Annotated in this window: 50 protein-coding genes (2 of these 50 cut by a window edge); 16 read left to right on the forward strand and 34 right to left on the reverse strand. The window is 35.6% G+C overall.

From position 1 onward, the window contains the following. From HAV12_RS15290 to HAV12_RS15350, 13 genes are all read right to left on the reverse strand, one after another. Positions 1-526, reverse strand: the 5' portion of a protein-coding gene (locus HAV12_RS15290) for a DUF2157 domain-containing protein (RefSeq protein WP_171570419.1). It extends 470 nt beyond the left edge of the window; 526 of the gene's 996 nt are visible here — the first part of the coding sequence; the start codon lies at positions 524-526; its stop codon lies off the left edge, out of view. A gap of 177 nt (positions 527-703) precedes the next feature. After that, a complete protein-coding gene (argH, locus tag HAV12_RS15295; protein ID WP_171570420.1) occupies positions 704-1,984 on the reverse strand; it encodes an argininosuccinate lyase in 1,281 nt (426 codons plus the stop codon). A gap of 224 nt (positions 1,985-2,208) precedes the next feature. Beyond that, positions 2,209-3,279 carry a M20 family metallo-hydrolase gene (locus tag HAV12_RS15300; RefSeq protein WP_171570421.1) on the reverse strand — a complete coding sequence of 357 codons (1,071 nt, stop codon included), beginning with the start codon at positions 3,277-3,279 and terminating at the stop codon, positions 2,209-2,211. 212 nt (positions 3,280-3,491) lie between these two features. Further along, positions 3,492-4,262, reverse strand: a complete 771-nt coding sequence (gene argB, locus HAV12_RS15305; RefSeq protein ID WP_171570422.1) for an acetylglutamate kinase — start codon at positions 4,260-4,262, stop codon at positions 3,492-3,494. Positions 4,263-4,360: 98 nt separating this feature from the next. Beyond that, positions 4,361-5,308, reverse strand: coding sequence for an N-acetylornithine carbamoyltransferase (locus HAV12_RS15310; RefSeq protein WP_132033658.1), 948 nt, complete (start codon positions 5,306-5,308; stop codon positions 4,361-4,363). 119 nt (positions 5,309-5,427) lie between these two features. Beyond that, positions 5,428-5,817 carry a GxxExxY protein gene (locus tag HAV12_RS15315; RefSeq protein ID WP_171570423.1) on the reverse strand — a complete coding sequence of 130 codons (390 nt, stop codon included), beginning with the start codon at positions 5,815-5,817 and terminating at the stop codon, positions 5,428-5,430. A gap of 63 nt (positions 5,818-5,880) precedes the next feature. Then, positions 5,881-6,642 (reverse strand): glutamate 5-kinase, encoded by a 762-nt coding sequence (gene proB / locus HAV12_RS15320; protein ID WP_171570424.1) that lies wholly within the window; start codon positions 6,640-6,642, stop codon positions 5,881-5,883. Between the two features lie 278 nt (positions 6,643-6,920). Then, positions 6,921-8,114 carry a glutamate-5-semialdehyde dehydrogenase gene (locus HAV12_RS15325; RefSeq protein WP_171570425.1) on the reverse strand — a complete coding sequence of 398 codons (1,194 nt, stop codon included), beginning with the start codon at positions 8,112-8,114 and terminating at the stop codon, positions 6,921-6,923. Between the two features lie 75 nt (positions 8,115-8,189). Further along, positions 8,190-9,329, reverse strand: coding sequence for an aspartate aminotransferase family protein (locus HAV12_RS15330; protein ID WP_171570426.1), 1,140 nt, complete (start codon positions 9,327-9,329; stop codon positions 8,190-8,192). A gap of 84 nt (positions 9,330-9,413) precedes the next feature. Next, positions 9,414-10,391 carry an N-acetyl-gamma-glutamyl-phosphate reductase gene (argC, locus tag HAV12_RS15335; protein ID WP_171570427.1) on the reverse strand — a complete coding sequence of 326 codons (978 nt, stop codon included), beginning with the start codon at positions 10,389-10,391 and terminating at the stop codon, positions 9,414-9,416. Then, positions 10,384-11,577 (reverse strand): argininosuccinate synthase, encoded by a 1,194-nt coding sequence (locus tag HAV12_RS15340; RefSeq protein ID WP_171570428.1) that lies wholly within the window; start codon positions 11,575-11,577, stop codon positions 10,384-10,386. Before HAV12_RS15340 ends, argC begins: the two co-directional genes overlap by 8 nt. Before the next feature lie 65 nt (positions 11,578-11,642). Next, positions 11,643-12,284, reverse strand: a complete 642-nt coding sequence (locus HAV12_RS15345; RefSeq protein ID WP_171570429.1) for a GNAT family N-acetyltransferase — start codon at positions 12,282-12,284, stop codon at positions 11,643-11,645. 589 nt (positions 12,285-12,873) lie between these two features. Next, on the reverse strand, positions 12,874-15,144 hold the full coding sequence (locus HAV12_RS15350) for a M1 family metallopeptidase (RefSeq protein WP_171570430.1): 2,271 nt from the start codon (positions 15,142-15,144) through the stop codon (positions 12,874-12,876). 185 nt (positions 15,145-15,329) lie between these two features. On the opposite strand from HAV12_RS15350, the gene HAV12_RS15355 reads away from it, so the two are divergent. From HAV12_RS15355 to HAV12_RS15365, 3 genes are all read left to right on the forward strand, one after another. Beyond that, positions 15,330-16,181, forward strand: coding sequence for an aldose 1-epimerase family protein (locus tag HAV12_RS15355; RefSeq protein ID WP_171570431.1), 852 nt, complete (start codon positions 15,330-15,332; stop codon positions 16,179-16,181). A gap of 9 nt (positions 16,182-16,190) precedes the next feature. After that, entirely contained in the window at positions 16,191-16,739 is a 549-nt protein-coding gene (locus HAV12_RS15360; RefSeq protein WP_171570432.1) for a GNAT family N-acetyltransferase, read from the forward strand. A gap of 131 nt (positions 16,740-16,870) precedes the next feature. Then, the gene (locus HAV12_RS15365) at positions 16,871-17,428 is read left to right on the forward strand and encodes a DUF3575 domain-containing protein (protein WP_171570433.1); all 558 of its coding nucleotides are present in this window, start codon (positions 16,871-16,873) and stop codon (positions 17,426-17,428) included. A gap of 4 nt (positions 17,429-17,432) precedes the next feature. Here the strand turns inward: HAV12_RS15365 and HAV12_RS15370 are convergent, their stop codons facing one another. Together HAV12_RS15370 and HAV12_RS15375 are read right to left on the reverse strand one after the other, a co-directional pair. Then, positions 17,433-17,654 (reverse strand): VF530 family DNA-binding protein, encoded by a 222-nt coding sequence (locus HAV12_RS15370; protein ID WP_171570434.1) that lies wholly within the window; start codon positions 17,652-17,654, stop codon positions 17,433-17,435. 103 nt (positions 17,655-17,757) lie between these two features. Then, positions 17,758-18,396 carry an outer membrane beta-barrel protein gene (locus HAV12_RS15375; RefSeq protein WP_132033636.1) on the reverse strand — a complete coding sequence of 213 codons (639 nt, stop codon included), beginning with the start codon at positions 18,394-18,396 and terminating at the stop codon, positions 17,758-17,760. Between the two features lie 137 nt (positions 18,397-18,533). Between HAV12_RS15375 and smpB the strand changes: the two genes are divergently transcribed. Both smpB and HAV12_RS15385 read left to right on the forward strand, forming a co-directional pair. Beyond that, a complete protein-coding gene (gene smpB, locus HAV12_RS15380; protein WP_047776350.1) occupies positions 18,534-18,989 on the forward strand; it encodes an SsrA-binding protein SmpB in 456 nt (151 codons plus the stop codon). A 215-nt stretch (positions 18,990-19,204) separates the two neighbouring features. Next, the gene (locus HAV12_RS15385; RefSeq protein ID WP_171570435.1) at positions 19,205-20,254 is read left to right on the forward strand and encodes a Fic family protein; all 1,050 of its coding nucleotides are present in this window, start codon (positions 19,205-19,207) and stop codon (positions 20,252-20,254) included. A gap of 56 nt (positions 20,255-20,310) precedes the next feature. Here the strand turns inward: HAV12_RS15385 and HAV12_RS15390 are convergent, their stop codons facing one another. Next, complete coding sequence (locus HAV12_RS15390; protein WP_171570436.1) at positions 20,311-20,952, reverse strand: protein-L-isoaspartate(D-aspartate) O-methyltransferase; 642 nt, start codon at positions 20,950-20,952, stop codon at positions 20,311-20,313. 120 nt (positions 20,953-21,072) lie between these two features. On the opposite strand from HAV12_RS15390, the gene HAV12_RS15395 reads away from it, so the two are divergent. The 9 genes from HAV12_RS15395 (at position 21,073) to HAV12_RS15435 (ending at position 29,446) form a co-directional block, all read left to right on the forward strand. Beyond that, entirely contained in the window at positions 21,073-22,071 is a 999-nt protein-coding gene (locus HAV12_RS15395; RefSeq protein ID WP_171570437.1) for an RDD family protein, read from the forward strand. A 124-nt stretch (positions 22,072-22,195) separates the two neighbouring features. After that, complete coding sequence (locus tag HAV12_RS15400; protein WP_132033626.1) at positions 22,196-23,161, forward strand: Gfo/Idh/MocA family protein; 966 nt, start codon at positions 22,196-22,198, stop codon at positions 23,159-23,161. A 91-nt stretch (positions 23,162-23,252) separates the two neighbouring features. Continuing rightward, the gene (locus HAV12_RS15405) at positions 23,253-24,146 is read left to right on the forward strand and encodes a 3-hydroxyacyl-CoA dehydrogenase family protein (protein WP_132033624.1); all 894 of its coding nucleotides are present in this window, start codon (positions 23,253-23,255) and stop codon (positions 24,144-24,146) included. Positions 24,147-24,158: 12 nt separating this feature from the next. Then, a complete protein-coding gene (locus tag HAV12_RS15410; RefSeq protein WP_171570438.1) occupies positions 24,159-24,818 on the forward strand; it encodes a YggS family pyridoxal phosphate-dependent enzyme in 660 nt (219 codons plus the stop codon). Between the two features lie 43 nt (positions 24,819-24,861). Continuing rightward, on the forward strand, positions 24,862-25,209 hold the full coding sequence (locus HAV12_RS15415) for a four helix bundle protein (protein ID WP_171570439.1): 348 nt from the start codon (positions 24,862-24,864) through the stop codon (positions 25,207-25,209). A 101-nt stretch (positions 25,210-25,310) separates the two neighbouring features. Then, a complete protein-coding gene (locus tag HAV12_RS15420) occupies positions 25,311-26,672 on the forward strand; it encodes an exonuclease domain-containing protein (RefSeq protein ID WP_171570440.1) in 1,362 nt (453 codons plus the stop codon). A 30-nt stretch (positions 26,673-26,702) separates the two neighbouring features. Continuing rightward, positions 26,703-27,542, forward strand: a complete 840-nt coding sequence (locus HAV12_RS15425; RefSeq protein WP_171570441.1) for an ion transporter — start codon at positions 26,703-26,705, stop codon at positions 27,540-27,542. Between the two features lie 153 nt (positions 27,543-27,695). Next, the gene (gene miaA / locus HAV12_RS15430) at positions 27,696-28,616 is read left to right on the forward strand and encodes a tRNA (adenosine(37)-N6)-dimethylallyltransferase MiaA (RefSeq protein ID WP_171570442.1); all 921 of its coding nucleotides are present in this window, start codon (positions 27,696-27,698) and stop codon (positions 28,614-28,616) included. An 89-nt stretch (positions 28,617-28,705) separates the two neighbouring features. Then, positions 28,706-29,446: an acyl-[acyl-carrier-protein] thioesterase gene (locus HAV12_RS15435; protein WP_171570443.1), complete on the forward strand. Its 741-nt coding sequence runs from the start codon at positions 28,706-28,708 to the stop codon at positions 29,444-29,446. A gap of 74 nt (positions 29,447-29,520) precedes the next feature. Here the strand turns inward: HAV12_RS15435 and HAV12_RS15440 are convergent, their stop codons facing one another. From HAV12_RS15440 to HAV12_RS15500, 13 genes are all read right to left on the reverse strand, one after another. Then, positions 29,521-30,237, reverse strand: a complete 717-nt coding sequence (locus HAV12_RS15440; RefSeq protein ID WP_127337492.1) for a response regulator transcription factor — start codon at positions 30,235-30,237, stop codon at positions 29,521-29,523. 3 nt (positions 30,238-30,240) lie between these two features. Beyond that, the gene (locus HAV12_RS15445) at positions 30,241-31,827 is read right to left on the reverse strand and encodes a sensor histidine kinase KdpD (RefSeq protein ID WP_171570444.1); all 1,587 of its coding nucleotides are present in this window, start codon (positions 31,825-31,827) and stop codon (positions 30,241-30,243) included. Positions 31,828-31,886: 59 nt separating this feature from the next. Beyond that, the gene (gene coaE / locus HAV12_RS15450) at positions 31,887-32,483 is read right to left on the reverse strand and encodes a dephospho-CoA kinase (protein WP_171570445.1); all 597 of its coding nucleotides are present in this window, start codon (positions 32,481-32,483) and stop codon (positions 31,887-31,889) included. A 1-nt stretch (position 32,484) separates the two neighbouring features. Beyond that, a complete protein-coding gene (locus HAV12_RS15455; RefSeq protein WP_171570446.1) occupies positions 32,485-33,483 on the reverse strand; it encodes a glycosyltransferase family 2 protein in 999 nt (332 codons plus the stop codon). 124 nt (positions 33,484-33,607) lie between these two features. After that, the gene (fabV, locus tag HAV12_RS15460) at positions 33,608-34,798 is read right to left on the reverse strand and encodes an enoyl-ACP reductase FabV (RefSeq protein ID WP_171570447.1); all 1,191 of its coding nucleotides are present in this window, start codon (positions 34,796-34,798) and stop codon (positions 33,608-33,610) included. A 20-nt stretch (positions 34,799-34,818) separates the two neighbouring features. Continuing rightward, positions 34,819-35,340: a hypothetical protein gene (locus HAV12_RS15465; protein ID WP_171570448.1), complete on the reverse strand. Its 522-nt coding sequence runs from the start codon at positions 35,338-35,340 to the stop codon at positions 34,819-34,821. A 13-nt stretch (positions 35,341-35,353) separates the two neighbouring features. After that, positions 35,354-37,006, reverse strand: a complete 1,653-nt coding sequence (gene recN / locus HAV12_RS15470) for a DNA repair protein RecN (protein ID WP_171570449.1) — start codon at positions 37,004-37,006, stop codon at positions 35,354-35,356. Between the two features lie 54 nt (positions 37,007-37,060). Beyond that, entirely contained in the window at positions 37,061-37,948 is an 888-nt protein-coding gene (locus tag HAV12_RS15475; RefSeq protein ID WP_171570450.1) for a DUF4835 family protein, read from the reverse strand. Between the two features lie 79 nt (positions 37,949-38,027). Beyond that, positions 38,028-39,236, reverse strand: coding sequence for a bifunctional phosphopantothenoylcysteine decarboxylase/phosphopantothenate--cysteine ligase CoaBC (coaBC, locus tag HAV12_RS15480; RefSeq protein ID WP_171570451.1), 1,209 nt, complete (start codon positions 39,234-39,236; stop codon positions 38,028-38,030). Between the two features lie 9 nt (positions 39,237-39,245). After that, entirely contained in the window at positions 39,246-39,563 is a 318-nt protein-coding gene (locus HAV12_RS15485; RefSeq protein ID WP_008463064.1) for a DNA-directed RNA polymerase subunit omega, read from the reverse strand. A gap of 9 nt (positions 39,564-39,572) precedes the next feature. Next, positions 39,573-40,367: an outer membrane protein assembly factor BamD gene (locus HAV12_RS15490; protein ID WP_171570452.1), complete on the reverse strand. Its 795-nt coding sequence runs from the start codon at positions 40,365-40,367 to the stop codon at positions 39,573-39,575. Positions 40,368-40,492: 125 nt separating this feature from the next. Then, on the reverse strand, positions 40,493-41,386 hold the full coding sequence (gene dapA, locus HAV12_RS15495) for a 4-hydroxy-tetrahydrodipicolinate synthase (RefSeq protein WP_171570453.1): 894 nt from the start codon (positions 41,384-41,386) through the stop codon (positions 40,493-40,495). Positions 41,387-41,401: 15 nt separating this feature from the next. Beyond that, a complete protein-coding gene (locus tag HAV12_RS15500; RefSeq protein ID WP_370528453.1) occupies positions 41,402-41,839 on the reverse strand; it encodes a hypothetical protein in 438 nt (145 codons plus the stop codon). A gap of 122 nt (positions 41,840-41,961) precedes the next feature. On the opposite strand from HAV12_RS15500, the gene HAV12_RS15505 reads away from it, so the two are divergent. Beyond that, positions 41,962-42,741: a 5'-nucleotidase C-terminal domain-containing protein gene (locus HAV12_RS15505; RefSeq protein WP_171570455.1), complete on the forward strand. Its 780-nt coding sequence runs from the start codon at positions 41,962-41,964 to the stop codon at positions 42,739-42,741. Between the two features lie 138 nt (positions 42,742-42,879). Then, a complete protein-coding gene (locus HAV12_RS15510; RefSeq protein WP_171570456.1) occupies positions 42,880-43,791 on the forward strand; it encodes a bifunctional UDP-sugar hydrolase/5'-nucleotidase in 912 nt (303 codons plus the stop codon). On the opposite strand, the gene HAV12_RS15515 is transcribed toward HAV12_RS15510, so the two are convergent. The 5 genes from HAV12_RS15515 to HAV12_RS15535 all read right to left on the reverse strand — a co-directional run. Beyond that, positions 43,781-44,479 carry a hypothetical protein gene (locus HAV12_RS15515; protein WP_171570457.1) on the reverse strand — a complete coding sequence of 233 codons (699 nt, stop codon included), beginning with the start codon at positions 44,477-44,479 and terminating at the stop codon, positions 43,781-43,783. The genes HAV12_RS15510 and HAV12_RS15515 overlap by 11 nt on opposite strands. After that, a complete protein-coding gene (gene ligA / locus HAV12_RS15520; protein ID WP_171570458.1) occupies positions 44,466-46,472 on the reverse strand; it encodes an NAD-dependent DNA ligase LigA in 2,007 nt (668 codons plus the stop codon). The genes HAV12_RS15515 and ligA overlap by 14 nt, the downstream gene beginning before the upstream one ends. Positions 46,473-46,719: 247 nt before the next feature. After that, positions 46,720-48,654, reverse strand: a complete 1,935-nt coding sequence (locus HAV12_RS15525) for an OmpA family protein (protein ID WP_171570459.1) — start codon at positions 48,652-48,654, stop codon at positions 46,720-46,722. A gap of 11 nt (positions 48,655-48,665) precedes the next feature. Then, positions 48,666-49,598 carry a type IX secretion system membrane protein PorP/SprF gene (locus tag HAV12_RS15530; protein ID WP_171570460.1) on the reverse strand — a complete coding sequence of 311 codons (933 nt, stop codon included), beginning with the start codon at positions 49,596-49,598 and terminating at the stop codon, positions 48,666-48,668. Between the two features lie 47 nt (positions 49,599-49,645). After that, positions 49,646-57,671 carry the 3' portion of a gliding motility-associated C-terminal domain-containing protein gene (locus HAV12_RS15535; protein WP_171570461.1) on the reverse strand. Its footprint extends 3,200 nt past the window's final position, so 8,026 of the gene's 11,226 nt are visible here — the last part of the coding sequence; the start codon falls outside the window, past its right edge — the gene reads right to left on this strand; its stop codon occupies positions 49,646-49,648.

Below are 57,671 nucleotides of genomic sequence, written 5' to 3' on the forward strand. Positions count from 1 at the left end.
GTGTTACCGAAAAACCTACATACGCTGTCAAACCTGTAATCGCGATCGTCAATACACTTTTATTGTCAAAATAATACGCGCAAAAGAAACTCACCAGCGTCGGAACCAATGTTGCCAGACCATAATGCGTGCCGAAAGGTTTGTATTGAAATTGCAGATAACCTATAAAAATACACGTCAGGATATTCGCAGCAAGTACCAGATATTCTAAAACAGGACTTTCAAAAGCCGTTTCTGATTTCTGAAAACCTTTTGAATTCTTAAAACAAAAATAAAAACAGATTACTATAACAATAAGCAACAAAGACAAAATTGCAATATGTCCGATCGTGTCAATGTTTTGATAAATCAGGATTCCGATTCCGGATGTAAAAAGCAAAACTCCTAAATACAGAAACATTTTTAATTCTGCATTTAATGAAAAAATACCTGAACCGCGATAGGTTTTTATCTGAACAAGTTGTTCTTCGGTAATGAAATTTTTCTCAAAAAGAGTTTGAGTTGCCTGTTCTTCAAATTTTGCCATAGTCTTATTTTAAGATAACTGATACTCAAATGTATGTATTTAGCATGGATTTTCTGCCTTAACTAAAAAGGATTTATTCAAAAAAAAAGCGTTATGAAATCATAACGCTTTTTATATTTTTAAATACAACAACTACTAAAGTAGTTTTCAATAATTTTCTTAAAGAAATGAATCCCACTAATAGCTGTTAAGCATTTTAAGTTTTATGGCATCCAGACACAAATTATTAATACTGCCTTCGTGTGTATGTTTAGTTTCTTTTGGAGAGGTATAGGTTCCTTCTTCCAGTTGTTCCGCCACCGCTTTGTAGGCATCTCTAAATGGCATTCCGGCCACAACCATTTCGTTTAAAGTATCTACGGTGAACAAATAATCGTATTTTTTATCTTCTAAAATATGCTGTTTTACGGTAATATCTTTTATGGAAAAAATAGCGATATCCAAACACGCTTTTAAGTTTTGAATAGCCGGAAAAAGACCTTCTTTTAAAAGCTGTAAATCCCTGTGGTATCCACTTGGGAGATTATTTGTGATTAAAGTAATCTCGTAAGGCAAGGCCTGAATTTTGTTGCATTTCCCTCTGATTAATTCAAAAACATCCGGGTTTTTCTTGTGTGGCATAATGCTGGAACCTGTGGTAAGATGTGATGGCAAACCAATAAAATCAAAGTTCTGGCTCATATACAAACACACGTCCATGGCAAATTTTGACAAGGTTGCTGCTACGCTGCTCATGGCAAAGGCTACTGTTTTCTCAGCTTTTCCTCGGCTCATCTGAGCGGCAACAGCATTGAATTTTAAAGTTTCGAAACCCAATTCCTGAGTCGTAAATGTTCTGTTGATAGGAAACGAACTTCCGTAACCTGCCGCTGAACCCAACGGATTTTGATCTACAATTTTTCCTGCTGCATTCAGCATGGTGATATCGTCAATCAGGCTCTCCGCGTAGGCAGAAAACCACATTCCGAATGAAGAAGGCATTGCAATTTGTAAATGGGTATAACCCGGCAATAATACATTTTGATGTTTCTCTGCAGATTCCATCAGCAAATCAAAAAGTGTTTTGACCTGCTCTTTTAAAGCTTTGACTTCGTCTTTCAGATACAAATGAACATCCACCAAAACCTGATCGTTACGCGAACGGGCAGTATGAATTTTTTTTCCGGCATCGCCCAGTTTTACCGTTAATAAATATTCGATTTTAGAGTGCACATCTTCAAAGCTGTCTTCGATTATGAAGTTTCCTTTTGCGATATCTGCGATAATTTCATTTAAGGCCTCTACTAAAGAATCTGTTTCTTCTGCTGTCAGCAAACCAATTTGGCCCAGCATTTTGGCGTGTGCAATAGAGCCTAAAGCATCGTATTTTGCCAGAACCAAATCGAGGTCCCTATCGTTTCCAACAGTGAATTGTTCGATTTGCTTGTCTGTTGGTATTCCTTTTTCCCAAAGTTTCATAACTTAGATTTTTAGACTTCTTAGATTTTTAGCTATTTAGACTCTTTAGACTATTAGATTTTTGGATCTTATTTTCTAATTATTCCTAAATGTCGTTGTTTATACTTTTGGTTTTCCAGCCCCGATAGCAGTGGAAATCCTTTTATTTTTTTCTTTAAAAAATAAAAGATTGGAACGGATAGCGGGATTAGCTCCTAATCCTTCGACTTCGCTCAGGATGACAATTATAATTTAAAGAAATCAGTTAGTATTTTGATGTACAAATCGACTCCTTCCTCAATCTCATTGATAAAAATAAATTCGTCTGCCGAATGCGAACGTAACGTTTCTCCCGGCCCTAATTTTAAAGACTGACAGCTCAAAACCGACTGATCTGAAAGTGTCGGTGAACCGTAAGTCGTTCTTCCCAAGGCGATTCCCGCCTGAACTAAACCGTGCGCAACCGGAATTGATGAAGCGTTTAAATGCATTGATCTTGGTGTAACTTCAGCGTTTATATTTGCTTTAACGACGTCAAGGATTTCAGTATTCGAATAACAATCCGTTACCCGGATATCAACCACTAAATCACATTCTGACGGTACAACATTATGCTGTTTTCCGGCATTAATCTGCGTTACGGTCATTTTAACAGGTCCTAAAACATCGGATATTTTATCGAACTTATAATTTTTAAACCACTCCATAACCGGAATTGATTTGTATAAAGCATTATCGTCGTTTTGATGTGCGGCATGACTGGCGGTTCCTTTTACTTTTACATCCAGAACCAATAATCCTTTTTCTGCAACAGCAAGCTGCATTAAAGTAGGTTCTCCTACAATAGCGCATTCTAATTTCGGTAGGTGCTGCAAAACGCTGTTTAAACCATTTTTACCACTGCTCTCTTCCTCTGCGGAGGCTACTACTACTATATTATATGGTAAATTTTCGTTGTCATAAAAATATACAAACGTGGCCAGTAACGAAACCAGACAGCCTCCCGCATCATTACTTCCTAATCCGAATAATTTGCCGTCTTTTTCGATTGCCTTAAACGGATCGTTTGTGTAGGCCTGATTGGGTCTTACGGTATCGTGATGAGAATTCAGTAAAAGTGTTGGTTTACTCTCCTCAAAATGTTTGTTGAAAGCCCAAACATTATTGTTTTCTCTTTTAAAAGGAATTTCGTTTTGATGGAACCAATTTTCTATTAAAAGTGCGGTTTGATCTTCTTCACTTGAAAATGAAGGGGTTTCGATAAGGTTTTTTAATAATTGTATGGCTCCTTTGGTAAGCGTTTCTATATTCTTCATAGTGTATGTTCTCTGCCACGAAGGCTCAAAGTCACAAAGTTTTTAATTGATTCTTGTTACCAATTTTGTGACAATTTTAATTTGCGCTAATTTCTTAAATTAATATTTAAAATGTCTTCCGTGGTTATGTTTTTTTGCCACGAATTACACAAATTTTCATTAATTTTTTAAAATTTTAATTTGCGGAAATCTGTGTAATTCGTGGCAACTTTTTATAATGTAATAGTAGTATGCAAAACATCAGGATTCTGAAGCATTTTGTGGTGACCGATCTTGATTTTCTGAACGCCTCTTGATAAACTATTAAAACAATTATCTAATTTGGGAATCATTCCGGAATGGATTACTTTCTCTGCTTTTAGCGTATGGTACAACTGTTCATTGATGGCTGTAATTACCGAGGAATCATCTTCAGAATCCTTTAAGACGCCTTGTTTTTCAAAGCAGTAGGTTAACGTAACATCAAAAACTTCAGACAAGGCAATTGCTAATTCGCTTGCAATCGTATCGGCGTTTGTGTTTAATAATTGTCCATTTTTATCGTGTGTAATCGCGCAGAAGACAGGAATAATTCCGTTTTCAAGCAAAGTAGCCAGTAATTTTGTGTTTACCTGTTTTACATCACCCACAAAACCATAATCGATTGTCGGATGATTTCGTTTCACGGACTGAATTAAATTTCCGTCTGCCCCGGAAAAACCAATGGCATTATTGTCTTTCGATTGCAATTGTGCCACGATATGTTTATTGATCTGACCTGCATAAATCATTACTACCACATCGAGCATGGGAGCATCTGTAATACGTCGGCCTTCAATCATCTGCGGAACCAAACCAATACTTTCAGCCATTTTTGTAGCTGATTTTCCTCCTCCGTGAACTAAAACCTTATATCCTTCAATTTTAGAAAAATCGGTTAAAAACTGTTCTAATTCGGCTGGATTGTCAATTATATTTCCGCCTATTTTTATTACTGTTACCATTTTTTTTAGGTTCAGAGGCCCAGAGGTTCAAAGGTTCAAAGGTTTTATAAAGGTTTTAGACCTTTGCTCCTTTGCAACTTTGAACCTTTGTACCTTATTTATAGCTTTTTTAATATCTTCTGCAACACCAATTGTGCTGCATACGTTCTGTTATTCGCCTGCTGGATTACGATTGAATTCTCGCTGTCTATAACTTCGTCCGTTACAATTACGTTACGACGTACCGGAAGGCAATGCATGAATTTTCCGTTGTTTGTTAATGCCATTTTTTCGGCGGTAACAGTCCACTCGGGATCAATATTGGTTACTTTCCCGTAGTCCTTAAAATTACTCCAGTTTTTAACGTAAACAAAATCAGCATTTTCGAAGGCTTTGTTTTGGTCGTATTCGATTTTGCAGTCTTTTGTGATTTCCGGACTGAGTTCGTAACCTTCCGGATGTGTGATCACAAAATCCATGTTTTTTTGCAGCTGCATCATTTCTACAAATGAATTGGCTACTGCCTGAGGCAATGCTTTAGGATGTGGTGCCCACGAAAGTACCACTTTTGGTTTGTGTTCTGTTTTGTATTCTTCCATCGTAATCGCATCTGCCAAAGACTGAAGCGGATGACGAACCGCACTTTCCATGTTTACAATCGGCACGGTAGCATGTTTTAAGAATCCTGAAATGACAGTTTCAGCATAATCTTTTTCTTTATCTTCTAAACCCGCAAAAGCACGAATTGCGATCATATCACAATATTGCGAAACTACTTCTGCGGCTTCCTTAATATGTTCTGAAGCTCCTGAATTCATAACGGCTCCGTCTTCAAATTCCAATGTCCAGCCTTCGTTGGTGAAGTTCATAACCATTACGTTCATTCCCAGATTTAAAGCAGCTTTTTGCGTACTCAGACGCGTTCTTAAACTCGGATTGAAAAATAACATCCCTAAGGTTTTATTTTTCCCTAAACTTTGATTTTTAAGCGGATTCTTCTTGATTTTTAAGGCACTTCTTACCCATTTTGATAAGGAGTTGATATCTTTAATTGAAATATAATTCATAATTTTTTTGTTAGTGTTACTTTTAGACGCGGATTATACTGATTCGCTATTGCGAAAACGCGGATAAAAACTGATTTTATTTTTTTCTCTTTAATTTTAAATTCTGATAAAACTGATTTTTATTTTCTTGTTTTTCTGCTATTTTCGAAAACTTTCCGTTTGAATTCTGGTTTCTTTCCAAAATTTAAAAGCAAGCCTACTTCACAATTTGTACCTCTCAAATAGTTTAATATTTGATTTTCAAAAACAGGAACAATACTATCAGCAGCTTTTAATTCAAGAATTACGAGACTTTCAACAACTAAATCTGCGTAATATTCTCCAACTTCAATTCCTTTATAGTAAACTTCAATTTTTTTCTGAGCCTCAACTTTGAAACCCTTGCTTTTTAATTCCAGATACAATGAATTTAAATAAACCTTTTCTAAAAATCCGTATCCTAATTCATTATAAACTTCATAAAAAGTTTTAATAATAACATCTGTTAATTCTTCATGTAATAATTCCATAGGTAAAAAATCCGTTTTTATCAGCGTTTTCGCGATAGCGAATCTGTACTATCCGCGTTACAATTAAACGATTTTAGTAAAATGAATTTCATCCTTTAATGCTTTTAAAATAAAATTATCATCTAATCCGTTGACGATCCAGGTTTCTATTCCGGCTGCTTTTGCAATTCCGGCTGCTTCGATTTTGGACTGCATTCCACCGGTTCCGTGTGATGATTTTGATTCGCCGATTTCTTTTTCCAAAAGTTTTAAATCCTTTACTAATTTTATGGTTTCCGGAACTTCATTGTGAATGGAATCTTTGGTGTAAATTCCGTTTGTATTAGTAGCTATAATCAGCATATCAACATTTAGCAGCACTGCCGTTAAAGCGGCTAATTTATCATTATCCCCAAACCGGATCTCATCTGTGGCAACGGTATCATTTTCATTTATAATCGGAATGTAATTGTTCTCCACCAAAACGTTAATGGTATTGACAATATTTACTTTCGACTGGTCTTTTTCGAAATCAGAATAAGACAATAAACACTGGGAAGTCAATAATCCCAAATCACTGAAATTTTCATGGAAAATCCGCATTAAATGGGGCTGTCCAATTGATGCCAAAGCTTGTTTCAAGGCAATTTCTTTACCTTTACTTTCCAGTTTTACAAATTGTCTGGCTGCTGCAATGGCTCCGGAACTCACGATTACAAATTCATAATCCTTGTTTAAGGCTGCAATCTGCATTCCGATATCTTCAATCTTTCCCCGCGAAATATGATTAGTTTCTTTGGTTAGGGTATTACTTCCTATTTTTAATAAAATCCTTTTTTTAGTCATTTTTTTGAGTAGCTAAGGGCCTAAGTTTTATATTGTTTTTTTACCGCAGGGGGCGCAAAGTTTTTTTTATATTTTGACGATTATAAACGCAATGATCGCAAAGCTTTGTCTTAATAAATTTCAAATTTTAAAAATCCAAATTCGAATTAAACTGAACAAAATTGCAATTATCAAAATACTTCCTTTGAAACTCCAAATTCCAATCACAATCACAATCACAATCACAATCACAATCACAATCTAAAATTATCAAATTATCAAATTATCAAATTATCAAATTATCTAATTTGGCCTTCTCCGTAAACGAACCATTTATTGGTAACCAGATGCTGCAATCCAATTGGTCCCCTTTGGTGCAATTTATCTGTGCTTATCGCTAATTCTCCGCCTAAACCAAATTGTCCTCCGTCTGTAAAGCGGGTTGAAGCGTTCTGATAAACGGCTGCTGCGTCAATAGCTTCCATAAACTCCTGTGCTGCTTCATCATCTCTGGTAATAATTACAGCCGAATGTCCACCGCAATATTTGTTTATTTTTTCGATTGCATTTTCCTTTGAATCAATTGTTCCAATGACAATTTTATAATCTAAAAACTCTTCGTACCAAATATCTTCATTTTGAAGTGTTGCTGTATCTTCGAAATTTTTTAAAGATTCATCCACAATAACTTCAACCTTATATTCTTTTAATTCTTCGATTAAAATAGCGGTAAAACCTTCAAAGTTGGGCAATTTTGAATCTATTAAAACTTTATCAACTGCATTACAAGCTGATATTTTAGACGTTTTAGCATTCAAAATTACTTTTAGAGCCAAATCCGTATCTGCTTTTTCGTGAACATAAACAAAATTATTGCCGCGTCCGCTTACAATAACCGGACAGGTTGCGTGTGCTTTTACAAACTCAATTAGTTTTTCTCCTCCTCTCGGAACAATTAAATCTACTTTTTGAGTTGGTTTTTCTAAAAAAACCTGAGTTTCTGCACGATTATAATTCAGATACTCTACCCACTCTTTTGAAATTCCGTTTTCTTCTAAAGCCTGATGCCATAGATCCACAATTTTCAAATTCGATTTTAAAGCTTCTTTTCCTCCTTTTAATAAAATCTTATTTCCGGATTTAAAGGCAATCCCACCTGCTTCAATAGTAACATCGGGACGGGATTCGTAAATAATTAGAATCGTTCCGAAAGCAGCAGTTTTGTTGATCACTTTTATTCCATTATCATGTATAAAATGAAAACGTTCTACTCCAACCGGATCTTCCTGGGAAGCCAGTTGGTTCAGGGACAAAATCATCTCGTCGACTTTTTTATCATCTACTTTCAGGCGTTCTTCCATTGCTAAATCGGAGCCATCGTAAGCCTGCAAATCCTCCTGGTTGGTGAGAATTATGCTGCTCCGCTCCTGCCCGACGAGCTTTGCCATGGACCGCAAAACCAGATTTCGCTTTTCAATTGATAATGGATTCATTTTGGTTGTTGGTTGTTGGTTGTTGGTTGTTTTAATTTTAAACCTGACGGGTTTTAAAAACCTGTCGGGTTTAAATTAGTTTTGAAGCTCTTCTAAACTTTCTTTTAAAGCTACGATAAAAGTATCAATGTCTGATTTTTTCACTGTTAATGGTGGCAAAATTCTCAACAGGTTTTTGTTGTTGGCACTTCCGGTAAAAATATGTTTCTCGATAATTAATTTCTTTCTCAATGCCGCAACATCAAAATCAAATTCAATTCCCAGCATTAATCCTTTTCCTTTTATTTTTTTGATTCCCGAAACTTGTTTGATCTGCTCTGCGAAATATGCTGAAACTTCATTTACATTTTTCTGTAAATCCAGTTTTTCGATTACATCCAGCACTGCAATTCCTGCTGCACAAGACAAATGGCTTCCGCCGAAAGTGGTTCCTAATAATCCAAAACTTGCTTCAAATTTTGGTGAAATTAAAATGGCTCCAACCGGAAATCCGTTCCCCATTCCTTTCGCAACCGAAATAATATCAGCGTTTATTCCGTGATGTTGAAAAGCGAAAAACTTTCCGCTTCTTCCGTATCCGGATTGCACTTCATCCAAAATCAGAACCACATCATGTTTTTTACAAGCTTTTTCCAAAGCCTGAAAAAATTCGGTTGTTCCTTCATCTAAACCTCCAACTCCCTGAATTCCTTCAATAATTACACTGGAAACATCTCCTTTTTGCAGTTCTGCTTCTACTAATTCGATTTGGTTTAAAGGCAGAAAAGTAACTTCCTGCTGTGCATTTATCGGGGCTACAATTTTCTTGTTATCTGTAACCGCGACAGCTGCAGAAGTTCTTCCGTGAAACGAATTATGAAAAGCCAGGACTCTCGATTTTCCGTTATGGAATGACGCTAATTTCAGTGCATTTTCGTTCGCTTCAGCACCGGAACTGCACAAAAACAATTCGTAATCTTCCAGGCCGGAAAGTTTTCCTAATTTCTTAGCCAGTTCTACCTGCAAAGGATTCTGAATGGCATTCGAATAAAAACCCAAATGATCCAGTTGATTTTTCAATTTGGCCACATAATCGGGCTGAGTGTGTCCGATAGAAATTACACCATGACCGCTGTATAAATCTAAGTATTCTGTTCCGTTTTCATCTGTAATCGTGCAATCTAAGGCTTTTACAGGGGTAATATTATATAAGGGGTAAACGTTAAATAAGTTCATTTTTTTTGTTTATTTTGTTTCAGGTCTCAGGTTTCAGGTTGCTCATAGAACATGAAACCTGAAACTTTAAACTTGAAACTATTATTAAAATCCGCTTGGTTTCAAATGTAAACCTGTGGTTTCTTCTAATCCGAACATTAAATTCATATTCTGAATCGCTTGTCCCGAAGCACCTTTGGTTAAGTTATCAATGATTGATGTGATTAAAACCCGGTTTCCCTTTTTCAATAAACTAATGATACATTTATTGGTTTGAACGACTTGTTTCATATTGATATTAGTCGTTGTAACGGTTACAAATGGCTCGTCTTTATAGAAATCTTGGTATTTAGCAACCAATTGCTCCAGGCTATCATCTGAAATGGTATATAAGGTGGCAAAAATTCCTCTTGGAAAATCTCCTCTGTTTGGAATAAAAAGCAAATCACTTTCGAAATCATCCTGTAATTGCACTAAACTTTCTGAAATTTCTCCTAGATGCTGATGTTCAAAAGCTTTATAATGAGACATATTATTGTTTCTCCAGCTAAAATGAGCGGTTTCTGAAAGACCAACTCCGGCACCGGTACTTCCTGTTGTTGCATTGATATGAACATCATTGTTCAGTAAATTATTTTTAGCCAAAGGCAACAGGGCCAGCTGAATTGCTGTAGCAAAACAACCCGGATTTGCAATAAAATTGGCTTTTTTAATTTCTGATTTATTCAATTCCGGCAAACCGTAAATGAAATCTTTTCCTTCGAAATGCGCATCTTTATTCAATCTGAAATCATTTCCTAGATCAATGATTTTAGTATGTCCGGCAAATTGATTTTCCTGCAAAAACGAAATAGATTTTCCGTGTCCCAGACATAAAAAAACAACGTTTACATTCGGATTTATCACATCAGTAAAATTCATTTCGATATCTCCCATCAAATCGTGATGTGCTATTGAAAGTGGTTTTCCGGCATTTGTAGTACTGTAAACAAAATCAATTTTTACATTGGGATGATACATTAATATTCTGATGAGTTCTCCGGCCGTATAGCCTGAACCACCAATTATTCCAACATTAATCATGATCTAAGTGATTTACAGATGAAAATATATTTTGGGCATTTCCCAAAATCTTAATAAATCCTTTTGCATCGTCGGATGTCCACGCATTGTTCATTTCACCATATTGACCAAAACCGGTATTCATCAAATCATTATCGGATTCAATTCCGTCAAGCGAAAAATGATATGGTTTTAATGAAACCGTAACGACTCCGTTTACCGTTTTTTGTGTGTCTTGCAAAAACGTTTCAATGTTTCTCATCACCGGATCTAAAAACTGACCTTCATGGAATAGCATTCCGTACCAGTTTCCTAACTGTTCTTTCCAGTATTGCTGCCATTTTCCTAAAGTATGCTTCTCTAATAAATGGTGTGCTTTTATGATAATTAATGGCGCTGCAGCTTCAAAACCAACTCTTCCTTTGATTCCGATAATAGTGTCCCCTACGTGAATGTCTCTTCCAATGGCAAAAGCATTGGCTAATTTTTCAAGAGTAACAATATTATTCGATGGTTTGTCCATTATACCGTTTATACCAACCAATTCACCCTGCTCAAAATGCAGTCTTACTTTTTCTTCTCCTTCTTTTTGTAATTGTGAAGGATAAGCGTCACCTGGTAATGGCTGACCTGAAGTCAACGTTTCTTTTCCTCCAACACTGGTTCCCCAAAGTCCTTTATTGATCGAATATTGTGCTTTTTCCCAGGAATAAGGAACGCCGTTTTTAGCTAAATAATCTACTTCTTCCTGTCTGGAAAGTTTCAGATCTCTAATCGGAGTAATAATTTCGATTTCCGGAGCGATGGTCTGGAAAATCAAATCGAAACGAATCTGATCATTTCCGGCACCTGTACTTCCGTGTGCGATGGCGCTTGCTCCTACCTTTTTGGCATATTTTATGGCTTCAATGGCCTGAAAAACACGCTCTGCACTTACTGATAATGGATAAGTATTGTTTTTTAATACATTTCCGAAAATCAGATATTTTATGGCTTTATCATAATATTTATCTACAATAGTAAGGTTGGTATGTTGTGCACTTCCTAATTCGTAGGCTCTTTTTTCTATGGCTGATAATTCTTCAGCATCAAATCCTCCTGTATCTACAAGCACAGTATGAACTTCGTATCCTTTTTCATTTTTTAAATATTTCAAACAATACGAGGTATCTAATCCTCCACTATAAGCTAATACAACTTTTTTCATTTTTTATAATTTAGGCTAATACTTTCGTATGTAGCAAGTTTGAGATTTCTTTTTTACGGATATTCTTAAGGCAATAAAATAAAAGACAGGATTTTATTTAAGAATAAAGCTTGTTTAATTTTTTTCAGTCTTTTCAAAACGGCTTCATTAAAAGGATGTCTTGGCGGATCTTTTTGTTTTTCTTTGGGATCGTACAGCATTCCGGTGCAAAGGCACATCTTGTTTTCTTTGCTTTTCAGAATTTCATAATTGGTACAGGTTTTACAGCCCGACCAAAAGCTCGGATCTGTTGTCAGTTCAGAGAAAGGAACCGGTTTATATCCTAAATCAGAGTTGATTTTCATTACGGCCAAACCGGTAGTGATTCCAAATATTTTGGCATCAGGATATCTTTCCAGGGAATAATCGAAAACCTTTGATTTTATCTTTTTGGCTAAACCTAAACTTCTGTAATCCGGGTGTACGATTAAACCCGAGTGTGCCACGAATTTTCCGTGCTGCCAACTTTCGATATAACAAAAACCTGCAAATTTTCCATCTGCCAAAGCAATCATCGCATCACCGCTGGACATTTTTTTCTGAATGTATTCAGGAGTTCTTTTAGCAATCCCCGTGCCTCTTAACAAAGCCGATGATTCTATTGTATCGCAAATTTCCTGCGCATACTTAAAGTGTTCTTCCTGAGTTACAACAATAGAGATCTTCATTTCAATAGTTGAAGTTAGAGTTAAAAATTAAAACATTTTGTTTCGTTTGAAATCTAAAAACCAATCCAATAAAGTTAAGCAAAATAAAGATAACACCTTCTAAATCAAAAAGTTGATTACGAGATGATTTCAAACAATAGGTGCTTTCAGGATAGGTTTGTCCAATGGACAAATGATGTGATTTCAAAATAGAAAATGAATATAAATAAATACGCGGCGAAAAACTCGGTGAATACTATAGAGATAGCATCCGTACTTCGGGAGAAGTACCAGGTGAGTTTGTCCGTGACAAAGAAGTTATATGTAAACTTATTTTATTCATCGGTGCAAAAGTACACTATTTTTTTATTTACAAACCATAAAAATAAAATTCTAACATTTTTTTAATGTATTGTTAGTTTTGTAAGGTGCTAAGATACTAAGGTACTAAGGTTCTTAGTTTTTTTTTAAAACCCTGGAACTTACTAATGGCTAAGCAAGCCGGAAAATTGACCTGAGACTGTGACTGAGACTGTGACTTCGACTGAAAACTAAAAAACCCGATAGTAACAAATACCATCGGGTTTTTAATATTAAAAAACTTTATCTTTTAATTCTTAGTAAACGGAATTACTTGTCCATTTCCTAAAACAATCATGTCAAAAGCAGTTTTAGCTTCGTTAAATTTAAATTTCAAACCAGCTCTTTTGGATTGAAAAGTATCTTTTTCATTTTCAACCGGTTCAACAGAAAACTTAGGAAAGTTTGTTATTTCTACATTAAGAACACTGTTCTTCTCTGTGAATTCGATTTTCAAAGGTGCTTTCGCTGTTGAGTAAGTTCCGATATATCCGTCTAAAATAATATCTTTTTCAAGCAAACTTTTTCCTGCCGTCCAGACATTGTTACTTTCGTTGTAATCCGGAAAAACATGATCAGGATCCAGCGTTATACTTTCAATTTCTTCAGTAGAGTTATTTTTGAAAGACCAGTCGTTATTACGCTGCCAAATTTCTACCGGTAATTTTACTCTGGTTACTTTTCCGCTTTTTGTTTTTACATCCAAAACAATTGGCATCGGCATTTTATCAAAATTTTCGACAGTAATTATAGCTCCTTTTGCAGGATCATTTTTCACATATTTAACAGAATTGATTCCCTGATCAAAACGCCAGTTGTTTACGAACCAGCTTCTCCAGAACCAGCTTAAATCTTCACCTGCAACATTTTCAATTGTTCTGAAAAAGTCGTCAGGAGTTGGGTGTTTAAAAGCCCAACGCTCTACATAAGTACGCAATGCTTTATCAAAACGTTCTTCTCCAAGAACCTGTTCTCTTAAAATTGTTAAGCCGGCACTTGGCTTGAAATAACATAAAGTACCAATATTAGCTTCCTTCATATTATCGGGAGAACTCATGATTGTTTCCAGTGTCGGACTCGTTAAACCCTCTGCATCCTGATGCAAATCGGAAGCTTTTTGCTTGTATTCTCCGTTGTTAAAATCAACAGAACTTACAGAGTTGATAAAGGTATTAAATCCTTCATCCATCCAGGCAAATAAACGTTCATTCGATCCTACAATCATAGGAAACCAGATATGCCCGAATTCGTGATCTGTAACTCCCCATAAATCATCTCCTTTAGATTTCCATCCACAGAAAACAATTCCGGGATATTCCATTCCGCCTTCATTTCCTGCTACATTTGTAGCTGCCGGATAAGGATATTCAAACCATCTTTTAGAATAATGCTCAATCGATGATTTTACATATTCCGTTGAACGCCCGTAAGCATCATTACCCGCGCTTTCTACCGGATAAGCCGATAATGCCAATGATTTTTTACCACTTGGCAAGTTTATTTTTGCTCCGTCTAAAATAAAAGCCGCAGAAGATGCCCAGGAGAAATCACGTGCGTTTTTAATTTGGTAATGCCATGTTTTCTCTGCCGTTGCATTTGTATTTGCAGTTGCAGCAACTTCATCAGCAGAACGAATCATAACCGTTTTATCACTTTGTTCCGCTTCTTTGTATCGTTTTAATTGCTCTGCAGAAAGTACTTCAGCACCATTCAACAACGCTCCGGATGCTACTACATAATGATTGGCAGGTGCTGTAATTTTTACATCAAAATCACCATACTCCAAATAAAACTCAGAAGCTCCTAAATAAGGTGCAGTATTCCAGCCTCTTACATCATCATACACACACATACGCGGATACCACTGTGCAATCGTAAAAATTTTTCCGTTTTTAGTATCTAAGACTCCCATTCTGTCTGATCCTTCCAGAGGAGCAATGAATGAATATTCAATTTTAATCTTTACAGCTCCTCCTTTTGAAGCCAGTTCTTTAGGCAGAAAAATTTGCATTCTGGTATCTGTAACGATATATTTTGCAACAGTCTCCGTTTTATCCTTTCCTGTAGAAATTACTTTTACTGATTTAATTTTATTTCCACCATCAAAAACCTGACCCTGAGCACCGTTACGACTTCCTGTTAAAGGCACGACAGCATTTCCTCTTGAATCTTCCTTGAATAAATTCTGGTCCAAATTCAACCAGACAAATGACAATTTATCAGGACTGTTATTCGTATAAGTAATCTCATCTGTACCGACAAGTTCATTTGTAATACCGTTTAATTTTACCGTTAATTGGTAATCTGCCCTGTTTTGCCAGTACTCAACTCCCGGCTGACCGCTTGCAGAACGGGTTGGTGTACCATTTTTAGTGTAAAAATGGGGTGCGAATGCATCATGATAATTGTAGTTGTTAACTGGATTTGCTGCTGTTGTAGCTGGCGTTTGTTGCGCCCAAACAGAAGAAATCCCAACAAATAAAGCCATGGTTAATAAGGCTTTTGAGGAACGCTTTTTCATATTTTTTAGCTATTTATGTAGCAAATTAATGAAAAAAAAAGCTATTTACAGAGAAAAACTGAAGCTTATATTTAATTTTATCAAAATTTTATTAAAAAAATAATTTCAGCCATTTATAGAAAAAACTAAAATTTATAAAATATATTTACAATTCATTAAAAGTAACTTATTTCAATTTTAAGATTTTGAATACAATCCTCTCAAATTCAAGTTTAAAGGTTTCGATAAAACATGCCGGAGCTGAATTATTTTCAATAAAAGACTATCAGAACAACGAATACATCTGGGAAGGCAATCCCGATTTCTGGGGAAAACACTCACCGGTTCTTTTTCCTATCGTAGGAACTTTAAAAAACAATACTTATACCATTAATAATAAAGAATATCAGCTTCCAAGACATGGTTTTGCGCGTGATATGGAGTTCGAATTGATTAATAAAACGGATAGCAGTGCTACTTTTTCGTTACAATCGAACAGCGAAACCCTTCAAAAATATCCTTTTGAGTTTGAATTACAGCTCCTTTATAGTTTAGCAGAAAAAGAGCTGACTATTAGGTATAAGGTAATTAATAAAGGAGCTGATAAAATTCCTTTTTCAATTGGTGCCCATCCTGCAATTGCTTTACCGGATGCCTTTGAAAGGTATTCTTTTAAGTTTGAAAAAGACGAAGTTTTAAAGTACAATCTTCTCGAAAATGATTTAATATCAACTAAGACCGAGGTACTCGAAACTACAGCTAATTTGGTTCCCCTAAAGTATCAGCTATTCGAAAATGATGCTTTGGTGTTTAAAACATTAGAATCTGATTCCCTGACAATTCTCGAAAACTCTAAACCTTATGTAAGGGTTAATTTTGAAGATTTTCCAAGTTTAGGAATCTGGACAAAAGAACAAGCTCCGTTTGTCTGTATTGAACCCTGGTTTGGTTATTCCGATACAGCCGAAAACTCCGGTGATTTATTCGAAAAGGAAGGGATTTTGATTTTGGATGCAAAACAAACATTCAACTCAAAATTTAGTATACAAATATTATAAAATAAAAAAATGTTAGAATTTAACTTTTCTCCATTTCCAACTATAGAAACCGAACGTTTACTTTTAAAAAGAATTACGGATGCTGATTTGAACGAAATTTTCGAATTGCGTTCAAACCCTGAAACAATGAAATATATCCCGAGGCCTTTAGTAAAAACGACTGAAGATGCCCTTGAACATATTGCAATGATTGAAGAAAAAATTGTGACAAATGTTGGAATAAACTGGGGAATTACGCTAAAAGATAATCCGAAATTGCTTGGAATAATTGGCTATTACAGAATGCAGCCTGAAAATTACCGCGCTGAAATCGGTTATATGTTATTACCGGAATTTCACGGAAAAGGGATTATTCCGGAGGCTGTACATAGATTAATACGTTATGGTTTTGATGATCTGAAACTGCATTCTATCGAGGCTGTTATTGATCCTGAGAACTTTGCTTCGGAAAAGGTATTACAAAAATGTGGTTTTGTTAAAGAAGCACATTTAAAAGAAGCAGAATTTTATGAAGGTGTATTTTTGGACAAAGTAATTTATTCATTATTAGATAAATAACTTTTTCAGGAATTTTTGGAAAAATAAAACCTGTTAAAATTATTTTTCACACAACAGTCTGGTATCGTATTGCGTTATATTTGCACGCAAAATAAGCAACTGAAGCTTATTTTTTCCTGAAAAACCACTTTATGAAAAAAATCTTAATCCTGTTTGTTCTTTTCTTATCTACCCAGTCACAAAGTCAGACCTACCTGAAATTTAATGCTGCCACAGCTGCAATTGCAATACCTAATATAGGAATTGAAACCAGTATTGGAGAAAAAACTACCTTCAGTGTTGATCTTATGGCTTCTTTTTGGGAATCTTTTGATGGACACAGTCCAATGAAATTTTACACCCTGACTCCTGAATTTCGTTATCATTTTAAAGAAAAATATAATGGATTTTATGTTGGTGCACATATAGGACCGGATATCTATGAAATTCAAAAATGGAATTACTGGGAAAGCAATAAATATGAACACGGTTTTGGATACCGAATGGGGGTTACGGTTGGGTATAACATCAAATTGAATGACAAATTCCTACTCGATATTTTTGCCGGAGGCGGCTGGCATCAGGGGTTTTATCACGGATATTACAATGACGGAACTCCGGGCAGATATGATAAAGCTCAAAACTGGAACAAAAGCGGTGAATGGCTTCCGTATCGCGGAGGTGTGATGCTTTCTTATAAGTTAAATTAATTCCTTAAAACTTAGGAATTGATTTAACGTATAAATCCTCTACTTTTTTTCGTGCCCAATCTGTTTTTCGTAAAAAAGTAAGACTTGATTTTACACTCGGATTTGAAGTAAAACATTTTACAGGAATCAATTCTGCCAAAGTATCAAAACCATAATGGTCTACTAATTTCTCGACTACAGCTTTTAGTGTAATTCCATGCAAAGGATCTTTAGATTGATTTTCCATCTGATATTTTTAAATAATACTAAAAAGACCGTACTCTAAAAAAGCACGGTCTTTCTTTTTTTTGCAAAATTAGCAAATTGAAACCAATATCATCAACTAACGATTAGAATATAAATTTAAATCCAAAAGAAAGTGGTGAGGTCAGGTTAGGGCTGCTTCCGCCTAAAGTACCATTATAAAGTGGCTCAACATTGGCAACGTGCGCTAATCCAAAATTGGTTACCGTTGTTTTCTCCCCAATTTTTGGATCCAGAGTGGTTGAAGTGAAATTAGCCAGGTCATAAGAGAATTCTACCGAGAAATTTTTAGTGACAAAATAATCGAATCCTCCGGATAGTGATAACCCAAACTGCGTGATTTTTAAGTCACTTTGTTTTTCTTTTCCTGTGATAATTGGCGCTGCAAGTTGACCGAAGAAATACAGAGAACCTGCAACATTCCAATATTTTCTTGCCAATGGCTGAATCACAATCAGATCGGTTTTGGCAGCAGTTCCCTTATCCGAATCCGATTTTATGTTCATATAACCAAATCCGGCTCCAACAGCAACAGAAGGCGTAACAAATGTACCTACAATTGGCAGTACAGATAAACTTGTATTTTTTACATCTGCTGTTTTGGTTTGCTGGTATCCGAACTGTGATGTTGCAAACCACGCTCCTTTTAATCCCTTGTCTACTTCCTGAGCTTTTGCAGTTAAGCAAATTAATGCTATACTAATAAGTGTTACAATTTTTTTCATAATAAGTCTGTTTTAAATTATACAACAAACTTAATAGTAAGATTTTTCCCTAAAAATGATTAAAATCATAGATTAAAAAAAATATAATTATCTTTAATTCCCTCAAAGTTTTTCATTTTTATTTTACATTTGCATCTATGTTAAAATCAGTCAATATACTTAATAAAAGAGCGCGTTTCGATTACGAAATAATCGACACCTATACTGCCGGAATCGTTTTATCCGGAACCGAAATCAAATCTATCCGATTAGGAAAAGCAAATATTACCGAAAGTTTTTGTGAATTTAGCGGGATTGAACTTTTTGCTATCAATACCTATATTGAAGAATATACGTTTGGAAATCAGTTCAACCATAAATCCAGAAGTGAAAGAAAATTGCTTTTAAACAAAAAAGAATTAAAAACACTTCATAAAAATGTGCAGGCAAAAGGATTGACTATAGTTCCTTTAAAATTATTCACCAATGAAAAGGGACTGGCAAAACTACAAATAGGCCTTTGCAAGGGAAAGAAAAATTACGACAAAAGGGAATCCCTTAAGGAACAGGATACCAAACGTGATCTGGACCGAATTAAAAAAGCTTATAACTAAAAACAATTTTTTTACAGTAACTTCTAACTAAACGTAAATCTGGGCAAAACTTGTAGATACTATTGTACAAGATATTGTTAGAGAAATAAAAAAGAAGGTTCTTTACCACCAAAATAATCAATTTAAAAAAAAGTAATTTCTTTTATGATGTTACTTTTTTTTTATTTAATAAAAATGACTAAATTTGTCAAGACAATTTAAAACATAATTAAAAAATGAAAACACTTCTTAAAAATGCAAGAGAGCAGAAGGGCCTAAAAACCCGTGAAGTGGCGCAGATTCTTGGCATTGATCAGGCTTTAATAAGCAAATTTGAATCAGGAACAAGAAAACCAACAAAAGATCAGATTTCAAAACTTTCGCAACTTCTAGAAATTGATTATGAAACTTTGATGATTGCCTGGTTGAAGGAAAAGATTCTTTATGAAATTGGCGATGATGAATTTGCCTTAAAAGCTTTAATGGTAGCCGAGCAGGAAATTAAATACAATAGAACTGTTTCAAAATTAAAAATCTCTGCCACTTTGGAAAATCTTTTAAAAGAGATTGATCTTTTAAAAGCAAAGTTAGATAGTTATCGTCAATTTGACAGTTATAGAATTACTCAGGCTCTTGAATTAGAGTATACATTTGAAAGCAATCGAATTGAAGGAAATACAATGACTTTGCGTGAAACTGATATGGTTATCAACGAAGGTTTAACTATTTCCGGCAAAAGCATGCGGGAACATCTGGAAGCGATTAATCATCAGGAAGCCATTGGGTTTATTAAAGATTTGATGCAAAGAAATGTTTCCTTAAACGAACGTGATCTTTTGTCCATTCATAATTTAATTCTTCGCGGTATCATCCCGGAAGATGCAGGTCGCTACAGAAAGGTTCAGGTTATGATAAAAGGAAGTTCACATATGCCGCCACAGCCCTACATGGTTGGGAAAGCGATGGAAGATTATTTTATTTGGTACGAAATCAATAAAAACAAATTGCATCCTGTTATTTTAGCTGCTGAAATGCATGAACGCCTTGTTACTATTCATCCTTTCATTGATGGAAATGGGCGAACTTCTCGTCTGGTCATGAATTTAATTTTATTGCAAAAAGGTTATATCATTGCCAATATAAAAGGAGATTATGATAGTCGGATGCAATATTATCAAAGTTTAGAAACAGCTCAAACCAAAAACAATAAAGAAGATTTTTTACTTTTTATTGCTCAGATAGAAAAAGAGAACTTAGAAAGATACATTGGTATTATTGCCCAATAAAACAAAATTTCACTAACTTACTACGGGTAAATTAGTGAAATTTGTGTTTATACCATCTAATTTTTATGTTCTAACAAAGGAACAAATCTGAATTCTCCAAACTCGTGTTTTTCAAATTGCGTTTCGTTTTTGCGTATTAACAAAGTCATAATCTGAACGTCTTCCCCTAATGGAATCACAAGCCTTCCTCCTATTTTTAACTGTGCCATAAGAGGCTGCGGAATAAACGGGGCTCCTGCCGTAACAATAATACTGTCAAAAGGAGCGTGATTAGGCAATCCTTTATATCCATCACCAAAAGAAAGATGTTTGGGACGAATATTTAACTTTGGAAATAAATTTGAAGTAGCCTTAAACAATTCGTTTTGTCTTTCAACACTGTAAACTTTTGCTCCGAGCATACACAAAACTGCTGTCTGATAACCTGAACCGGTGCCAATTTCAAGAATTTTATGCTCTTTTTTAACCTCTAATAACTGCGACTGAAAAGCTACCGTGTAAGGTTGTGAAATCGTTTGCCCCGCACCAATAGGAAATGCCTTATCCTGATAAGCATAATCTTCAAAACTGGAATTAAGAAAAAGGTGTCTCGGGATTTTTTTTATAGCCTCTAAAACTGCTCTGTCAGTAATTCCTTTTTGCTCTAAAGTGCTTACTAATTGATTACGAAGTCCTTGATGTTTGGCAGTATCTTTCAAAATTGGTAGGTTTTATTTGGACAAAAATAAGAAAACAAATTATCAAATGTCAACTACTTTTTAATCATTTAATTTCTATTTTTGGTTACGAACTTAAAAGCTAATGAACGTTAACATCTTATGAAAAAAACTATCTTTCTTCTCTCTTTATTTTTTGCTCTTTGGGGTATTTCTTTATCCGTTTTTTTTGTTTTTTTTGACATTAAAGATTTAACGGAGTTTCTGAATTTTATTGTTTTTCACAGCAATCCTTATTATTATTCAGGAATGGATATTTTTGTTGTTACAGAAAGAACAAGTAATTCATCCAGAAGTACGAATATAGCACTTATAAATTTATTCTATTATTTATCTTTTCTTGCTGGCGCACTTATTTATTACTTCTCTAAATATAAAGAAACCAAATTATTAGTTTTTAATTACAGTTTAGTATTTCTGGGTTCTGTAATAAAAATATTCTCGTTTATTTCTTACTTTAATATTGACAAGCTGGGTATTTATGATGGCTTTTATATAGTAATTACTTTATTATACATTTTCATCTCATACCATTTCTTAACCAAAAATCTAAATTCAAATACTATTGAAAATAACCAATTGATTGAAAATAATCTCGAAAACGCATCCAATTATAAGCGTTTTTTAAACTTGTTTATTGATTCTTTTATTATAACGGTAATTGCTTTTGGATTTATCACCTACTCAGAAAAAAATCAGCTGCTAACTGCTTTTTTCAGCTATTTAAAAACAACTTTTGGAGATAAATTTGGCATTGTAGTTTTCTTTTCCCTTATTAAATTTCTATACTACCTGATGTTTGAATCTATCTTTAAAAATACACCTGCAAAATTTCTAACAGCTTGTTATGTAACAGATGAAGATGGAAATTCACCTGACTTTTCGATGATTCTAAAACGAACATTATTGAGGTTTATTCCATTGGAAAGTCTATCTTTTTTAATGGGGAAAAATCTACACGACGATTACTCAGACACCTATGTAATCAATAATAAAAGAGATCCTAAAACAGAAAAAAGATATTTACAAATTTTATCAATTAGTTTTATAATAATGCTTGTGGTCTATTTTTACAATTTATCCACAACGAATCATTTTTGAATACTAAAGAATATCAAAATATATACATGAAGTATTCTTTTATAATGATTAAATCGCTAAATCTTTAATGCATTAACTTTTACTTTCAACAAATAAATTATATTTTTGTTTAAAATACATTATCATGTTAAAAGTGGGAGTTTTAGGTGCTGGTCATCTTGGTAAAATACATTTACGTTTATTACAACAATCTGACCAATACGAATTAGTTGGATTTTACGACGAAAATCAGGAAAATGCCGAAAGAATTTCAAAAGAATTTGGCTATAAAAACTTCAGCACTATTGCAAAACTAATTCACGCTGTTGATGTAATCGATATTGTAACGCCAACACTTTCGCATTATAAATGTGCCAAAGTAGCGATCAAATCCGGTAAACATATTTTTATAGAAAAACCTATTGCCAATACGGTTGATGAAGCGGAAGAAATTATTGCTTTAGCTGCAGAATACAATGTAAAAGGTCAGGTGGGCCATGTGGAGCGCTTTAATCCGGCTTTTATTGCAACCAAAAATATGATCGAAAATCCGATGTTTATAGAAACACATCGTTTGGCCGAATTTAATCCGCGTGGTACCGATGTTCCCGTAGTTTTGGATTTAATGATTCACGATATCGATGCGATTTTAAGTGTTGTAAATTCAAAAGTAAAAAATATTAATGCGAGCGGTGTTTCTGTAATTAGTGAAACCCCGGATATTGCGAATGCCAGAATTGAATTCGAAAATGGATGTGTTGCTAATTTAACGGCAAGCAGAATTTCGATGAAAAACATGCGTAAAACGCGTTTCTTTCAAAAAGACGCTTACATTTCAGTTGATTTCCTGGAGAAAAAATGCGAAGTAGTCCGCATGAAAGATGCCCCTGAAATTCCGGGAGATTTTGATATGATCCTGCAAAATGCCGAAGGCGTAAAAAAACAGATTTATTTCACCAATCCTGATGTGGAGCAAAACAATGCCATTTTAGATGAATTAGAATCATTTGCAAATGCAATCAGCACCAACACTACACCGGTTGTAACACTGGAACAAGCTACTGATGCTTTACGTGTGGCTTATCAAATCATCGATTGTTTCAAAAAATAACACAATAAATATACTCTTATTTTTTAAGGTTTAAAGTTGGCTTAAAACCCGCTTTAAACCTTAACTTTTAAAATTTAAATACCAAAATTAAATGAAAACTATAGCTGTAATTGGTGCAGGAACAATGGGTAACGGAATTGCTCATACTTTTGCACAAAGTGGTTTTGTTGTAAAACTAATTGACGTTTCCGAGAAATCATTAGATAAAGGAATGGCAACTATTGCTGCCAATCTGGATCGAATGCTGGCAAAAGGAACTATTTCTGCTGATGATGTTGCCAAAACAATCACCAATATTATTACTTATACTGATATAAAGGACGGTGTAGTTGGTGTGGATTTAGTAGTGGAAGCGGCTACTGAAAATGTCGAATTAAAATTGAACATTTTCAGACAATTAAATGAAGCCTGTTCGCATAATACGATTTTAGCTACTAATACTTCTTCTATTTCCATTACCCAGATCGGAGCTGTTGTAACACATCCGGAGCGTGTAATCGGAATGCATTTTATGAATCCGGTGCCGATTATGAAATTGGTAGAAATCATTCGCGGATACAATACCAGCGACGAAGTAACAAAAACCATCATGGATTTATCTGAAAAATTAGGTAAAACCCCTGTTGAAGTAAACGATTATCCGGGTTTTGTAGCCAATAGAATTTTGATGCCCATGCTAAACGAGGCAATCGAAACGTTATACAATAAAGTGGCCGGAGTTTATGAAATTGATACCGTAATGAAATTAGGAATGGGTCACCCGATGGGACCGCTTCAATTAGCTGATTTTATTGGACTTGATGTTTGTCTGGCTATTTTAAATGTAATGTATGAAGGTTTTAAAAACCCTAAATATGCTCCTTGCCCGTTATTGGTCAATATGGTGAGAGCCGGAAAACTGGGCGTAAAATCCGGTGAAGGTTTTTATGATTACAGTGAAAGTAAAAAAGCAGAGAAAATTTCTAAGCAATTCATCCTTTCATAAAAAGAAAACAGCATGTCAATCGCATCAAATTTAGATTCTATAAACGCTTCTTTGCCGGAAAACGTAACTTTAGTGGCTGTTTCTAAAACAAAGCCCGTAGCTGACTTAATGGAAGCTTACGAAACCGGTCAGCGTATTTTTGGAGAAAACAAAATCCAGGAAATGGCCGATAAGTGGGAACAAATGCCAAAAGATACAGAATGGCATATGATTGGCCATGTACAAACAAATAAAGTCAGATTTATGGCTCCGTTTGTGAGTTTGATTCATGGTGTTGACAGTCTTAAATTATTGCAGGAAATCAACAAACAGGCATTAAAAAACAATAGAATTATCGATTGCCTGCTTCAAATACATATTGCTGAAGAAGAAACTAAATTTGGTCTTGATGAAAACGAATTGAATTTACTTTTATCTTCAACCGAATTTAAAGAGATGAAAAATATTCGTATATTAGGTTTAATGGGAATGGCAACATTTACAGAAGACCAAAACCAGATTAAAAAAGAATTTACACATTTAAAGTCTATTTTTGATTCCATTCAAACATTGCAAACTGAAAATTGCGAGCTGAATACTATTTCTATGGGAATGTCCGGCGACTACCAACTGGCTATTGCATGCGGAAGCACAATGGTTCGCATTGGAAGCAGCATTTTTAGAGGAAGATAATTTTTCAATAATCAATTGCAAGAGTCAAAAATTAATAACTTAAATGGAAAAAATATTCAATTTTGAAGACAGACTGGTTCGTTTTGCCGGAGAATGTATTTTCTTTACACGACAATTACAAAGATTATTTGAAAATGAATATTACAAAAATCAATTAATTAGATCATCAGGAAGCGCGTCTTTAAATTTTGGAGAGGCACAAGGCACAATTACGGATAAAGATTTTATTTTTAAAGTTTCATTAGTTGTAAAAGAGTTAAAAGAGTCAAGAAACTCATTAAAAATTCTAGATTACATTAAAGAAGGTGATAACGATAAAAGAAGTACACTTTTAATAGAAGTAGAACAACTTATCGCAATTTCAGCAAAAATGATAATAAATAAAAAATAATTCAATTACAATGACAATTTCAATTACAATAACAATTTTCAAAAATTGAAATTGATTTTTGAAATTGAAATTGCCATTGATTTTTGAAATTGACATTTAAAATGTACGCAATACTAGACATAGAAACTACCGGAGGCCAGTTTAATGAAGAAGGAATTACCGAAATTGCCATTTATAAATTTGATGGCCATGAGGTAATTGACCAGTTCATTAGCCTTGTCAATCCCGAAATTCCAATTCAGCCATTCGTGGTGAAATTAACCGGAATCAACAATGCTATGCTCCGTTCTGCGCCTAAATTCTTTGAGGTAGCCAAAAGAATTATCGAAATCACTTCTGACTGTATTATTGTGGCGCACAACGCTTCTTTTGATTATAGAATTTTGCGTACCGAATTCCGTCGTTTGGGATATGATTTTGAAGCCCGAACGCTTTGTACTGTTGAACTGGCTAAAAAATTAATTCCGGAGCAGCCTTCTTACAGTTTAGGAAAATTGGTCCGCGCACTCGGAATCCCTATGGCAGACAGACACCGCGCCAGTGGTGATGCTATGGCAACGACAAAGTTATTCAAAATGCTTCTGGAAAAAGATTTAGAGAAAACCATTGTAAAAGATTTCATAAAACTGGAAGTTGAAAAAGGAATTGCACCCAAATTCCTGGATCTTTTATCGCAAATGCCTACAAAAACCGGAGTTTATTACATTCATAACCAAAGTGGAACGCTAATTTATATCGGTAAAAGCCAGAATATCAAAAAAAGGGTCAATCAGCATTTTACCGGAATTACGACAAAAAGCAAAAAAATTCAGGCTGAAGTTTTTACTATAACTTATAATGAAACCGGAAGCGAATTAATCGCACTGCTAAAAGAAAGCGAAGAAGTAAAAATAAACAGACCCAGATACAATCGTTCTCAGCGAAAAACAATTTTTCCATATGCCTTATATACCGAAAAAGACAGTAATGGCTATCTGAATCTAAAACTGGAAAAAGCAGATGGCCGTAAAAAAGAAGTCACCTCTTACGCCAGTTTGCAGGAAGGTAAAAATGCCCTTTTCGCGCATACCGCCAAATATCATTTGTGTCAGAAACTGACCGGATTGTATATCGCTAAAAAAGAGTGTTTTCAATATAAAATAAAAGAATGTGATGGCGCCTGCATTGGTCAGATAACTCCGGAAGCATACAATATCAGGGTTCAGCAATTCATCTCCGAAAACAGTTTCGAGAACAAAAGCATGATTCTGATTGACAGAGGCCGAAATATAAACGAACGAAGCGCTGTCTTAATCGAAAACGGAATTTATAAAGGATATGCGTACTATGATTTGAATTACCAAATCACAAATATTGAAATCCTGAAAAATATTCTTATTCCGATGCAAAACAATCGGGATGTCAAAAATATTATTCAAAGTTACATCCGTAAAAGCAAATCGCTGAAAATTCTTCATTTTTAATACTTACAAACTTTACGTATCTTCGTAGGGATGACAAAAAATAAATCAAAATACGAGGTTTTCAGAGAAAAAATAAAAATCATTCTCTACGGAACAAACACTATTTTAGGGCGTATGTTCGATTTAGTGCTTCTCGGATTAATACTTTTAAGTGTTATTCTGGTGATGCTCGATACCGTAGAAGGAATAAATCAGAAGTACCATTCACAGTTGTTAATTTGCGAATGGATCATTACCGTTTTCTTTACAATCGAATACCTGCTGCGAATTATCTCTATTCAGAAACCGCTGAAATATGTCTTTAGCTTTTATGGAATTATCGATTTGCTGGCTATACTGCCCATGTACATGTCCATTTTTTTTCCGGCGACAAATATTTTGACTATCGTAAGGGTTTTGCGTTTTTTCAGGCTGTTCAAAATCCTGCACATTCCGCAAATATCGCATCAGTCCTACCAATTAAAAGAAGCACTGGAAGGCAGTAAAGAAAAAATTCTCGTCTTTATTTATTTTGTCGTGATTAGTGCCGTAATTATTGGTGCATTAATGTACTTCGTTGAAGGCAAAGAAAGTGGCTTCACCAGTATTCCTGCCGGTATTTACTGGGCCATAGTAACCCTCACAACAGTAGGTTACGGTGATATTTCACCGGCAACGCCATTAGGCCAGTTTTTAGCATCATTAGTAATGATTATGGGATACGGAATTATAGCCGTCCCTACAGGAATTGTAACTGCCGAATTTGCAAAAAGCAGCCTTAGAAATAATGCCGTTAGTACAAAAAAAACATGTCAGAAATGTAATTCACAAGTACACTTTGACAGCGCGAAATATTGCTATGAATGCGGAACAGAATTACCGAAAATTTAAATTATGAGCCAATCCGGCTGTACACTGCAACTCCTCCTTATACTTGTAGTTTTTTAAAGGCATAAAAGGAGCTTCCGCTGGTCGCTCTTGTATCCCAAAAAAAAACGAACAATTATAATTCCGGGGTTTCCGTTTCCATCCGGGCTAAAAAATATGAAATATCTAATTACCATCGTAGGCCCGACAGCTATAGGAAAAACGTCCTTAAGCATTGCTTTGGCACAACATTTCAACTGTGAAATTATATCTTGCGACAGTCGTCAGTTCTTTAAGGAAATGACCATTGGCACAGCCGTTCCGAATCAGGAAGAATTACAAGCTGCCGGACACCATTTTGTTCAAAATAAATCGATATTCGAAAATTATACTGTTGGCGATTATGAAAAAGAAGCTTTAGCAAAAATTGAGGAACTTTTTCAAACGAGTGATTATGTCATTCTTATTGGAGGTTCCGGTTTATATGTGGATGCCATTTTAAAAGGTTTTGACGAGTTTCCTGAAATTGATCCTGAAGTTCGTACTGCAGTAAATTCAAATTACGAAAAACTCGGAATTACTTATTTACAAGAACAATTACAACATCTGGATCCTGAATATTATCAAAAAATCGCGTTGGAAAATCCACAGACTTTACAAAATCCACAGCGAATGATGCGTTTTACAGAAGTCTGTATTGGAGCCGGAAAGCCTTATTCTTCTTTTCTGAATCAAAAGAAAAACAACCGCAACTTCACTCCTGTTTTAATTGGTTTAGATGCTGACAGACCTGTTATTTACGACAGGATTAATCAGCGTGTCGATATTATGATGAACGAAGGTTTACTGGAAGAAGCAAAAAGCCTATATCCTAATAAAGCGTTAAATGCGCTCCAAACGGTCGGTTATAGAGAATTATTTAGTTATTTTGACGGAGAATTTACATTGCCTTTTGCCATAGAAGAAATCAAAAAAAACACACGAAGATTTTCTAAAAGACAATTAACCTGGTTCAAACGAAATGAAAACACAAAATGGTTTGATTACGCAACAGACAGAAAACAAATTATAGCGTACGTAGAAAATTTTATAAAGTAATCCAAATCTATTCTCTTTATTCTATACTCTTGACTCTATATTCTTTATTCTATACTCCCAAATCAAATCTAAAAATCTAAAATTCAAAAATGCCAATATCTCCAAATTTCACATCCGTTTTAAGCAAAGACTGGGAAATTAATTTTACGCAATGCACACCAAACGGTTATTTAAAGTATACCGATTTGTGCAACCTATTACAACTAACGGCTGCCGCACATTCTGAAATTGGAGGAATTAGTTTCGCCGATATGCAGGAATTTAATCAGGCCTGGGTTTTAAGCAGAATGCGTGTAGAAGTAACTGCTTTACCTAAATGGCAGGATATTGTAACGGTAAAAACATGGATCAACAGCCTTGAGAACTCCCGTTCTGTTCGTGCGCTTGAAATGTATGTAAACGGAAAAAAGATTGTTGGAAGCGAAACATTCTGGGCTGTATTCAACACCAAAGCGCGTCGCCCGGAAGCTTTAGCTTTGCCTTACGAACATTTTGAACTATTTCCTGATAACAGAGCTACGACAGAAGGTTTTTCGAAAATAAATGTCAATCCGGAGAAAGAGTCTGTTTTTGAAAAAACGGTTTATTTATCAGACTTGGACATTGTCAATCATGCTAACAATGTAAAATACCTGGAATGGTGCCTGGATCATGTTGATCCTAAAAAAATACTAAATCAGAAAATTGCCAGTTTCGAAATGAATTTCATGAAGGAATTATCACTGAATGATGCTGTTATCATTCATGAGAGTGAAACTGAAACTGATTCTACTTTTAGCATAACCAAAGAAGATAAAACATGTTTCGCACTACAGCTTAACTGGAAATAAATATACAAGAAATTGAATCCATAAAAAAAGCTCTGATAAATCAGAGCTTTTATTCTTTTTATAGTGTGAATTATTTATTCAGCAATTTTGCTTTTAACTACTAATCTGAAACCTTCTCCGTGAATGTTTAAGATCTCTACATCTTCATCAGATTTTAGATATTTTCTAAGTTTAGCAATGTAAACGTCCATACTTCTTGAAGTAAAGTAGTTATCATCTCTCCATATTTTAGTCAATGCTAATTCTCTTGGCATTAAATCATTTTCATGAAGAATCAACATTTTAAGCAATTCATTTTCTTTTGGAGACAATTTAATTGCTTCATCGTTTTCAAAAGTCAAAAATCTCAATTTAGAATTTAAGTGGAATTTACCAATATTAAATTCAAACTGAACTTGTTCTGCTTTTGTATCCGCAGATTTTCTCTGAATAATTGCTTTGATTTTCATCAGTAAAACTTCTGAATCAAAAGGTTTATTCAAATAATCATCAGCTCCGGCTTTATAACCTTTTAACACATCCTCTTTCATAGATTTTGCTGTTAAAAATATAATAGGCACTTCACTGTTCTTCTCTCTAATTTCTTTGGCTAAAGTATAACCATCTTTATAAGGCATCATTACGTCAAGAATACATAAATCATACACATCCTTCTTGAACTTCTCGAAACCTTCCATACCGTTTTTAGCTAAAGTAACTTCAAAGTCATTTAACATTAGATAATCTTTAAGAACTGCCCCGAAATTAAGGTCATCTTCTACTAAAAGTATTCTTTTGTTATTATTTTCCATATTTTAATTTATTAATGGTATTTTTATTATAAAGGTGCTACCTTTTCCTTTTTCGCTTTCAACATATACTTGACCATTGTGATCTTCTACTATTCTTTTTACATAAGCAAGGCCCAAACCGTGTCCTTTCACATTATGCAAGTCTCCGGTATGCTCCCTGTAAAATTTCTCAAAAACTCTTTTTTGAGCAATCTTACTCATACCTAATCCGTTGTCTTTTACTTTTATCAGAATCATGTCTTTGACATTTTCTGTAAAAATTTCAATTTCAGGAATATCAGGTGAATATTTTATGGCATTTTCTAAAATATTAACCAACACGTTTGTAAAATGTACTTCGTTGATCAAACAGGTTGTTCTTGCAGCATTAAAATGCTTTACAATTGTTCCCTGCCTGTCTTCTAAGATTAAATTTACATGCTCAATTGCATCATCAATTATATCATGAATAACAGTGGACTCTTTTGTAATATCCAGTTCCCTTTTTTCTAATTTCGAAATACGAAGAACATTTTCGACCTGGGCATGCATTCTTTTATTCTCATCCCGTATCATTTGAAGGTATCGGAAAACTTTCTCCTTATCTTCAATAATCTTAGGATTCTTAATCGCATCAAGTGCTAAATTTATTGTTGCAATTGGAGTTTTAAACTCGTGGGTCATATTATTTATAAAATCTGTTTTGATTTCAGAAATATGTTTTTGACGCAATAATTGATTTAACGCACTAGTATAGGCAACTATTATAATTAATGTAAAAATTATCGATAGTATGGTTATACTTAATAGCTCTGATAACAGAAATTTCTTTTTATGAGGGAACGTAACAAATAATTCATATTTACTGTTGCCTTCATTGTTTGTATATATGGGAACATGGTAACTTGCATCATTATCAAAATGGAAACCATCCGATTTAATTTTAGTAGCAATTCCATTACTGTAAACCCCAAATTCAAATTTGGTTTTTACTCCGTATTCCTCCAGTTCTTTCTTTAAAAGAATAAGTAATTTTTGTTTCGAAATTCTTTCTTCCAGAGGTAAAGCGTCAGCAACATCTTTTATAGTGATTTCCTGCTGCACTTTATTTAATATATCTAAACTTCCTGATTTTTCAATTGTCAGATCTGGTATAATACTCTGTCCTAACGCATTGTTATCAATACTATTGTTATTATTATAAACTTCGGTAACTCGTTTCGAGCTAAAGTTCTTAAACCTCTCGCTGCTGAATTTTTTATTAAAAAGTGAATTGCTTATATCGTAATCTTCAGAGGTAAGTGTATTGGAGTATATAATTGTTTTATTTGTCTTTTTGTTTCTCTGAACAAACAAAACCTGCAATAAATCTTCTTTTTTGGGAGTCTTACCGGTACTGTCTTTCATTTCGTTTGCCTTATATGCAAAACTATACAATTCTTGTTTTTCTAATTTGTCTGCCACATTGCCAATCACCTGCGTCACATGATATTTAAACTGGTCGTCATTATTCTTAAATGAAGAATTGAACCAATATACCTGAACCAGAATTATCCCTATTAAGGACAAGCTCATGAGCAAAACAAGTATTCTAAAAAATAATTTATTCATCGCAACAAAATTAATATTTTAACAATATACTAAATAATACATTAACCAAATATTAACATTTAAGACCGATTTTGTTTTATATTTAAAATTTTAAGAATTTTAACAACTTCTTCTTTAGCTTTTTTAAGATTATCGTTATTTATTACAAAATTGCTTCCGGAAATACGTTTTTCATCATCCCATTGCATTTTCATACGGCTTAAAACATGGTCTCTTGTGGTATTATCACGCTTTAAAACTCTTTCAATCCTTACTTCTTCAGGAGCAGTTACTGTTATTACAAGATCACATTCTTTATAACGACCACTTTCGAACAAAATTGCGGCTTCGTAGATTACATATTGGCAGTTTTCGTGTCTCAATAACCATGCCTCGAAATCCTCCTTAACAGCAGGATGAACTATCGCATTTAATTGGCTTAACTTATCTTTATCTTTAAAGACAATCTCAGCCAGTTTAGCTCTGTCTAAAATATTATTTTCAAAAATTGCATCTCCAAAAGTTGTTTTTATTTGTTTAATAATCTTTTCAGACTGCATGACTTTTTTGGCTCCGTCATCTGCTATATAAACAGGTACTCCCATTTCCTCAAAATAACGGGAAATAGTTGTTTTACCGCTTCCGATTCCGCCTGTCAAACCAATAACTTTTGTCATATTATACTTTAAAAAACATACGAGGAAAAGCTTCTTGTGGTTTTTTCTTCAAGAGGATAATTTTCACAAAAGATTCCAAAAACCCCGTTCCATAACCATAAAATTGTTTCCAGACGGCTACTAATGAAAGTAATCCAATCTTTATACTCTTATTCTGAACACTGGATGTAAGAAAAATTATACCGAAATATACAAAATATAATTGTAAAAAAAGGTCTACACTAAAAATTAACAATAAAAAAGCTATTAATAACCCTAAAATAAAGAATGTAGGAAAGAAAAATGTGATTTTATTATGCTCCGGATACCAACTATTTAGGATTGGCCTTGCAATTCCGAATTTGTGAACCTGCACAGAAAATTTACCCCAGTCTATTCGACGTTTGTGATAAACGAATGCTTCAGGAAATAATCTGGTTTCAAAACCTAGATTCCACAAACGAATTGAAAGATCGGGATCTTCGCCCGGATGAATATTTCCAAAACCTTTTGAAATTTCAAAGGCTTTCTTTGAAATCCCCATATTAAAACTGCGCGGCTGAAATTTATTGATTTTCTCAGAACCACCTCGAATACCGCCGGTTGTAAGAAATGAAGTCATGGCAAAATTGATCGCCTTTTGAATGTCTGAAAAGCTTTTCAGCGCTTTATCAGGGCCTCCAAAACAATCTACATAATTGGCATTTAACTCTTTTCGAACTTCGGTCAGATAGTTAGACGGAATGATACAATCCGAATCAAAAATGATAAAATAATCACCCCTCGCCTTTTGCATTCCAAAATTCCTTGAGTCTCCGGGTCCTGAATTTTCTTTGAAATAATAGGAAATATTAAGTTTTCCCTGGTATGTCATCACCACATCTTTACATGGTATGGAGGAACCATCTTCTACAAGGACAATTTCAAAAGCTTCATTATAATCAGATTGGGTCAGACTTTCTAAAAGTTCATCAACTTCATCTGGTCGATTATACACGGGTATAATTAAAGAAAAAATCATAATGGAATATGAGGTATTAAAGTAGTAATTATTTAAACTGAAAAATTTTAACAAAGATATGGTATATTCACAAAAAAACCATCAACTTTTGGCTGATGGTTTTTATTTATGGTAATCTGTATTTTTATTTTATACTTTCAATTTCAACTACTTCATTTGCTTCGGCTTTGTAGTCGACTCCTGCAAATTCAAATCCGAATAAATTCAGGAAATCATTTCTGTAACCTGCCAAATCTCCAATTCCAGGTAAAGATTCCGTTGTTGCTTCCAGCCAAAGTTGTGCTACTTTCGCCTGAACATCTTCACGCATTTCCCAATCGTCAATTCTGATTCTTCCTTTTTCATCTACAGGAACTTCAGCCCCACTGTACAGTCTGTCCTGAAACAAACGTTGAATCTGCTCAATACAGCCTTCGTGAATTCCTTCTTCTTTCATGATTTTGTACAGAAGAGAAATATATAAAGGAATAACAGGAATTGCAGAACTTGCCTGAGTAACCAGGGCTTTATTTACGGATACATACGCTTTTCCGCCTACTGATTTTAGACTATCTGTAATAGAAAATGCTGTAGCTTCCAAATCATCTTTTGCACGGCCAATTGTTCCTTTACGGTAAACTGCTTCTGTCAATGATGGTCCGATATAAGAATAAGCAACTGTTGTAGCTCCTTCTGCCAGCAAATTTTCATCTTTTAAAGCATCCATCCACATAGCCCAGTCTTCACCTCCCATTACTGCAACAGTATTGGTGATGTCTTCTTCATTAGCCGGAGCTATAGAAACCTCAGTAACGTTTCCGGTATGAAAATCAACTGTTTTGTTTGTAAATGTTTGTCCGATTGGTTTTAAAACGGAGCGGTGTGTCACTCCTGTAACAGGGTGTAAACGCACTGGTGATGCCAAACTATAGATCACAAGATCAATCTGTCCTAAATCAGCTTTTATTAAATCTAATGTTTGTCTTTTAATTTCGTTTGAAAAGGCATCTCCATTGATACTTTTTGCATACAAACCTGCTTTATGAGCTTCAGTTTCAAAAGCTGCAGAATTGTACCATCCAGGTGAAGCTGTTTTTCCTTCAACCGGTGGTTTTTCAAAAAAAACTCCAATTGTCGCAGCATCAGATCCGAAAGCACTTGTAATTCTTGAAGCCAATCCGAAACCTGTTGAAGCACCAATAACCAGTACTTTTTTTGCTCCGGCGATCGGACCTTTTGATTTTATATATTCTATTTGATTTTTTACATTTTGCTCGCATCCTTTTGGGTGGGATGTCAAACAAATAAATCCTCTCATTCTAGGTTCTATAATCATCTTGCAATTATTTTATTGTATTAATTCAATTTCAGTTTTAATTTTTCAAAAATAGACATTTTATCTTTAACCCTTTTCATGTTGGCGTTCATATTGTCTATAAAGTTTGGGTTTAAGGCATTTTTCTTCGCTAGTTTATAATAATTATAAGCTGTCATGTACTCATTTTCATACTCCGCCATTCTTCCTAATTCACTGTGGTAGGTCGAATAATCAAAATTTTCAAGGCTTTGCATCGTAGTATTGATATGGTCTTTGGCTTCAGCATAACGACCAATATCAATGAGCAAATAGGTATAGTTGATATAAGGCGGCGGGTATTTGGGTTCAAATTTCATAGCCAGTTTATAATGATAAATTCCTCTGTCATGGTTACTTAACTTGTTATAATAAATCCATCCCAAATGATTGTGCGCTTTACCAAAGTCAGGATATTGAGCCAGTATTTCCTCCAGCAGTTCTTTTCCGTCAGCTATATTTCCGTCAGATATTAAGGAATCTGCTTTAATAAATTGATTTTCATAAAAACTCAGGCTTTCCATATCTAACGTATTCTTAATTTAATAATTCTTTTGCATGATTTAGTGCCGAATCTGAAATGTTGGCACCAGAAAGCATCTGGGCAATTTCTATAATTCTTTCTTCCTGAGTTAAGAGCTTCAATTCTGATTGTGTATCCTCATCAACCGTAGATTTGAAAACCTTGAAATGAGAATCTCCTTTTGCGGCAATTTGCGGTAAATGCGTAATCGCAAATATTTGCATTGTGGTGCTCATTTCTTTCATAATCTCTCCCATTCGAATGGCTATTTCGCCGGAAACTCCGGTATCAATTTCATCAAAAATCAAAGTCGGTAATTTTGAGTATTTGGCTAATATTGCTTTAACAGCCAACATAATACGCGACATCTCTCCTCCGGAAGCCACTTTCTTAAGCAGTCCGAAATCTGTTCCTTTATTGGCTGAAAATAAAAACTGTAATTCGTCTTTTCCGTTTTGAAAATAAGTTTCAGACGGCAGCAGTTCCATATTGAAACGAACGTTTGGCATTCCTAAAGTCTCCAGAATCGAAACGAGCTGACTGGATAAAACCGGAATCGCTTTTTCCCTGTTTTGATGAATTGTCGCAGAGAAAGCATCCAACTCCTGTGTTTTTTGTTCTATAGCCTGCGTTAAAATTGTAATTTCTTCTTCGATATTTCCTAATTCGACAACTGCAATTTCCAAATCAGCCTGAATCTGAAGCAGATCTGCTACAGAAGTGACCTGATGTTTCTTTTGAAGATTATAAATCAACTGCAATTTCTGATTCGTTAATTCTAACTTTTCAGGATCGTTTAATAATTTTTCTGAAGCATTTTGCAGTTCTTTAGAAACGTCATCTACTTCGATGGCTACACTTGTAATTCTTTCGAATAAACTCTGATATTCGGGTGAAAAAAGGGCTATTTTTTGCAATGAAATTTTAATTTCATTCAGATTATGAAAAACGCCAAATTGTTCTTCGTTGGTAATCACCAAAGATTTATCAATTGCTTCTTTTATAATTTCGACATTATTCAGCTTCTCAAAATCAGCTTCCAGTTCTTCCTGTTCCCCTGATTTCAGCTTTGCTACTACCAGTTCATTCAACAGAAAAGTATTGTATTCCTGCTCTTTACCGGAATCGCTTTGTTTTTTCAGCAAAGCATTTAGTTTTGACTTGTCTGATTTATAGGTTTTCAGAAGTTTTTGATAAGATCCGATTACATCTGAATTGTTCGCAATTGCATCAATTATGTTAAACTGAACGTTTTCATCAGAAAGTTCCTGAGTCTGTTGCTGCGAATGAATATCAATCAAAAACAAACTTAAATCCTGAAGTTCCTGAAGGTTTACAGGGCTATCATTAATAAAAGCACGTGATTTTCCTGAAGGCAAAATTTCGCGTCTGATGATTGTTTCGTCTTCATAATCAAGGTCATTTGCTTCGAAAAATTCTTTTAAATTGTACTTCGAAATTTCAAATTGTGCCTCGATTACACATTTTTCTTCTTTATTTTTCAATGAAGTCAGATCGGCTCTTTTTCCCAAAACCAAACCTAGTGCTCCTAAAATTATAGATTTACCAGCACCTGTTTCACCTGTAATTATAGAAAAACCTTTTGAAAAATCAATAGCAAGTTTTTCAATCAGAGCGTAATTTTTAATTGACAGTGAAGTAATCATAAGAAAAAATATATAAATATAAAAGTTAATGAAGGGAGCAAAATTTAAATCTAATTAAAATTTGATTTGCGACCATTTTGTAGAATTCAATGGGGACACTTTGTTTAAAACATCTGTTAAATCGGTAACGGGAATACTTGGTCCTCCTGAAAAAATGGACACAATTTCATCTGATTTAGCATCAAAAAATATCCGTGTTAAAAAAGCATTTGGCTTCACCGAATTTAATTTGCTTATGAGTACTATTGAAGATTTTATTTTTTCTTTGGCCGCTTTCAAATCCTGATTCATATTATCTAAACCGGAATGGTATAAAAACATGGTTTGTCTTAAGTCGCTGTAGGTTGGCGAGAGCATATCGTTTATTAAAAAGTAACGGTTCTGAACTCCGTCTGCCTGGCTCCAGCCTTTAAAACCTCCCTGTTGCGCTACATTTGAAATATTTTGGGCGGTTTCAAGATAAGAACTTCCTCCACCCAATTGAAACGTATCGGCGTCTATTCCTAAAATCATATAGCTGTAAAAGGAAACTACAGAAACCAGATTGGATTCAAAAGTGGTCGGATTAAACAATAGCGGCTCATATTCTGTATACCTGAAGCTAAAGTCTTTATCATTAAAATTAAAAATCGGAGAGGAATAGGTCGAATTATAGATCAGTCTTGACGCCTGAATCTGAATGGTACCCGAAAACTGATCTGAACTATTCGATGATAAAGTAATATACATCGAACAATTAATGCGTTCGTTTTGTTTCAATACAGAACCTGTCCAGTCTGTTTTATTTACAAATTCTGATAAGGAAGTCTGCAGTGTTTTAAAAACCTGCTGATTTGGATTGGGAAGTCTGTCCGTATTTATAGTTACCGTACAATTTAGCTGTTGTGCCTGCGTAAAGCCAAAGATTAAAAATACTAATAAAGTAACTATTTTATTATTCATACGAAGATACTATTTGCGTTTAGCGAAATGTGGTTCCGCTATTTTTTAATTCAGTGTTTGATTTGAAATCAATTCTGCTTTATGAAAAATGTGAAATCACTTTATTCAAAATATCGGCAGCAACTGATTCTTTTGATTTCAATTCCATTGGTTCAATTTTAAAATCCTTATCGATAAAAGTTACTTTATTGGTTTCTTTTTTAAAACCGGCCCCTTCATCCTGCAAGGAATTTAAAACAATCAAATCTAAGTTTTTTTTCTGAATTTTCAACTTCGCATTCTCAATTTCATTTTCAGTTTCTAAAGCAAATCCAATCAAAAATTGATTTTTTTTGCTATTTCCCATCGACAATAAAATGTCTTTTGTTTTTTCGAGTTCAATCGAAAACTCATCCGGAGCTTTTTTGATTTTCTGTAAAGCTACCGTTTTAGGCTTATAATCAGCTACTGCTGCGGCTGCAACGGCAACATCAACCTCATTGTAATAGAGATGGCAGGCATCGTACATTTCCTGTGCAGATACAACATTTATCACCTGGATTACTGTATTTTTCACCTTGAAATGTGTTGGTCCGGAGATTAAAATAACACTTGCCCCTAAATCTGCTGCTGCATTTGCGATATCAAAACCCATTTTTCCTGAGGAATGATTTCCTATAAAACGTACAGGATCTATTGCTTCGTATGTTGGTCCGGCAGTAATTAGTATTTTTTTTCCTTTTAAGGGTAATTTACTTTCTAAATCAGCTTCCAGAAACGCAATTATGTTTTCGGGTTCTGCCATTCTTCCTTCGCCTGAGAGACCACTTGCCAGTTCACCGCTTTCTGCGGGAATCATGACATTCCCAAATTGCTTTAAGGCCGTAAAACCTGAAATTGTAGAAGGGTGTTTGTACATATCCAGATCCATTGCCGGAGCAAAGTAAACGGGACATTTAGCCGATAAATAAGTTGCAATTAGAAGATTATCGCAATTGCCAGTTGTCATTTTAGATAATGTATTGGCAGTTGCCGGAGCAATAAGCATCAGATCAGCCCAAAGTGCCAATTCAACGTGATTGTTCCAAACAGCATCTTCATCATCCTGATTAAAGAAACTGGAATGTACCGGATTTTTAGATAAGGTAGATAACGTAAGTGGCGTTACAAAATCCTTAGAAGCAGGTGTCATTATCACTTGGACATGTGCACCTGCTTTTATAAAAAGTCGTACTAATGAGGCTGTTTTATAGGCTGCAATTCCACCAGAAACTCCCAGTAAAATTTTCTTCCCGTTTAAAACTGACATTATACTCTATTATTTGTTTGAACTTCTGTGGTATGTTTTACCATCTAACCATTCCTGAACCGCTAAAGCGTGTGGTTTTGGTAATTTTTCGTAAAATTTAGAAACTTCAATTTGTTCTTTATTTTCAAAAACTTCTTCAAGACTGTCATTATAAGTAGCAAACTCTTCTAACTTCTCTGTTAATTCTTTTTTGATTTCAGAATTAATCTGATTTGCTCTTTTAGCCATAATGGTAATTGCCTCATACACATTTCCTGTTGGCTCTTCAATAACTGTTTTATTGTAAGTTATTGTGTTTACAGGAGCATTCGTCTTTTTTAAATCCATGACTTTTTTTTATTTATTATATTTTTGTAAATCAGTTTCAACTCTGACGTTCATTTCGTCAGCCTGCACTTTGTATTTTGTGTCGCTTTTAAACTTAAGCAAGTTATTGTAAGCTACTTTGGCAATATTTAAACGATCCTGCATTTTGGAAGGAACGCTGTTTATGGCCAGTTTGTATGCAGAATCATATTTATAGAACAATGCATCTTCTTTAAAAGGTGTTCCCGGGAAATCAGCAATAAAATTATCAAAAGCAATTAATGCGGATTTATAATCTGAAATCGTGTTATACCCTTTGGCATTTTCGTATGCTTTTTTCTCCAGCTTGCCATTCAGAATTTTCACTGCTTCATTTGCCTGGGCAATGTATTCTGAATTTGGATAATTATCAATAAAAGCCTGTAATTTTTCCAGTGCTTTTACCGTATCTGTCTGGTCTAAACTGTAAACAGGAGATAATTTTGAATAACTAAATGCTCCGAGAAAAGCAGCTTCCTGAACTTTTTCACTTCGCGGATAACCTGATACGAAACTTTCAAACTGGTAACCAGCCAGGTAATATTGTTTTGTTTTATAATAGGACTGAGAAAACATATAAAATAATTTTTCAGCCTGAGGTTTACCTCTGTAAGTAGGCGCTAATTGCTCAAAAAGACGGATGGCTTTTGAATATTTTCCTGCCTCATACATCTTTGTTGCTATTTCAAATTTTGCCGCAACATCTTCATTTTTCAATGCTTTTTGGTAATCACTACAAGAACAAAAAAGGACAACAACAATTAACAGAGATACTAATTTTTTCATTTTATTACTTTTATTATGATTACTTAGACAATTGTGCCAAAGCAAAATCACACCGAAGTTCCGGTGGCAAATTTAGTTATTAATTTAGCTACTACAAAATATTTTTTTGGTATAATAAAATACCGTTAATCCTGTTCTACTTTAATGCTTTTTTTAACAAATTCATTCAATCTTCCTGCCAGTGAATCATCTACTGACACTAATGGTAAACGTACCGTGTTTTCAGCAATACCAAGGGCTTTGAATACTTGTTTGATTCCGGCAGGATTTCCCTGCTCAAAAATCATATCAATACAATCGGATAAAAAGTATTGCGTTTTAAAAGCTTCATTTACTTTTCTATTCAGTCCCAAACGAATCATTTCTGAAAATTCTTTAGGAAAACCCTGTCCAATTACAGAAATTACCCCTGCTCCGCCAGCCAAAACTATTGGTAAGGCAATCATATCATCACCTGAAATTACAAGGAAATCTTTTGGTGTGTTTTTAATCAGTTGAAAAGCCTGCACGATATCTCCTGCAGCTTCTTTTATTGCCACGACATTTTTAAAATCATTTGCCAGACGAACTACTGTTGAAGGCAACATATTGCTGGATGTTCTTCCCGGTACGTTATATAAAATAACCGGCAGCGGAGAAGCTTCGGCAACTGCCTTAAAATGCTGATAAATGCCTTCCTGGGTTGGTTTGTTATAGTAAGGGGAAACAGAAAGGATTGCATCAAATGCCGAAAAATCCCTGGTTTTTAATTCTTCTACAACCTGCATGGTATTATTACCGCCAACACCAAGTACAAGAGGTAATCTTCCTTTATTAAAATCAATTACTGCATTAATAACCAATTCTTTTTCGGCTTGGGTTAAGGTAGCATTTTCTGCTGTTGTACCCATAACCACAAGATATTCAACTCCTCCATCAATCGAAAAATTAACTATTCGCTGTAATGCTTCAAAATCAATTGAGAAATCTTTTTTAAATGGAGTTACAAGAGCAACGCCAGTACCTATTAATGATTGCATATTCTAATTTATATTTTATTTTAAACTTTTTAAATACTTAAACAATTCGAAAACGAAGAGTTTGTAATTCTCTGTAGCGGTCTCTATCATCCATCTGTTCAATCTTTTATCGACGGATGCAAAACCAACTTTAAACTTCGCTTCTGACTTACTTGTTATCAGCATCAAAATTGCTTTTTCGATATCATAATAACTAATCAAAAGGTCAAATTCTGTCTTTATAAATTCATTTAGAAAATCTACGGTTACATTTCCGTTCCAACTGATGTCTTTTTTACCGAAAGTTGGTCTTGAATACGCTGTTTTTTCTTTGAATTTATCTCTGTACACCACAATTTTGATATCCTCCGCATTGATTCCATTCAATGTTAATTCTTTAATTAACTCTTTTGAATGTTGAAATTTACTTTCATCAACCAGTAAACCAATTGTTTGTATCTTACTTGTAAACACTTCGTTTTTGACATTATACAAGTTATTTTTTAATGATTTTTTTACAAAAAATTCCTTTATATAATTTAAAAACATAGTACTTTTGCCAGATTACAAAATTAATTATTTAAGTCGCATTTAAGATGGTAAAACTAAAAAAGTATAACGGATTTTTGAAACTTTTTGTTATATTCTTAACACTTTTTTTTATAACTTCTTGCAGTACCAAAAACTACAATTTAACGAAGATAGAAGGTAAACTGCTTCCTGTAACGGAAAAGGCTTCTGAAACGCCTGCAATTGAAAGCTTTATTGCTCCGTATCGAAATCATATTAATAAGGATTTAGACAGTGTCTTGGCTTATTGCCCTGAAACACTTGACAAAAGCACTGGAAAATGGCAGTCGACTATTGGAAATCTCATGGCTGATGTTTGTGTCGAAAGAGGAAATCTGGTTTTTAAAGCCCGTGAGAAAAAAAGCATTGATCTGTGTTTATTGAATCATGGTGGAATAAGAGCCATTTTACCTAAAGGAAATGTGACCAGCAGAACAGCATTTGAAATTATGCCTTTTGAAAACAGTATGGTTGTTATGGCGCTAAAGGGAGATCAGATTTTAGAAATGTGTTCTTATATTATTAAGGCACAGAAAGCACAGCCATTATCCGGGATGACTTTTACAATCGCAAAAGACAAGACTCCAAAAAACATTATGATTCAGGGAAAACCTCTTGATCTTACTTCAACTTACTATGTTGCAACCAATGATTATTTGGCAAATGGCGGAGACAGCATGACTTTTTTTGCAAAAAGTGTGCAAAAGTATGATCTGAATTACAAACTTAGAGATGTATTGATCGATTATTTCAAAGAAGTCGATACCATTCCGGTACCAAGAGACATCCGTATTACAGAAGAATAATATAAGGTTGCCACGAATTTCACGGATTTATACCAATCCTGATGTTGATAAAAAATACCCAATTCGCGAAAATTAGTGAAATTCGTGGCCAAAAAAACATTACAAATTACAATATCGTTTCAGTAAAAAATATAAAAAATGAAAAGAAGAGAATTTATCGAGAAAACAGCTGCCACTACTGCCTTATTAAGCTTAGGCCTGTCATTTAGCAGTTTTGAAACTAACGATATTAAACACTTAACTATTTTACATACTAACGATGTTCACAGCCATATTGACCCTTTTCCGGCTGATGATCCGCGTAATGCAAACAAAGGTGGTGTATCCCGCAGAGCTGCTCTTATAGAAACTATACGTAAAGAAAATCCAAACGTACTTTTATTAGATGCAGGTGATATTTTTCAGGGAACTCCGTACTTTAATTATTATGGTGGTGAGCTTGAATTTAAATTGATGAGCATGATGAAATATGATGCCTCAACTATAGGAAATCATGATTTCGACAATGGTCTGGATGGTTTATACGCTCAGATGCCGCATGCCAGTTTTGAATTTATAAATTCGAATTACGACTTTAAAAATACGGTAATGAACGGACTTGTTAAACCGTATAAAATTTTTAATAAAAACGGAATCAAAGTTGGTGTTTTTGGCCTTGGAATTGAACTTGCAGGTCTGGTAGACAAACAAATGTACAAGGAAACGGTTTACAACAATCCTGTAGAAATCGCACAGGACATGACGCAATTATTGAAAAAAACAGAAAAATGTGATCTGGTTGTCTGTCTTTCGCATTTAGGTTATAATTACAAAGATGACGCAACTAAAATCTGTGATTTGAAATTAGCGGAATTAACCCAGGATATTGATTTGATTATTGGCGGGCATACGCATACTTTTTTAGACAAACCAACTATCGTAAAGAACAAAGGGGGTGAAAATGTTTTGGTCAATCAGGTGGGATGCTACGGCATTAATTTAGGCCGTATTGATTTTTATTTTGATAAGGACAAAGCGCATACTAATCAGGGGAAATCGATTATTGTATAATAATCCTTTTCCCGGTTTTTAGTTTAGTCTTTTCAAGGAAATATTCCGCCATAAAGTAGTAAGCCAGAATTTGGGTAATGTCACGAATCAGCACGAGTACCACTGAAAAGGAAAAATACTCATTGAAGATATAAAATATGTCTGAAAATATATAGCTTATCGCCATTAGAGACATTAGCAATGTAATGTGGGTTCCTTTTGTGATGTAACTTACAAATGAAAAATAACTTAAAATACTTAATACAATTCCGTAAAAAGTATAAATAAAATTAAACTTTTTTATACTGTCTGCCTGCAGACTCAGTACTGAAATCAGTAAGTATATTATAAAAACAACCACTATAAATACCGGCAAAATATCTTTTCTTCTGAGCTTTATTCTTTTATGATTTACTATAAAAAACTGAAGCAATAAGATATAAACGATTAAGAAACTAAGTACTACCCCAATTTTAGAGACTTCTACTTCCATCAGATCAAAGACCTGACCCACAAAGCAAAAGAAAAAAATAAAAGCTTCTGTTTTTCCAATTTTGTAATTGCTGCTAATTAAAAAGTAGAAAAAAATTGCAGGAAGTACAATCGCTTTTGCATAAACGGCCAAAAAATCCTGTCCTGTACAATCAAAAATTATGGTACAGAGTAATGCGAGAAAAAACAGGATTAACGACGGTTTATTCGCTTTCATTTAGTTTCGTTATAAAATCTTCTTCAGACAATATCGGAATATTTAATTTATTTGCCTTTTCTAATTTGGCTGGTCCCATGTTATCTCCTGCAACCACAAAATCTGTTTTGGCAGAAATGGAGCTTCCAACCTTTCCTCCGTTGTCTTCGATGGTTTTCTTTAATTCATCTCTTGAAAATTGGGCAAAAACACCTGAAACTACAAATGTTTTTCCGATGAATTTCTCTGTTGCATTTGGGTTTATTTTTTCGACAACTTCAAACTGAACGCCATGATTTTTTAAGCGTTCTATGATTTTTTGATTCTCTTCATTTTCAAAAAATTCAATGACACTTCTGGCAATACGCTCGCCTATTTCATCTACTAAAATCAATTCCATCAGGGAAGCCTGACTTAATGCGGTAATATTTTTATAATGTTTGGCTAATTTTTTGGCTACTGTTTCACCCACAAAACGAATTCCAAGTGCAAACAGAACACTTTCGAATGGAATTTCTGTTGATTTTTGCACGCCATTTACCAGATTTTCAGCAGATTTTTTTGCCATTCTTTCTAAATGCAAAATGTCTTCTACTTTCAATTCATATAAATCGGCATAGTTATGAACCAATCCGTTTTTGAAAAGCAGCGCGACTGTTTCACCTCCAAGACCTTCAATATCCATTGCTTTTCTGGAAATATAGTGTTGGATTCTTCCAATAATCTGTGGAGGACATCCGTAGAAATTAGGGCAGTAATGATTGGCTTCACCTGCATTTCGTACCAATTCGCTATGGCATTCCGGGCAATGTGTGATGTATTGTGTTCTTTCTGAATTTTCCGGGCGTTTTTCTAAATCTACTGCGATAATCTTCGGAATAATTTCTCCTCCTTTTTCAACAAAAACGGTATCGTTTATTCTGATGTCTAATTTTTCGATCTGATCTGCATTGTGCAAAGAAGCTCTTTTTACTATTGTTCCCGCCAATTGTACGGCTTTTAAATTTGCTACAGGCGTAATAGCACCTGTGCGACCCACTTGATAGGAAATCGATTCTAATTGCGTAGAAACCTGCTCTGATTTGAATTTATAAGCCATTGCCCAACGTGGCGATTTTGCCGTATACCCCAACTCTTCCTGATGCTGGATACTATTTACTTTGATTACTACGCCGTCTGTTTCGTAAGGCAAATTATGGCGGTGTACGTCCCAATAATCGATAAAATCGAAAACTTCCTGTAAATTATGTACCAGTTTTGCTTCATTGGGAACTTTAAATCCCCATTTTCTGGCAGATTCCAAACCTTCAAATTGTGAAGGAAATGGCAAATTATTACCGGTTACAAAATACAATAAGCATTCTAAAGGGCGCTTGGCCACCTCTGCACTGTCTTGCAATTTTAAACTTCCTGATGCTGTATTTCGTGGGTTGGAATAAGGCGTTTCCCCAATTTCAATTAATTCCTGGTTCATTTTTTCGAATCCGGCGTACGGCAGAATAATTTCTCCGCGTATATCAAATTTGGCAGGGTAATTTCCCTTTAATTGCAGAGGTATTGATCTTATGGTTTTGATATTATTGGTGACATCATCTCCCTGAAAACCATCTCCACGCGTTAAAGCCTGAACTAATTTTCCGTTTTCGTAAGTGATACTTATAGAAGCTCCGTCATATTTTAATTCACAGGTGTATTGCAAATCAACATTTCCGAGTACTCTCTGAATTCGGTTTTGCCAATCTTCCAAATCATCTTTGGAGTAGGAATTATCCAGCGAATACATGCGGTATTGATGCGCTATAGTTTTAAAATTCTTGGTAATGGTACCTCCTACTCTCTGGGTTGGAGAATTTTTATCAAAAAATTCCGGATTTTTACTTTCTAAATCCTGAAGCTCTTTTAACTTAACATCAAAATCATAATCTGAAATTGTGGCATTATCAAGTACGTAGTAATTGTAATTGTGTTGGTTAAGTTCATTTCTTAAAGCCTGAATTGTCTCTTGAATATTCATAAAATAGTAAAATGATGCGGATTGTGATTTTAAATAACTGTAAATTCAAAATTAGGATTATTTTTGTTGAAAAACATAAAAACACAAAAGTTTTAAAAATCAAAAATCAAGTTGCAAAAAAATGCAACTTGATTTCCTTTTTGTCCATTATTCTTTAAAAAAGAATTAATCAAAACCAACTTCCAAATGGTTTTTAAGTTCTATATTTTTACACTGGCTATAAGCCAGTTTGGACATAAATATAGAGTTACTTTTGAATGATAATGAAATCTGAACGTCTGTTTAGCAAGTGCTCCGCTTCGGTACATTTCACACCATTTTTACATTTATTAATCAACCGGCTTTCGCCATAACCTATCGCACTCTCGATTCTTGAAGTATCTATTCCCTGAGAAATAATATAATCGCGGGTTGATTTGGCTCTGTTATCGGATAGTTTAAGGTTGTAAGCGTCTTTTCCGCGAGAATCGGTATGTGATTCTATTTTGATTCTGATGTTAGGAAATTTCTGCATGATAAAAACTACTTTTGTCAGCTCTTCTATTGCCAAAGGTGTAATATCATACTTATCATAATCAAAATAGATAGGGTTAACATCTACTTTTTCAACCCCTTTTTTCTTCACTACTAAGTCGTCATAATTGCTAAGTTCAAAATTAATATCCTTAATTTCGCCCTCATTATCATTTCCCGTTTGAACTGTTTTTTCGTCATTACTATAGTTCTGTTTTGCTGCCAGCAGTTTAACGACTTTTCCACACGGCACTACGATTGCATACTTACCCTCATAATTGGTCTTTGTTTCATTCAGAACGTCACTATAGGAATTGTATGCCATGATTACAACATCGGTAAGCGGTAATTTGGTTTTTCTGTCAACGGCTATACCGGAAATATTCTGATTGCAGACCGGTTTTCCTTTTACAAAAGAATAAATGTCATCATCACCTTTTCCATCTGCTCTGTTGGACGAGACATAACCGAAATTATCGGCTTTGTCAATTATAAAAGAAAAATCGTCTTTGTTACTGTTTATTGGCTCTCCCAGATTACGCGGAACAGAAAATGTTCCATCTGCCAGGAATTTGCTTTCGTAAACATCTAAATCCCCTAATCCGTAATGCCCGTCTGAAGAGAAATAAAGCGTTCCGTTGCTAAAAAAAGGAAAAAGATCATTCCCCAATGTATTAATTTTCGGCCCCAGGTTTACAGGGGAACTCATCGTACCGTCATCAGAAATTTTCACATAATACAAATCGGTTTCGCCGTATCCGCCAGGCATATCTGATGCAAAGAAAAGCCAACGCCCATCATCGCTTAACGAAGGGTGTCCTGCAGAATAATCATCACTGTCAAAAAAAACTTTTTCAGGATTTTCTAATTTGTTGTTTACAATTGCCCCTTTAATTATCTGAAAATTATTGGTTTTTGTCTCATCGATAACCAGTTTATTTTTCTTGACGATGTTGGTCGAGTAATAAATGGTTTTGCCCTGGGCATCAAAAGTAGCCGTTGCTTCATGATATTTTGTCATTACGTTTGGTATAAACAAAACTTCGTTGAACAAGCTTCCGTCTGCCGGATTACGATCTGCTACATAAAGATTTAAAAAAGGCTGGTTGTTCCAGGTATATAATTTTTCACTAAATTTTGTAGTATCCCTTGCGGAGGTAAACACAATTTTATCCTGAAAAAAAGTAGCCCCAAAATCAGATTTACTGGTGTTGATATCGAGATTTTTTATGTTATAAAGAGATTTGGCTTTAGAGAGACTGTCCAGCTGCTTCTTTTGAGTGGCGTATCTGTTAATTTCATTCTGATCTCCTTTTTTATCCAGATATTCTTTGATCATTCTGTTGGCCTCATCATAGTCCATCACTCCTTTTAAGGACTGAATGTAACGCAAATAGTAAATGTCTGTCAGATTGTTACCTTGTGCTTCGTATAATTTTTTGTACCATTTCAGCGCATTTCTTGCATCTGAAATAAAATAATACGAATCGGCCGCATTCTTTAGCGTCTGTGTGGACGGGTTCTTGATGTTTTGTAAAATTTCTTCGTAAGCTTTAGAAGCATCTACATAAGAATAGTTTTTAAACAACGCATCTGCCTTTTTTAAATTAGTCTGAGCAAAACCAATCGTAAAACTCAGGACTAAACTTAGGATATATAATTTTTTCATAGAGTTTGTTTTTAGAAGAATCGAGGAGATTTGATTTTGCTTTCACCTTTATTAAACTGATAGCGCAGGATGATTTCATGTGAACCATCATTGTATTTGTTCAATTGGCTTACTGTGTAGTCAAAAGCGTATCCGATATAAAAGCTTTTTGCTATCTGGAAACCAGCCAGTATGCTCACAGAGTCGTCTGTTCTGTAAGCACCACCAATTACAAATTTTTCTGCAATCATGAAATTTGCTGAAACATCAGCAGTAAGCGGAGCTCCGCTTACTGCTTTTACCAAAAATGCAGGTTTGAATTTTAAATTCGGATTCAAATCAAACACATAACCTCCCATTAAATAATAATGCAAACGATCATAATCTATAGATTCCTGAACATCATCATAATAATTATTCTGAATAAAACTTGGAATTGAAACTCCCAAATACCATTTATCGGTATAGTAATAAATACCTGCCCCGACGGCCAGTTTCATCTGATTATTAATATTCTGATTTAACAGATTATCTGTATTATCATAATATTTCCCTTTGGACCAGTCTATATTCAGCATTCGCATACCTGCTTTTAATCCAAAGGCCAGTCTTTTTTCATATCCAAGAGGTATTGAATAGGAAAAGTTTCCATCAACATACAATTCGTCAGATGGCCCGATTTTGTCATTGACAATACTTAAACCGAGACCGATTTTTTCATTTCGAAGTGGTGCATGAATAGAAAATGACTGTGTTTCCGGAGCACCATCAATTCCAACCCATTGTGAACGATACAAAAGTGATGCTTCTAATGATCCGGTAGATCCTGTATAAGCAGGATTTACTGACATCGTATTATACATATACTGCGTGTATTGCGGTTCTTGTTGCGCAGTAGCGCAAAATGTGATAAAAGAACATATTAAAATGAAATACGTTTCTAATGATTTTATATATAGTTTCATAACGATACTTATTTAGTTTAATTAATTAGATAAGATTAATAATGGAATTATCTCATTATAGATAACCATCCTTTTTTAACCGTTCCACTTCCGGTATCTATCACATAAAAATAAGTACCTGTAGGCAACATATCCCCTCTATTAATAACTCCCGATACATTCGCAGTTCCATCCCAATCGTTTTCATATTTCTTTTTGCTATATACTAACGCACCGTATCTGTTGAAAACTTTTAATTCATTATTTGGGTGTGTTTCGATACAATCAATTCTGAAAAGATCGTTTTGTCCGTCATTATTTGGAGTAAACTCATTGTAGACTGTCAAACAAATTGGCTCCACAAAAGCCGTAGCCGAATTATTGGTAGGATCAACATCTAAAGGAGTTGAAATTTCGATTGTTGCAACGTTGTTATAGTTTCCACCTGGCAATACCAAAAGTTTAACTTCCAGGGTTTCACTTTCTCCGCCAGCTAAAGTTGGAATTGTCCACAACTGAGTTGCAGGATCATAAACTCCGGCGGATGTCGTGAAGGATACCAGACTGTAACCGCTAGGGATTAATTCACTTACCAGTGTATTGATAATAGTACCCTGTCCAACATTATTTACCGTTATGGTAAAGACAACCTCATCTCCAAAATTCGGAGTTGGATTATTAACTGTATTTGTTATGGTCAGATCTGAACATGTTGCTACTGTAACATTTAACGATTTAGTTGTCGTTTCGTCACAAGTATTCACATACGTTACAGTAACTGTTCCTGGACCAACATCAGACCATGAAACGGTTACAGAATCATCTGATGTTCCACCTCCGGTAAGAATGGTTCCGTTTGAAACGGACCACACATAATTCGATTTTCCGTTTCCAATAGAATAAGTAACTCCCTGGAATACACATGGCGTATCATCACTAGTTGTAATTTGTACAAGAGCGTCATTTGCAAATTGTACTGTTATTCCCAAACGTGAAGTATTTACACATCCATTGGTTGTATTATTAAGCGCTACGGCGTAATAAGTTGCAGCGGTAAGCGGTGTGTTTGCAGCCAGTGGTGTTCCTCCTGTTGCTGAAGAGTAATAAACAACATTAGCTTCATTTACTACTATATCTTCAACTGTTGGTGTATCGGACAAACAAAATGTTTGTGTTGTTCTTGGAGTAGTAACTGTTCCCGGTATATTTACATTTACCACAACTACTAATCTTACCGGATTCTCACAACCTACATTGCTGGCGATAGCACCATAATAGGAGCCTGTTATCAACGCTGTTGTTGCAGGAATTGCAGTTCCACCTGTTGAAGTACTGTACCAAACTACATTTCCTTCATTTACCTGGATATTAGCAACTGTTGGCGCATTTACCGAACAGAAGTTTTGAGTTGCTGAATTTGTAGTTGGTGTTGCTGTAGTGTTGTCAATTGTAATTATGACCTGCAATCTTGTAACACTTTCGCAACCTGTCGTTGGATTTGATATAGCACCGTAATACGTACCATTTACTAATGGCGTATTGGAAGCAATTACTGTACCGCCTGTTGGAGTACTGTACCAAACTACATTTGGTTCATTTACCTGAATATTTGCAACTGTTGGCGCAGCTGTTATACAGAAACTTTGTGTATCATCTGTAGTTGTTGGCGTTGCCGGATCATTTACTGAAATAGTTACCAATAGGCGAACTGAACTTTGACATCCGGTTGCAGCATCTAACAATGCAGCGTAATAAACACCACTAGTCAAGGCTGTCGTGGCAGGAATCGCTGTTCCGCCTGTAGCAGTACTATACCAAACCACATTAGGCTGATTGGTCTGAATACTTGCAAAAGTTGGTGCATTTACCGAACAAAAGTCTTGTGTGGTATCTGTGGTAGTTGGCGTTGCCGGATCGGTTACTAAAATTGTAACCAATAGACGAGCTGAACTTTCACATCCTGTGGCAGCATCCGATAAAGCAGCGTAATAAGTACCACTAGTCAAAGCTGTTGTAGAAAGAATTGCTGTTCCGCCGTTTGCAGCACTGTACCAAACGACATTAGGCTGATTGGTCTGAATGCTCGCAAAAGTTGGTGCATCTACCAAACAGAAATCTTGTGTTGAATCTGTGGTTGTTGGTGTCGCCGGATCAGTTACTGAAATGGTAACAGCCAATCTTATGAAACTTTCACATCCTGTGGCGGCATCCAATAAAGCAGCGTAATAAGTACCGCTAGTCAAAGCTGTTGTCGCAGGAATTGGAGCTCCACCGTTTGCAGCACTGTACCAAACCACATTAGGCTGATTGGTCTGAATGCTTGCAAAAGTTGGTGCATTTACCAAACAGAAGTCTTGTGTTGAATCTGTGGTCGTTGGAGTCTCCGGATCAGTTACTGAAATTGTAACCATTAGGCGAATTGAGCTTTCACATCCTGTTACAGCATCTAATAGAGCAGCGTAATAAACACCGCTGGTCAAAGCTGTTGTGGCAGGAATTGCTGTTCCACCTGTTGAAGCACTATACCATACCACATTTGGCTGATTGGTCTGAATGCTCGCAAAAGTTGGTGCATCTACCACACAGAAACTTTGTGTATCATCTGTGGTTGTTGGTGTCGCAGGATCGGTTACTGAAATAGTTACCAATAGACGAACTGAACTTTCACATCCTGTGGCAGCATCCAATAAAGCAGCGTAATAAGTACCACTAGTCAAAGCTGTTGTGGCTGGAATTGCTGTTCCGCCGTTTGCAGCACTGTACCAAACGACATTAGGCTGATTGGTCTGAATGCTCGCAAAAGTTGGTGCATCTACCAAACAGAAATCTTGTGTTGAATCTGTGGTTGTTGGTGTCGCTGGATCAGTTACTGAAATTGTAACAGCCAATCTTATGGAACTTTCACATCCTGTGGCGGCATCCAATAAAGCAGTGTAATAAGTACCACTAGTCAAGGCTGTCGTGGCAGGAATTGGAGCTCCGCCGTTCGAAGCACTGTACCAAACCACATTTGGCTGATTGGTCTGAATGCTCGCAAAAGTTGGTGCATTTACCAAACAGAAATCTTGTGTTGTATCTGTGGTCGTTGGTGTCGCCGGATCAGTTACTGAAATAGTAACAGCTAATCTTACTGAACTTTCACATCCTGTGGCAGCATCCAATAAAGCAGCATAATAAGTACCGCTGGTCAAAGCTGTCGTGGCAGGAATTGGAGCTCCGCCGTTCGAAGCACTGTACCAAACCACATTTGGCTGATTGGTCTGAATGCTCGCAAAAGTTGGTGCATCTATTAAACAGAAATCTTGTGTTGTATCTGTGGTAGTTGGTGTCGCCGGATCAGTTACTGAAATAGTAACAGCTAATCTTACTGAACTTTCACATCCGGTTGCAGCATCTAACAAGGCAGCGTAATAAACACCACTGGTCAAAGCTGTTGTGGCAGGAATCGCTGTTCCACCTGTTGAAGCACTATACCAAACCACATTTGGCTGGTTGGTCTGAATGCTCGCAAAAGTTGGTGCATTTGCCAAACAGAAGTCTTGTGTTGTATCTGTGGTCGTTGGTATCGCCGGATCAGTTACTGAAATAGTTACCAATAGACGAGCTGAGCTTTCACATCCTGTGGCCGCATCCAATAAAGCAGCGTAATAAGTACCACTAGTCAAAGCTGTTGTCGCAGGAATTGGAGCTCCGCCGTTCGAAGCACTGTACCAAACCACATTAGACTGATTGGTCTGAATGCTCGCAAAAGTTGGTGCATTTGCCAAACAGAAGTCTTGTGTTGTATCTGTGGTCGTTGGAGTGGCCGGATCGGTTATTGAAATTGTAACCATTAGGCGAACTGAGCTTTCACATCCTGTTGCAGCATCTAATAAAGCAGCGTAATAAGTACCGCTGGTCAAAGCTGTGGTGGCTGGAATTGGAGTTCCGCCGTTCGAAGCACTGTACCAAACCACATTTGGCTGGTTGGTCTGAATGCTCGCAAAAGTTGGTGCATCTACCAAACAGAAATCTTGTGTTGAATCTATTGTTGTTGGTGTGGCCGGATCGGTTACTGAAATTGTAACCAATAAACGAACTGAGCTTTCACATCCTGTGGCCGCATCCAATAAAGCAGCGTAATAAGTACCACTAGTCAAAGCTGTTGTCGCAGGAATTGGAGCTCCGCCGTTCGAAGCACTGTACCAAACCACATTTGGCTGATTGGTCTGAATGCTAGCAAAAGTCGGTGCATTTACCAAACAGAAATCTTGCGTTGTATCTGTTGTTGTTGGCGTGGCCGGGTCGGTTACTGAAATAGTAACAGCTAATCTTACTGAACTTTCACATCCTGTGGCAGCATCCAATAAAGCAGCGTAATAAGTACCACTGGTCAAAGCTGTCGTGGCAGGAATTGGAGCTCCACCGTTTGCAGCACTATACCAAACCACATTTGGCTGATTGGTCTGAATACTCGCAAAAGTCGGTGCATTTACCAAACAGAAATCTTGCGTTGTATCTGTTGTTGTTGGCGTGGCCGGGTCGGTTACTGAAATAGTAACAGCTAATCTTACTGAACTTTCACATCCGGTTACGGCATCTGACAGAGCAGCGTAATAAGTGCCACTGGTCAAAGCTGTCGTAGCAGGAATTGGGGCTCCGCCGTTTGCAGCACTGTACCAAACCACATTAGGCTGATTGGTCTGAATACTTGCAAAAGTTGGTGCATTTACCAAACAGAAGTCTTGTGTGGTATCTGTGGTCGTTGGAGTCGCCGGATCGGTTACTGAAATCGTAACGGCCAATCTTATGGAACTTTCACATCCTGTGGCTGCATCTAATAAAGAAGCATAATAAGTACCACTTGTCAAAGCTGTCGTGGCAGGAATTGGAGCCCCGCCGTTTGCAGTACTGTACCAAACCACATTTGGCTGATTGGTCTGAATGCTTGCAAAGGTTGGAGCATTTACCAAACAGAAATCTTGTGTCGTATCTGTGGTCGTTGGAGTTACTGGATCGGTTACGGAAATAGTTACCAATAGACGAACTGAACTTTCACATCCTGTGGCAGCATCTAATAAAGAAGCATAATAAGTACCACTGGTCAAAGCTGTGGTGGCAGGAATTGGAACTCCGCCGTTCGAAGCACTGTACCAAACCACATTTGGCTGATTGGTCTGAATGCTCGCAAAAGTTGGTGCATTTACCAAACAGAAGTCTTGTGTTGTATCTGTTGTAGTTGGAGCTGCCGGATCGGTTACTGAAATAGTTACCAATAGACGAACTGAACTTTCACATCCTGTGGCAGCATCCAATAAGGCAGCGTAATAAGTACCGCTAGTCAAAGCTGTTGTCGCAGGAATGGGAGCTCCGCCGTTCGCAATACTATACCAAACCACATTTGTCTCATTGGTCTGAATGCTGGCAAAAGTCGGTGCATCTACCAAACAGAAATCTTGTGTCGTATCTGTTGTTGTCGGCGTGGCAGGGTCATTTACAATTATGGTTGCTGATTGAAGTGTTCCTGCAATATTCTCACAAGTGACATCACTTGCCACTGCAACAAAATAAGTAATTGGACTTACTGCACGTGTTAAACCTGTTACTGTTAAAACACCTGTACCGCTTATCGCATAAGTCACTCCGCTTACCACAAGGCCATTTGTTATAGGCTGGGTTTTATTGGCATCAAAATACCAGGTAAATACCGGATTAGTCAGCGTAGTTGCTGTTGGTGTTAGTACTCCAGGTACGTTGTGACATACAGCGATATCAGCAACTGAAATATCATTTGTTCCTGAAGGAGGTAAAATTGTCAGTGTAATCTGTTTTCTGTCTGTGGCTGCAGTTTCACAAAATTCAGTAGAGCTTACTCCAACATAATACGTATAGGTGCCCGGTGTTAAACCATTTACAATCAATTGAGAAGTAGTTTCTCCCGGAATTAACTGACTTGTTGTTCCGTCAAAACTATACCAATAGTATATTGGATTTGTCAATGCCGGAGTTCCACTCAGGCTTGTTGCTAATGTTATAGTACCGGTTGGTGAACAAACTGAAGTAGCCGTTCCTCCATTTAAGGTAATATCTGTTAAAGCATTTACCGGAGCTGAAGCTTTTACTTCTACAGTTACTTCTCCTCTTGCTAATGCCTCACAGCCGTAACGTACCGGCTGTACATAATATTTGTAAATTCCTGCTGCCAATGTAGCTGGTACTGTATACGTAATACCATTAGCGACAACATTTCCTCCAACAGGCGAGTCGTACCATGTGTAGGTTGAACAGGCATCAGCCGGTATCTGGAGCGTGACAGGACTTCCCGGACAGACTATTACTTTATTATTAAGGTCTCCTCCTATTACTTTTGTATTGGCTACACGTTCAACGGTATGAACTCTAAGGAATTCTAATACTCCTGCAACTCCGCCAAAACGAATGCGAACTCGATCATAAGGTTCTGGTTGAGAAGATACAAGTACCATAGACATCGTATTTCCCGGCAGCAATCTTACACTTAACAACGTACTTGTATTCTGAATTGGAGCCCCAACTGCAACATTACCTAAATAACGTTGAATACTGAATCCTGTTAGCAAATTAACATCTAAAAGAACTCCTGGTTTTGAAACCACAATTCTTAAGGTATCGCTCACGATTGATGGTGTTTTAAATGCTACTGTTAAATCTGCAGCAGCAAGAGCACCAACTCCGCTATACATTGTTGCAAAAGTGGTGATATCATTATCCGCGACATTTAAAGCATCACTAACCCCCACAGTGGCAGTTAAAGCCCCGATCGGAAGACCTAAATCTGTAGCTCCATAATAGATGTCTTGTATATCCCCCGGAGTACAGGTTACTGTAGCTACTGGTCTGGTATAATAAGCATCAAATACTTTTGTATTCTGAGCAACACTTAAAAGTGATGCGGACTGAATTCTTATTCCGTCATAATCCTGAGGTCCTGAAGTATTTGATGGAACAAAAGTATATTCGAATGAATTATCTCCTGATATCAAATTCACTAATGATCCTGAAATAGATTGCATCGTTCCGATATCAATCCCGCTTTTAGTTCCAATAATGGACAGATCTTGTCCTACCGCTAAAAGACTATATTCTGATCCTAATTTTATGGTTACCGGAGTTCCTTTGACAATATTGGCAGGCCATGTCAGATTTTGCCACGTTGTTCCTACACCCAAAAGTCCAACTCCTGTGGTAATGGTGGAAAAAGTTTGCGGATTACCATCTACAGCTGCAGTAGGGTTCGTAACTCCTCCTGTTATAATTGAGCCCTGGGTTTGTCCTGTAGCATACACTCTTTCCGACAGTAATGGACAGACACCCGGATCTATAACATTCACAGAAACAGTTCCTGTAACCGAACAATTAGCATTACTGGCCACCACTGTATACGTATAGACTCCCGGTGTATTCAATACACCTGTTGTATACGGTGGTCCTGCCAAAGTATTCCCCTGAGGATCAAACCAGGTTAATGTGCCGTCTGATGTTGCAGATAAGGTTACATCGGAACCTGCATTTACTGAAACAGATGGAGTTACAACCAAACTTGGCAACGGATTAACGGTAACTGTTACTGGTAATTTAACAGATGGACATGTCACACCGTTACCTTGAGCTTGAATTGAATAAACACCACTTGCTGTTATATTTCCTGCTGCATTTTCGGTTATAATATTATCTGCTGCATCATAAAAAGTATAGGTTGTATTTCCTGTTGTGTCAAAACCTATGATGGCATCTCGTAAGTTTACACTTCCGCAACCTGCCGGCAAAGGTGTCGTTACTGCTAAAGGTGTCACTGTAGGAATGGTAACGCTTACTTGTTTTAAAGTATTAATGGCATTCTCACAGGTAATTCCGTTAGTAACAGAAACATAATAATTGTAGGGAGCTCCTAAAGCAGTAAGACCCGAAACCGTAAGAGCACCAGTTGTAACATCTTTTACAAAAGTTACTCCTGGCTGGGTTGCTACAACAGATCCTGTTATAATTTCCTGATCTTTATTCTGATTGGTATAATATCTAAATTGAGCTCCCGTTAAGGCAGAGGTCGGAGCCAATACAACAGCTCCGGAGCAGGAA

Origin of the sequence: Flavobacterium sp. CLA17, assembly GCF_013112255.2 — a bacterium.
GTDB classification, from domain to species: Bacteria; Bacteroidota; Bacteroidia; order Flavobacteriales; family Flavobacteriaceae; genus Flavobacterium; species Flavobacterium circumlabens.

What these genes read in the sequence shown, in the direction of transcription:
- smpB (WP_047776350.1), top strand. Translation starts at nt 18,534, where the DNA reads ATGTTAAAATCAGTCAATATACTTAATAAAAGAGCGCGTTTCGATTAC.
- HAV12_RS15375 (WP_132033636.1), bottom strand. Translation starts at nt 18,396, where the DNA reads ATGAAAAAAATTGTAACACTTATTAGTATAGCATTAATTTGCTTAACT.
- HAV12_RS15330 (WP_171570426.1), bottom strand. Translation starts at nt 9,329, where the DNA reads ATGAACTTATTTAACGTTTACCCCTTATATAATATTACCCCTGTAAAA.
- HAV12_RS15395 (WP_171570437.1), top strand. Translation starts at nt 21,073, where the DNA reads ATGAAAAAAACTATCTTTCTTCTCTCTTTATTTTTTGCTCTTTGGGGT.
- HAV12_RS15400 (WP_132033626.1), top strand. Translation starts at nt 22,196, where the DNA reads ATGTTAAAAGTGGGAGTTTTAGGTGCTGGTCATCTTGGTAAAATACAT.
- HAV12_RS15490 (WP_171570452.1), bottom strand. Translation starts at nt 40,367, where the DNA reads ATGAAAAAATTAGTATCTCTGTTAATTGTTGTTGTCCTTTTTTGTTCT.
- HAV12_RS15440 (WP_127337492.1), bottom strand. Translation starts at nt 30,237, where the DNA reads ATGGAAAATAATAACAAAAGAATACTTTTAGTAGAAGATGACCTTAAT.
- HAV12_RS15410 (WP_171570438.1), top strand. Translation starts at nt 24,159, where the DNA reads ATGTCAATCGCATCAAATTTAGATTCTATAAACGCTTCTTTGCCGGAA.
- HAV12_RS15420 (WP_171570440.1), top strand. Translation starts at nt 25,311, where the DNA reads ATGTACGCAATACTAGACATAGAAACTACCGGAGGCCAGTTTAATGAA.
- ligA (WP_171570458.1), bottom strand. Translation starts at nt 46,472, where the DNA reads ATGAATATTCAAGAGACAATTCAGGCTTTAAGAAATGAACTTAACCAA.
- coaE (WP_171570445.1), bottom strand. Translation starts at nt 32,483, where the DNA reads ATGACAAAAGTTATTGGTTTGACAGGCGGAATCGGAAGCGGTAAAACA.
- argB (WP_171570422.1), bottom strand. Translation starts at nt 4,262, where the DNA reads ATGGTAACAGTAATAAAAATAGGCGGAAATATAATTGACAATCCAGCC.
- HAV12_RS15365 (WP_171570433.1), top strand. Translation starts at nt 16,871, where the DNA reads ATGAAAAAAATCTTAATCCTGTTTGTTCTTTTCTTATCTACCCAGTCA.
- HAV12_RS15455 (WP_171570446.1), bottom strand. Translation starts at nt 33,483, where the DNA reads ATGATTTTTTCTTTAATTATACCCGTGTATAATCGACCAGATGAAGTT.
- HAV12_RS15350 (WP_171570430.1), bottom strand. Translation starts at nt 15,144, where the DNA reads ATGAAAAAGCGTTCCTCAAAAGCCTTATTAACCATGGCTTTATTTGTT.
- HAV12_RS15425 (WP_171570441.1), top strand. Translation starts at nt 26,703, where the DNA reads ATGACAAAAAATAAATCAAAATACGAGGTTTTCAGAGAAAAAATAAAA.
- HAV12_RS15360 (WP_171570432.1), top strand. Translation starts at nt 16,191, where the DNA reads ATGTTAGAATTTAACTTTTCTCCATTTCCAACTATAGAAACCGAACGT.
- HAV12_RS15525 (WP_171570459.1), bottom strand. Translation starts at nt 48,654, where the DNA reads ATGAAAAAATTATATATCCTAAGTTTAGTCCTGAGTTTTACGATTGGT.
- HAV12_RS15310 (WP_132033658.1), bottom strand. Translation starts at nt 5,308, where the DNA reads ATGAATTATATTTCAATTAAAGATATCAACTCCTTATCAAAATGGGTA.
- HAV12_RS15315 (WP_171570423.1), bottom strand. Translation starts at nt 5,817, where the DNA reads ATGGAATTATTACATGAAGAATTAACAGATGTTATTATTAAAACTTTT.
- argC (WP_171570427.1), bottom strand. Translation starts at nt 10,391, where the DNA reads ATGATTAATGTTGGAATAATTGGTGGTTCAGGCTATACGGCCGGAGAA.
- fabV (WP_171570447.1), bottom strand. Translation starts at nt 34,798, where the DNA reads ATGATTATAGAACCTAGAATGAGAGGATTTATTTGTTTGACATCCCAC.
- HAV12_RS15465 (WP_171570448.1), bottom strand. Translation starts at nt 35,340, where the DNA reads ATGGAAAGCCTGAGTTTTTATGAAAATCAATTTATTAAAGCAGATTCC.
- HAV12_RS15505 (WP_171570455.1), top strand. Translation starts at nt 41,962, where the DNA reads ATGGTAAAACTAAAAAAGTATAACGGATTTTTGAAACTTTTTGTTATA.
- HAV12_RS15515 (WP_171570457.1), bottom strand. Translation starts at nt 44,479, where the DNA reads ATGAAAGCGAATAAACCGTCGTTAATCCTGTTTTTTCTCGCATTACTC.
- HAV12_RS15340 (WP_171570428.1), bottom strand. Translation starts at nt 11,577, where the DNA reads ATGAAAAAAGTTGTATTAGCTTATAGTGGAGGATTAGATACCTCGTAT.
- proB (WP_171570424.1), bottom strand. Translation starts at nt 6,642, where the DNA reads ATGACTAAAAAAAGGATTTTATTAAAAATAGGAAGTAATACCCTAACC.
- HAV12_RS15475 (WP_171570450.1), bottom strand. Translation starts at nt 37,948, where the DNA reads ATGAATAATAAAATAGTTACTTTATTAGTATTTTTAATCTTTGGCTTT.
- dapA (WP_171570453.1), bottom strand. Translation starts at nt 41,386, where the DNA reads ATGCAATCATTAATAGGTACTGGCGTTGCTCTTGTAACTCCATTTAAA.
- recN (WP_171570449.1), bottom strand. Translation starts at nt 37,006, where the DNA reads ATGATTACTTCACTGTCAATTAAAAATTACGCTCTGATTGAAAAACTT.
- HAV12_RS15405 (WP_132033624.1), top strand. Translation starts at nt 23,253, where the DNA reads ATGAAAACTATAGCTGTAATTGGTGCAGGAACAATGGGTAACGGAATT.
- HAV12_RS15345 (WP_171570429.1), bottom strand. Translation starts at nt 12,284, where the DNA reads ATGAAGATCTCTATTGTTGTAACTCAGGAAGAACACTTTAAGTATGCG.
- argH (WP_171570420.1), bottom strand. Translation starts at nt 1,984, where the DNA reads ATGAAACTTTGGGAAAAAGGAATACCAACAGACAAGCAAATCGAACAA.
- HAV12_RS15510 (WP_171570456.1), top strand. Translation starts at nt 42,880, where the DNA reads ATGAAAAGAAGAGAATTTATCGAGAAAACAGCTGCCACTACTGCCTTA.
- HAV12_RS15530 (WP_171570460.1), bottom strand. Translation starts at nt 49,598, where the DNA reads ATGAAACTATATATAAAATCATTAGAAACGTATTTCATTTTAATATGT.
- HAV12_RS15415 (WP_171570439.1), top strand. Translation starts at nt 24,862, where the DNA reads ATGGAAAAAATATTCAATTTTGAAGACAGACTGGTTCGTTTTGCCGGA.
- miaA (WP_171570442.1), top strand. Translation starts at nt 27,696, where the DNA reads ATGAAATATCTAATTACCATCGTAGGCCCGACAGCTATAGGAAAAACG.
- HAV12_RS15300 (WP_171570421.1), bottom strand. Translation starts at nt 3,279, where the DNA reads ATGAAGAATATAGAAACGCTTACCAAAGGAGCCATACAATTATTAAAA.
- HAV12_RS15485 (WP_008463064.1), bottom strand. Translation starts at nt 39,563, where the DNA reads ATGGATTTAAAAAAGACGAATGCTCCTGTAAACACAATAACTTACAAT.
- HAV12_RS15435 (WP_171570443.1), top strand. Translation starts at nt 28,706, where the DNA reads ATGCCAATATCTCCAAATTTCACATCCGTTTTAAGCAAAGACTGGGAA.
- HAV12_RS15385 (WP_171570435.1), top strand. Translation starts at nt 19,205, where the DNA reads ATGAAAACACTTCTTAAAAATGCAAGAGAGCAGAAGGGCCTAAAAACC.
- HAV12_RS15325 (WP_171570425.1), bottom strand. Translation starts at nt 8,114, where the DNA reads ATGAATCCATTATCAATTGAAAAGCGAAATCTGGTTTTGCGGTCCATG.
- HAV12_RS15370 (WP_171570434.1), bottom strand. Translation starts at nt 17,654, where the DNA reads ATGGAAAATCAATCTAAAGATCCTTTGCATGGAATTACACTAAAAGCT.
- coaBC (WP_171570451.1), bottom strand. Translation starts at nt 39,236, where the DNA reads ATGTCAGTTTTAAACGGGAAGAAAATTTTACTGGGAGTTTCTGGTGGA.
- HAV12_RS15445 (WP_171570444.1), bottom strand. Translation starts at nt 31,827, where the DNA reads ATGAATAAATTATTTTTTAGAATACTTGTTTTGCTCATGAGCTTGTCC.